Below are 41847 nucleotides of genomic sequence, written 5' to 3' on the forward strand. Positions count from 1 at the left end.
AGGGCGGATCTCGGGCAGCCGCAGCGGCGGTTCGCTGCCGTCGTCGACGACCACGACTTCCATCAGGCCCGACGGGTATGTCTGCGCCGCCAGCGCGGCGAGCGTCAGGTCGAGGCGCCGCTGCCCGCCGTGGGCGGGGATGACCACGCTGACCGGCAGGCCCGGCGTCCACTCGCCCAGCGGGGGCGGGACCAGCGTGGAGTAGTCGTTGTGGCGGATGACGGGCCGGTCGCCCGCCCGGGTCGTGCTGGGGGTTCTCGGGGTGTCAGTCACGAGGAGGAAGCCCTTGCCTCAAGCGTTCGTCGGTGACGTGCTGTGGTGGCGCGATCGACGCGGCGGTCAGGATGGGCGCTCCTTCGGGTCCGGTTCGCCGCCGGGAGCCGACCCTATACAAGGAGCCTGTGAACTTCATAGGAGGCCCTGACACCTCACGATGACCGTCACCTGGGGATCCTTCAATGCCCATGGAATCCGTCCGGTAACCACGATCTTCGGCGTCACCCGGCACGTCCCCGCACCCCGCGTGCGCCCGTTCCCGGGCGCGCGGCCTTTCTCCGAAGAGCCTTCGACGGCCTACTTCGCGGGCGTCACGGGCGCCGGCGCTTCCGTACGGGCCGGCAGGGCGGGCCTCGTCGCGTCCGCCGACCCCGTGATCACCATGGGACGTTTCGCGGCGACCGGCGCCACCGCCTCCCGGCCCGTGACCTTCCCACCCGTGACCTTCCCACCCGTGACCTTTCCGCCCGCGATCTTTCCGCCCGCGGGGTACCGTACGCGGCGGTAGGCCGTGATGAGCCGCCATGCCCGCGACCGGCGCAGCCGGGCGATCAGCTCGCGATACTCGGCGAGGCGGCCTTCGAGATGGCCCACCCGGTGCCTGAGGCGGGCCGCCTCGGCGCTCAGCTCGGCGTTGCGGCCGAGCAGATCCTCTCCGGCGCGCATGAGCGTGCCCTCGCGCGCGGCCATCTCGGCGCAGAGCGCCCGCAGTTCGCCGATCTCGCCGTGGAGGCGCCGCTCCCGCTGGAGGAACGCGGTCTCGGCCCGGCTCAGCGCGAAACCGGGTGTGCCGCGTCGCTCGTCCCGGCGTACCGCCACCCCGGCCAGGTGCTGCCGCAGCACGGTGAGCTCGCGGATCTCGAACAGGGGCTCCACCAGGTGACGGAGGCTGCCGTGGTAGAAGACCCGCCGCCGCTCGGCGTCGTCGTCCCGCCCGGGGCCCGCCGCGGCGAGCTCGGCGTCCTCGGGCCGCTCGGCGCTTCCTGCCCGGGCGAGCCGCAGGACCTCCTCGCTCACGCCGTACGGCACCGTGAACACGAGCGTCGCCCCCGGCCGGAGCGTCCGGTGGAGCTCACTGAGGACCTGGACGGGATCCCCGACGCGGTCGAGGATCTCCCCGGCGACCGCCGCGTCGAACGCGCCGTCCGGAACGCCGTCCAGGCCGTGCCCGTCGCCCACCGTGAAGTCCGTGCGCGACGCCACGTCGGCCGGGAGCCGGTCGCGGCGGCGGCGCGCGTGCGCGATGGCGGGCGGCTCGACGTCGATCCCGCTCACCCGGTCGCCCCGCTCGGCGAGCAGCAGCGTGAGCTCACTGTCGTCGCAGCCCAGATCGAGCACGGTGACGGGGCGCCCCGGGCGGCTCGCGGGCAGGTGGTCGAGGATCCAGTGCACGCGGTCGAGGCGCCCGGCCTCCCGTACGTCCGTGCCGCGTGCCGCGTGGACGTTCGCGATGTCATGAGGGGCCGGGTTCACTTCGGTGCCGTGACAAGCGTGGAAGACCTGGTCGTCGGTCACGGCGACGTTTCCCCTCCGGGCGTCATGATGTCGCCCCCGCTTTCGGGGACTGTGGTCGCCCAAGTCTGGTGGAAAAGATGCTAAAGAGACAGTGAGGATTTCGGGGGTTCTTCAGGGGTGCGGTCTTGCCCGCATTCGGCGCCGGGGCGAGCGAGCCTGCCCGAGGATTGGTGTCAACGGTTTACAAAGGTGGTCCAGCCTGTGGACAGGCGACGCGGAGGGGGGTCCACCCCCCGTAGACTCGTTGCCTGATACCGCTGGTAGCGGACCCAATGGTTACGCGCCGTCGGGCCCGCTTCGCGCTGGGCCGGGCGCGGGAGGAGCATCCAATGTTCAGGGCGTGGCGTGGCCTTATCGAGGAATACCGTGACCGGCTCCCCGTGACCACGACGACGCCCGTGGTCACTTTGCTCGAAGGCGGCACACCGCTGGTCCCCGCCAGGCGCGTCTCCGCCCTCACCGGGTGTGAGGTCCATCTCAAGGTGGAGGGGCTCAACCCCACCGGCAGTTTCAAGGACCGCGGCATGACCGTGGCGATCAGCAAGGCCCTCGAAGAGGGCGCCAAGGCGGTCATCTGCGCCTCCACGGGCAACACCAGCGCCTCAGCCGCCGCCTACGCCGTACGGGCCGGGCTGACCTGCGCGGTCCTCGTGCCGCGAGGCAAGATCGCGATGGGCAAGCTGGCCCAGGCCCTCGTCCACGGCGCCAAGCTGCTCCAGGTCGACGGCTCCTTCGACGACTGCCTCGACATGACGAGGAAGCTCGCGGAGAACTACCCCATCGCCCTGGTCAACTCGGTCAACCCCCACCGGCTCCAGGGGCAGAAGACCGCGGCCTTCGAGATCGTCGACGCCCTCGGCGACGCGCCCGACGTGCACTGCATCCCCGTCGGCAACGCCGGCAACATCTCGGCCTACTGGATGGGCTACCGCGAGTACGCCGCCGACGGCGCGGCCACCAGGACCCCGCGCATGCTGGGCTTCCAGGCCAGCGGAGCGGCGCCCATCGTCAACGGCGCGCCCGTCACCCACCCGCACACCATCGCCACGGCTATCCGCATCGGCAACCCGGCCTCCTGGAAGCTCGCCGAGGCCGCACGCGACGAGTCCGGCGGAGCCATCCAGGCCGTCACCGACCGGCAGATCGCCGCGGCGTACAAGCTTCTCGCCCAAGAGGAGGGCGTGTTCGTCGAGCTGGCCTCGGCCGCGAGCGTGGCGGGCCTGCTCCAGGCCCACGAGCAGGGGCTGCTCCGCCAGGGCGAGCGCGTCGTCTGCACCGTCACGGGCAACGGCCTGAAGGACCCCGACTGGGCGATCTCCGGAGCCCCGACCCCGCTGACGATCCCCGTCGACGCCTTCGCGGCCGCCGCCGCCCTTGAGCTCGCCTGACGCGTTCGCGATCACCCGAGCCCGACGAGAACGACCATTCGCGATCACCCGAGCCCGACGAAAGACCGTTCGCGATCCCCGGCCCCGAGGCGACGACCCGTTCGCGATCGCCAGAGCCCGACGAGACAACGAGGAAACGCATGGCAACGAGCAACACCGTCGTCGTCCGCGTGCCCGCCACCAGCGCGAATCTCGGCCCGGGCTTCGACTCGCTGGGCCTCGCGCTCGCCCTGTACGACGAGGTCGAGGCCGGCCTCGTCGACCGGGTGCCCTCGGGCGGCAGTGCCGTCGAGGTCCAGGTCGAGGGCGAGGGGGCGGGGGAGCTCGACACCGGCGAGGGTCACCTGATCGTGAGGGCGATGCGCGCCACCTTCGACCGCGCCGGCGTGCCGCAGCCATTGGGCGTCCGGCTGCGGTGCCTCAACCGCATCCCGCACGCCCGTGGGCTCGGTTCCTCCTCCGCCGCCATCTGCGCGGGGATCATGGCCGCCCGGGCGCTCGCCGCGCCCGGGATGCCGGACGACGAGGTGTTCGCGCTGGCCACCGAGATCGAGGGCCACCCCGACAACGTCGCGCCATGCCTTTCCGGAGGTCTCACCATCGCGTGGACCGACCTGTCCGGAACTCCGCGTAAGCTGAAGTTGAGCCCGCATGGGGGCGTCCGACCTGTGGTGTGTGTGCCGAGAACCCGGCTCTCCACCGAGGAGGCGCGCGGGCTACTGCCGAAGGACGTGCCGCATGCCGACGCAGCGGCGAACGCCGGACGCGCCGCCCTGCTCATCGCGGCGCTCACCCAGCGGCCGGAGAGCGGGTTGTTGCTCGCCGCCACCGAAGACCGTTTGCATCAGACCTACCGCGCGCCTGCGATGCCGGGCACGGCTGATCTGGTAGAACGTCTCCGCGTGGCCGGGGTGCCCGCCGTTGTGTCGGGAGCCGGACCGACGGTTCTTGTGTTCGGAACGACGGATACCCATGATTTGATCGCGTCGGAAGTGGGTAGTGACTGGCACATCCAGCCATTGGACGTCGACCAGTCTGGCGCGAGCGTTCAGTTTCCCGAGACACGCTGATGCATCTTCGACCTTCAGGGAATAGCAGTGTGCGCTGGTGATGTTAGGCTGATAGCCGCACCAGATGCCCCCGTTGCGGGTGCGTGCTTGTCAGCCATACATCGCTGGATCGCGCCTTCCGTCGCAAGACGTAGGCCGCACAGCGGGCTTCCCGAATTGATCACCTCCGGTTGGTCCACATCCGGTTGGCGCGTCGAGAAGCGGCGTAATCGGGGACATGCGCGTTCGACGGACATCGACATCTGGTCGGCGGTAACCAGCCGGGGGGAGACCCCCGGGCCCCCAACGGCTCGCGAATCTCGACGGTGACGGCCATGTGCCGGTTCGACGCACCGGCTTCCCGACACCTTAGGAATTCGTACAGCCCGACCCGGTCTGTCCCGCCGGGTCGCACCACCGGGACGCCTGGCTGATCGTGGCCGGCGCCCGACCCCTGGGAAGGACCTTTTAGTTGAGCGACACCACCGAACTCCTCTCCGACGTCTCCGGCGCAGTGCCGCCGGTCGCCGGCGACACCCCCACCCGCGCCGCGGCCAAGCCGCGCCGTCGCTCCGGCACCGGCCTGTCCGCCATGGTGCTGCCCGAGTTGCAGGCTCTCGCGTCGAGTCTGGGCATCAGCGGGACCGGACGGATGCGTAAGAGCCAGCTCATCGCGGCCATCCAGGAGAAGCAGGGCGTAACTGCTGACGGTGCCTCTACCTCCGCCGAGCCCAAGGCCGCGCCGGCTCCCACGGTCACGGCCGCGCCTGCGGTCACCGCGGAGCCGGTAGCCGAGCGACCGGCCCGTACCCGCCGGGAACGTTCCCGCCCCGCACCGGTCGAGACCGTCGTCGAGACCCGCGAAGAGCGGGCCTCCGTCGTGGAGGCGCAGGCCGTCGAGCAGGCTCCCGTCGCCGCCGCGTCCGCCCCCGCTTCCGCGCCCGTCGAGGCCGGTCAGCCCGACACGCGTCCCGAGCGCGGCGAGTCCCGCCGTGAGCGCGGCGAGCGCGGCGAGCGCCGTGGCCGGGGCAACGACCGTCGCGACCGTGGCGACAACCGCCCCGACAACCGCAACGACAACAGCCGTCCCGAGCAGCGCGCCGCCGACGCGGGCGACGCTCCGGGCCGTCGTGAGCAGTCCCGTGACCAGGGTCGCGAGCAGACGCGCGACCAGGGCCGTGACCAGTCCCGTGACCAAGGTCGTGACCAGGGCCGTGAGCAGACGCGCGACCAGTCCCGTGGCCAGTCCCGTGATCAGTCCCGTGACCAGGGTCCCGACCCGCAGGGCGACGACGACCGCCGCGGCCGCCGTGGCCGGTTCAGGGAGCGCAACCGTCGTGGCCGCGACCGCTTCGACAGCAACGAGCCCGTGATCGGTGACGACGACGTCCTCATCCCGATCGCCGGCATCCTCGACATCCTCGACAACTACGCGTTCGTGCGCACCAGCGGATACCTGCCGGGCTCCAACGACGTGTACGTCTCGCTGGCGCAGATCCGCCGAAACGGCCTGCGTAAGGGCGACGTCATCACCGGTGCCGTCCGCCAGCCGCGTGACGGCGAGCGCCGCGAGAAGTTCAACGCCCTCGTGCGGCTCGACACCGTCAACGGCATGGACCCCGAGCAGGGGCGCAACCGGCCGGACTTCTCCAAGCTGACCCCGCTGTACCCGCAGGAGCGGCTGCGCCTGGAGACCGACCCCAGCATCCTGACGACCCGCATCATCGACCTGGTCGCTCCCATCGGCAAGGGCCAGCGTGGTCTCATCGTCTCCCCGCCGAAGGCCGGCAAGACGATGGTGCTCCAGGCGATCGCCAACGCGATCACCCGGAACAACCCCGAGTGCCACCTGATGGTCGTCCTCGTGGACGAGCGTCCGGAAGAGGTCACCGACATGCAGAGGTCGGTGAAGGGCGAGGTCATCCACTCGACCTTCGACCGTCCCGCCGAGGACCACACCACCGTCGCCGAGCTCGCCATCGAGCGCGCCAAGCGGCTGGTGGAGCTGGGCCACGACGTGGTCGTGCTCCTCGACTCCATCACCCGCCTCGGCCGCGCGTACAACCTCGCGGCCCCGGCGTCCGGGCGCATCCTGTCCGGTGGTGTCGACTCGACCGCGCTGTACCCGCCCAAGCGGTTCTTCGGCGCGGCCCGCAACATCGAGAACGGCGGCTCGCTGACGATCCTCGCCACGGCGCTGGTGGAGACCGGCTCCAAGATGGACGAGGTCATCTTCGAGGAGTTCAAGGGCACCGGCAACGCCGAGCTCAAGCTCAACCGCTCCCTGGCCGACAAGCGCATCTTCCCCGCGGTGGACGTCGACGCGTCCGGCACCCGTAAGGAAGAGATCCTGATGTCCAGGGACGAGCTGCAGATCGTCTGGAAGCTGCGTCGCGTGCTTCACGCCCTCGACATGCAGCAGGCGCTTGAGCTCCTGCTGGAGAAGATGCGGGAGACGCAGTCCAACGCGGAGTTCCTGCTCCAGGTCCAGAAGACCACGGTCAGCTCCGAGCGCGACTAGCACGACCAGCGCGACCAGTTAGAGCAGTACGACCGCCGTGACGGCGGATGAAGGCGGGGCGGAGGGCCGGATGGCCCGCCGCCCCTTCTTCGTGTCCGGCCCGGCGGCGCTCCCGTCCGTCGAGGTGGGGCTGTCCCCACACTAGGACTCACGCCTTCCCCATGGCATCGGGGCCGGGGACTTGGCAGGCTCGTACCGTCCGGTCGCGTGACGGCACCCGACCGGGTGCCCGACAGGAGGAGCCACAGGATGACTGCCGAGGCGGCGGTGACAGGGCGCCCCCCGTTGCGCGAACGGGTGCCGTTGGGGCCCCGCGGGCCTCTCGGCCTGCTCGTCGACCCCATGACCTGGCGGGCCGCGCCGTACCTGATGGTCAGCATCGCCTTCGGCGTCACCTGGTTCGTGATCCTCGCGACGGCCGTGCCCGCCGCGCTGACGCTGGTCCTGGTCTGGATCGGACTGCCGCTGCTGGTGCTGACGATGCTGCTGTGGCGCGGGGGAGCCATGCTGGAGCGGCGTCTCCTGCGGCTCGCTCTGGGCGTCACCATTCCCGATCCCTACCGGCCGAGGCCCGAGCGGGGGCTCGGCGCGCATCTGGGGTGGCTGTTCGGCGACCTGGCCACCTGGAAGGACCTCGGTTACCTGCTGCTCCTGTTCCCGCTCGGCCTGGTCGAGTTCTTCGTGTCGCTGACGCTGTGGGTGTGCTCCATCGGGTTCCTCGTCCAGCCGGTCCTCGTGGCCATGGGCCAGACGACCTCGATCACCGACCGGCTGGTGATCGACAGCGTGCCCGGGTCGCTGCCGTGGGCCTTCCTCGGGCTGCTCCTCCTGGTCGCCACGCTCTACATCGTCCGGGCCATGGCCTGGCTCCACGGCACGCTGGCCACCGCGCTCCTCGGTCCCGGCGACGAGGCGCGGGTCATGCACCTGCGGGCGAGCCGGGCCCGTGGCGTGGACGCCGCCGAGGCTGAGCGGCGCAGGATCGAGCGCGACCTGCACGACGGGGCCCAGCAGCGGCTGCTCTCGGTGGCCATGGACCTCGGAAGGGCCCAGGCGAAGCTCGACTCCCATCCCGAGGAGGCCCGGGAGCTGCTCGCCCAGGCCCATGCGGGGACCAAGGCCGCGATCACCGAGTTACGCGATCTCGCGCGCGGCATCTACCCGGCAATCCTCACCGACAGGGGCCTCGACGCGGCGCTCTCCGCGCTCGCCGCCCGGGCGCCGGTCCGCGTCGAGGTGTCGGTCGAGATCACCGAACGGCCGCCCGCGGCGGTCGAGAGCATCGCGTACTTCATCGTCGCCGAGTCGCTGACCAACATCGCCAGGCATTCGGTGGCCACGGAGGCGTCGGTCAAGGTGAGCCGCGAGCACGACCGCGTCGTGGTCGAGGTACGGGACAACGGCGTCGGCGGCGCGGAGGCACGACCGGGGGGCGGGCTCGCCGGGCTCGCCGACCGCGCGGCGACGATCGACGGCTCGCTGACCGTCGAAAGCCCGCCGGGCGGCCCCACGCTCGTCCGCGCCCGGCTACCGTACGAATGGTGACGGTCCTCATGTGGCGGGCGCCATGCGGGTGGTGATCGCGGAGGACTCCGTCCTGCTGCGCGAAGGCATGATCAGGCTGCTCGCCGACGGCGGTATCGACACGGTCGCCGCGACGGGCGACGGCCCCGGGCTGGTCGAGGCCGTGCGCGTCTACCAGCCCGATCTCGCGGTCGTCGACGTGCGCATGCCGCCGAGCCACACCGACGAGGGTCTCCGGGCGGCGCTCGCGGCCCGTGCGCTGGTGCCCGGCCTGCCCGTGCTGGTGCTCTCCCAGTACGTCGAGGAGCGGTACGCCACCGAGCTCATCGGGCGCGGCGCGGCGGCGGTGGGCTACCTGCTCAAGGAGCGGGTAGCCGACGTGGCCGAGTTCCTCGACGCGGTGCGCCGGGTCGCCTCGGGCGGTACGGTCATCGACCCCGAGGTCGTCATGCAACTGCTGAGCCGCCACCGGCACGACCGGCCGACCGACTCGCTGACCGCCAGGGAGTCGGAGGTGCTGGGGCTGATGGCGGAGGGCCGGTCCAACAACGCGATCGCCGGGCGGTTGCGCGTCACCGAGGGCGCGGTCGAGAAGCACATCTCCGGCATCTTCGGCAAGCTCGGTCTCGACCCCACGCCCGACGACCACCGCCGGGTGCTCGCGGTCCTGGCCTATCTCGGCCACGGCTGACAGGGCGATGCCGATCGTCACCGGGCGCGCGGAGCCCGCCGCGGCCGTGCGGCGCGGGCGGGCGCGCGTGGAACTCGTGGGAGAAGCCTGACCCGGGGATTGCGCAACGCTTACCGCCAGGTGTTGAATTTTTGGGAAATATTGGGGTGCGCTGGCTTAGGCTCGGCAGGCCGCCGGAGATCGCTCCGGTGGTGCCGTGTCAGGGTCCTGTCCCGCCCGGGAACGGGTCCCTCCCGCCCGGGAATGATCGATGGCCTGGTGTGGTTACAGGATCTGGCACACTGGTAGCCGAACCACGGCGGTTCCGGTTCCCGCCCGCCCGCGCGTCACCTGACCGCGAGAGACGAAGGCGACCCGGCGACCGCGCCAGAGAGGATTGAAATGAAGCCCGACATTCACCCGGAGTACGGCATCACGCAGGTGACGTGCAGCTGTGGCAGCAGCTTCACCACCCGCAGCACCGCCAAGAACGGCGTCATCCACGCCGACGTGTGCTCGGCCTGCCACCCGTTCTACACGGGCAAGCAGAAGATCCTGGACACCGGTGGCCGGGTCGCCCGCTTCGAGAAGCGTTTCGGCAAGAAGCCCGCGAGCAAGTAGCTCGGCGAGAAGCGCCGGCTCGGAATCGTCCCCCTTTCCGGGGGGCGTGCCCGGGTCGGCGTTCTTGGTGATGGCCCCGGTTCTTGCCTGTTCGTGATGGAAGAAGGACACACGGTGAACCTCGACGAGTTGCTCAACGAGTACGCGGAGCTTGAGCAGAAGCTCGCCGACCCCGCCGTGCACGCCGACCAGAACCAGGCACGGACCCTCGGCAAGCGCTACGCGCAGCTGACGCCCATCGTCTCCACCTACCGTGAGCTCGAAGGCGTGCGCGACGACCTTCAGGCCGCCAAGGAGCTCGCCGGCGAGGACCCGGCCTTCGCCGAGGAGGCCGTCGAGCTCGAAGGCCGCATCTCCCCGCTGGAGGAGCGGCTCACGCACCTGCTCGTCCCGCGCGACCCCAACGACGACAAAGACATCATCATGGAGATCAAGGCCGGCGAGGGCGGCGAGGAGTCCGCCCTGTTCGCCGGGGACCTGCTCCGCATGTATCTCCGGTACGCCGAGCGCGTCGGCTGGAAGACCGAGATCATCGACGCGCAGCACTCCGACCTCGGCGGCTACAAGGACGTCACGGTCGCGGTGAAGGGCAAGGGCGCCGACGGGGTCTGGTCGCGCCTGAAGTTCGAGGGCGGGGTCCACCGGGTCCAGCGTGTCCCGGTCACCGAGTCGCAGGGCCGCATCCACACCTCCGCCGCCGGTGTCCTCGTGTACCCCGAGGCGGAGGACGTCGAGGTGCAGATCGACCCCAACGACCTCCGCATCGACGTGTTCCGCAGCTCCGGTCCCGGCGGGCAGAGCGTCAACACCACCGACTCGGCCGTGCGCATCACCCACGTGCCGACCGGCGTGGTCGTCTCCTGCCAGAACGAGAAGAGCCAGTTGCAGAACAAGGAGTCCGCCCTGCGGATCCTGCGCGCGCGGCTGCTGTCCATCGCCCAGGAGGAGGCCGACGCCGCGGCCTCGGCCGAGCGGAAGTCGCAGGTGCGCACGGTCGACCGCTCCGAGCGCGTCCGCACCTACAACTTCCCGGAGAACCGCATCTCCGACCACCGCGTAGGGTTCAAGGCCTACAACCTCGACCACGTCCTCGACGGCGATCTCTCCGCGGTCATACAGGCACTGACGGACGCCGAGATGGCGGACAAGCTCGCCTCCCACTCGTAACGACACAATCGACGAAAACTCCCATGACCCTCCTGATGGACGAGATAGCGCTCGCCACCGCCCGGCTCGCCGAGGCGGGTGTGCCCTCACCGCGAACCGACGCTGAGGAGATCGCGGCGTTCGTCCATGGCGTGCGGCGTGGCCAGCTCCACACGGTGCCCGATTCGGAGTTCGACGCGCTGTTCTGGGAGGGCATCGCGCGGCGCGAGGCACGGGAGCCGTTGCAGCACATCACCGGGCGCGCCTACTTCCGTTATCTGTCGCTGGAGGTCGGTCCGGGCGTCTTCGTGCCCCGTCCCGAGACCGAGGTGGTTGCGGGCTGGGCGATCGACCGGCTACGCGAGATGGACGTCGCGTCCCCGGTCGTGGTCGACCTCGGCACCGGCTCGGGGGCCATCGCCCTGTCGATCGCCCAGGAGGTCGCGCTCGCCCAGGTACACGCGGTCGAAGTCGATCCGGTGGCGTACGGCTGGGCCAAGCAGAACATCGTGGAGCATGGTCAGGGCCGCGTGTCCCTCCACCCCGAGGATCTCGCCGACTGCCTTCCCGAGCTCGACGGCCAGGTGGACCTGGTCGTCTCCAACCCGCCATACATCCCTCCGGGGGCCGTGCCACGCGATCCCGAGGTGCGCGACTACGATCCGTCCCGCGCCCTGTACGGCTCGGGGGAGGACGGTCTTGACGAGGTACGCGCGGTCGAGCGTACGGCCCGGCGGTTACTGCGTCCCGGCGGCCTGGTGGCCGTCGAGCACGCCGACCAGCAGGGATCGGCCGTCTACCTCGTGTTCTCCGAGGAACGTGGCTGGCGGGACGCTCGCAACAACGCCGATCTCGCCAACCGCGATCGTTTCGTCACGGCACGATTCGGCCAGGAATAGGGGCCCGCGCACCGGTCACCCGGCGCCGGGGCCCCACCCACTTGGGAGGATGAGAAGTCGTGAGTCGACGCTATGACTCTTCGAACATAGAGGAGCGTGCCGCAGGGCTGGCCGACGCGGCGTCGGCCATCCGGGCCGGCGAGCTCGTGGTCATACCGACGGACACGGTCTACGGCATCGGGGCCGACGCCTTCACCCCGTCGGCGGTCGCCGACCTGCTGGAGGCCAAGGGGCGCGGCAGAGACATGCCCGTCCCCGTCCTGGTCGGCACCGTCCGCGCGGCGGCCGCCCTGGTCGAGGATCTCGGCACGTACGGGCAAGATCTGATCGACTCGTTCTGGCCGGGCCCGCTGACGCTGGTCTGCCGGGCGAGCCGCTCGCTCAACTGGGACCTCGGCGACTCCAAGGGCACGGTCGCGATCCGGATGCCGCTGCACGCGGTCGCGCTGGAGTTGCTCAAGGAGACCGGGCCCATGGCGGTGAGCAGCGCCAACCGGTCCGGCGCGCCGCCCGCGACGACCGCGGCGGACGCCGAGGAGCAGCTGGGGGAGTCGGTCACGGTCTACCTCGACGGCGGCGCGTGCGCCGACAACACGCCTTCCACGATCATCGACCTGACGACGCCCGTGCCCCGGGTGCTGCGCAAGGGCGCCATCTCGGTCGAGAAGCTGCGGAGCGTGATCGGGTACGTCGCGACGGACGCCGACCCGGAGCCGGAGCCGGAGAAGTCGGAGCCTGATAAGTCGGAAGTGTCCGACAAGGCCGACCTCACCGGGACTGATCTCACGGATAAGAGCGACCTCGCGAACAAGAGTGACCTCACCGACAAGGCGGACCTCGCCGACAAGGATGATCTTGCGGACAAGGGTGACCTGATCGGGAAGGTCGACCAGGCTGACAAGCCGGATCAGGCCGACGACAAGCCCGAGACGGTCGGCAAGGGCGACGGGCCGGTCGTGAGCGATCCCGCGGAGAAGATCGACCGAGCCGGCCCGGCCGACTCGGGGACGCCCGAAAAGTTCGGCCCGGCGGACGCCACGAAGAAAGACGGCTGACGCTGCGCGGGGACGCGTGTGGCGGCGCCTGGGCCACGGCTCGTGCGCCGCTCCCTTCCCTCGTGACTCATGCCGTATGGCTATCGTCGAGGCGTACAGGCGGTACGTCTCAGTACCGTGATGTGCGTCTGTGCTCTTGAGCGACGGGCTGGAGCGAGGGAGCATAGCTGCGAGCGGGCGAGAGCCCTCTCTGACGCGGACCAGGGGGAGCGGCGATCCACGAGCACCGGGAGACGCCCATGGGCAAGCTGGACGGAATGGACCCGAAGCTGGTCCGTGACCTGTTGGCAGAGGTCGGGCGTGCGGGCACGCAGATGCGCACCGTCGAGTCCCGCATCACCCAGCTGACGAGCGCGGCCGGTCTTTCGGTCCCGGCGACCCACAGGCCCGCCCAGGTGGCGGACGCGGGAGACACGCTGGTCAAGGATGTCGGAGCCCGGCTCGTCCTTCTGGAGAAGAAGGAAAAGCAGAACGATCCGGTGACCGGCCCCAAGGGCATGAAGCCGACCGCGCCTGACAAGCAGGACTCGAAGGCTAAGGACGACAAGTCCGAAAAGGGTGATAAGTCTGACAAGGCCAACAAGGATGGCACTCCCACCTCCGACACCCAGGACGGGTCGCACAAGCAAGACGCCCCGAAGTCCGACAAGGGCCAGGCACCCAAGGCCGACAAGCCGGACAAGGACCACACCCCGAAGTCCGACAAGGACGACGCCCCCAAGGCTGACAAGAGCGACCCAAGCAAGAACGACAGAGACAAGCACGACACCCCGAAGGCCGACAAGGATCACACTCCCAAGGCTGAAAAGGACCCGGCTCCCAAGGCCGACGGGCAGGACAAGACCCACAAGGTGGAGTCTCCGCAGGCCGAAAAGCCCGAGAAGCACGAGTCTCCCAAGGCCGACCAGTCCGATCCGTCCCCGAAGGCCGACAAGCCGGACAAGCACGAGGCGCCCAAGGGCGACACCTCGGACCCCAGTCCGAAGGCCGGCAAGCCGGACCACACGCCCAAGCCCGAGCATTCCGACAGGCAGGACGCCCCGCAGGCGGATAGGCCCGACAAGCAGGACGCTAACAAGATCGACGGCTCGGACCCCAGCCCGACGGCTGAAAAATCCGACCCCGCCCCCAAGGCCGATCCTGCTCCCCAGGCTGATCCGGCGCCTACGGGCGATTCGACGCCTCACGCTGATTCCGCACCCCCGGCTGATCCGGCGCCTACGGGAGATTCGGTTCCGCAGGCTGATCAGGCGCCTACGGGGGACTCCGCTCCTAACGGTGATTCCGCGCCCAAGGCTGATTCGGTTCCTACGGGGGATCAGTCGCACGTCGTGCCTTCGGGTGGGGCCGATGGGCAGCTGGATACGCCGAACGCTGACAATCCCAACGACATCGACACCACGCAGGAGCGCACGCGGGTGATCGACGTCGACGGTGTGAGGGTCGTCGAGGTCACCATGAAGCCGCCCAGCGCGGAGCATCTCCACTGGCTGACCCAGAACATGGACAAGATCCCCCCGCTGGAACAGCCGGTGGTCGTCCCTCCCGACGGGGCCGCGCCTGGTCATCCACACGCGGACGGGCCCGTGGGCTACATCCAGCCTGACGACCCGTCCGGCTCGGCCAAGCCGTCCGCCCCCCTCGCCCCGGATTCGGGTGGAGACGCGACAGAGCAGGGCCTCGCGGCGCCTCAGGCCGCCGTCCAGCCCGGTCAGCACGTCCAGTCAGGGGTTTACGCCCCCGGCGATGAGGCGGCCCGGAACGGCGCTTACAGCGGCGGCCGCGGGGACGTCGAGACGGGTTCCGTCGAGGTCGGCGGCGCCTTCCCGTCGCATGGTCCCGGTTCGCCGGCCGGGTGGCGGGAAGAGTCCGAGTCGCCGCCGGACGGGTGGGGTTCGAGCTCGTCGTCCGAGGCCGCGGGCGACGTGACATCGCCGTCCGGTTCGTAGAGGAGGGCCGCCCGAGATGTATGCCGACCCGCCGGCGCCGAAGCCGCTCCAGCCCGGGGAGACGCCGCCCGCGTCGTCCTCGTCCGACCCGTTCAGCCCGGACGGCCAGGCGAGCAACTGGAGGTTCAACCCCGAGTACCAGAAGCTCGTGGACCTCTGGCAGCAGACGCAGCCGTTGCTCGAAGGGCTCACCACCTCGCTGGACAAGGCGTACCAGATGGCCCGCAGCCGGGACGTCTGGGACGCGCCGGTCGCCGAGCGGTACGTCCAGGACATGACCGAGTGGCGCAACCGTCTCGGCATGTACCGCCAGGCCGTGCTGACCGCGATCAGCGACCAGGCGGCGGACACCCCCCGCTGGGTGCCGACCGCGTCCACCGCTCCCCACGCCTACAGCTGATCACCGCCCCGGGAGCCCTGGGAGCCCCCGGAAGTCCTCAGAAGCGCGGTGACCTGGCATGACGAGGCATACAGTGGGGAGATCGGTGGTCCTTACCGCACGCGTTTCCGCGCGGGGGAAAGGAGTGGTGAGCGAGCCATGCACGCTAAAGGACGCGGCCACGAGCGCGCTGATGACTTCTACGGGCCTGATTTCTCCGAGCTTCAGGGGGAAGATCCGGAGATCGCCCAGATTCTGCTCGACGAGCTCGGGCGGCAGCGCGGCGGCCTCCAGCTGATCGCCAGTGAGAACTTCGCCTCGCCCGCCGTGATCGCGGCGCTGGGCTCGACGCTCACCAACAAGTACGCCGAGGGGTACCCCGGTCGTCGTTACTACGGCGGCTGCGAGGTGGTCGACCGCGCAGAGCAGCTCGCCATCGACCGGGCGAAAGCGCTGTTCGGGGCCGATCATGCCAATGTCCAGCCCCATTCGGGCTCGTCGGCCAACCTGGCGGCCTACGCGGCGCTGCTCCAGCCGGGCGACACCATGCTCGCGATGGAGCTCTCCCACGGCGGCCACCTGACCCACGGCTCCAAGGTGAACTTCTCCGGGCGCTGGTTCGACGTCGTGGCGTACGGGGTGCGGCGCGACACCGAGACCATCGACTACGACGAGGTCCGCGAGCTCGCGGTCCTGCACCAGCCCAAGCTGATCATCTGCGGCGCCACGGCCTATCCGCGGCTCATCGACTTCACGGTGTTCCGCGGCATCGCCGACGAGGTGGGGGCCTGGCTGCTCGTGGACGCCGCGCACACGATCGGCCTGGTGGCGGGGGGCGCCGTCCCCTCGCCCGTGCCGCACGCCGACGTGGTGACGTTCACGACGCACAAGGCTCTGCGCGGGCCGAGGGGCGGCGGCATCCTGTGCACGGCGGAGCTGGCCGGAAAGATCGACCGGGCGGTGTTCCCGTTCGTCCAGGGCGGCCCGCTGATGCACGCCATAGCGGCCAAGGCGGTGGCCTTCGGCGAGGCGGGGCGGCCCGCGTTCCGCGCGTACGCCGAGCAGGTCGTCGCCAACGCCCGCGCGCTGACCGACGCGCTCGCGGGCGAGGGCATGCGCCCGGTCTCCGGCGGCACCGAGACCCATCTCGCGCTGATCGACCTGCGCGGCTTCGGGGTGACGGGTGCGGCGGCCGAGCGGAGCTGCGCCCGTGCGAAGATCACACTCAACCGCAACGCGATCCCGTACGATCCCGAGCCGCCCACGGTGACATCCGGCATCCGCGTCGGCACCCCGTGCGTGACGACGCAGGGCATGGGGGTGACGGAGATGAAGGAGATCGCCTCGATGGTCGCTCAGGCCGTGCGCGACGAGGGTGCGGTAGCGTCGGTGGCCGAGCGGGTGACGCAGCTCACCCGGGGTCATCCAGCGTATCCACGCGGTTAATGTGCTGTTCTGTGCAGTTTTCCGGTCACAACTGACCGGACAATCCGGGAAACTAGGTTCGTGCGCGAATACACTCTCATAGCGCTGGTAGCAGCGGCGGTCACGTATCTGCTGGTCCCGCTGGTCAGGGTTTTCGCGCTGCGCATCGGCGCCGCGCCGGAGATCCGCGAGAGAGACGTGCACACGGTCCGCACCCCGCGCCTCGGTGGCCTGGCGATGTACGCCGGCATGCTGGCAGGGCTGTTCGTCGCGAGCCGGCTCGACCACATCGGCCCGAAACTGGCCGATTCCCGGATGGGCGACGGCAAGACCGTCATCGCGCTGGCCCTCGCGGGCGGCGTGATCGTGCTGATCGGCTTCCTCGACGACTGGTGGGGGATGGACGCCTTCATCAAGCTCGGGGGGCAGATCGCCGCCGCCGGGCTGCTGGTCGCGTTCAAGCTCACCCTTTTGTGGGTTCCCCTGCCCAACGGCAACACGATCAGCCTCGACAGCACGCTGCAAACGATCATCACCATGCTGATCGTCGTCGTCGCCATCAACGCGGTGAACTTCGTGGACGGCCTCGACGGCCTCGCGGCCGGCATCGTCTGCATCGCCGCGCTGGCGACGTTCGCGTGGACCATCGCGCTCACCGACAGCATGGACCAGGGCCGCCTCAGCGTCACGGCGGCCATCACCGCCATCCTGATCGGGATGTGCCTCGGATTCCTGCCGCACAACTTCCATCCCGCCAAGATCTTCATGGGCGACACGGGCGCGATGCTGATCGGCCTGGTGCTCGCGACCTCGGTGGTCACGGTGACCGGCACGGTCGACTACACCGGCGCCGCGGGCGACATCAACCGGTTCCCCGTCGTCCTGCCGATCCTGCTTCCGCTTGCGGTGATGGTGCTCCCGCTGGCCGACCTCATCATGGCGGTGGTGCGGCGCACCTCGTACGGGAAGTCGCCCTTCGCGCCCGACCGTGGTCACCTGCACCACCGGCTGCTGCAGGTGGGCCACTCCCACCGGCGCACCGTCCTCATCATGTACGCGTGGACGTTCCTGTTCGCCGCGACCGTCGTGGGCCTGTCGGTCGGCGGCGTGCCGCTGATCGTCTTCCCCGTCGTCGTGCTGCTCGCGCTGGTCGTGCTGGTGATGATGGGCCTGCCGCTCTGGCGTTCAGGCCGGGGCGGCCGCGGCGGGGGCTCCCACGCCTCGGGTCGCCGGGGGCCCGCGCCCGATTCCGGCCCGGCCGCGGACGACCCCCCGGTGCCCGGCGCGGCGACCAGTTCCCGTGCCTCCGCGGCGGCGGGCTGATCCCGCCGTTCCCCTTGATCACCGGTTGGTCCACCAGGTCCCCCAAGCCGGGATGGCGGATCGTCGATTCATCGGTCTACCTGCACGAAAGCCCAGGTAAAGGCACCCATTCCTGAGCTTGTGATACCTTTCACTAGCAAGGGGCGGGCAGGGCTCGCCTCGCAAGGTAGCAATCGCTCGCTTGACAACTGTTTCTTGGAGCACCGATGCAGGCCAACGACGTTCGCGCGCTCAAAAGCGCGGCTGTACCCACCATTGCGGTCGGGCTGGTTGTCGTGGTCGTGTCCGCGCTGATGGCCGGAACCAAGGGTGCGCTGGGAGCGGCGATCGGGGTCGTCGTGGTCGCCGCGTTCTTCACCGCCGGCCTCGTGGCCGTCACCTGGGCGGGCCGGGTCTCGCCGCAGCTGATGATGCTGGCCGCCGTGCTGGGCTACCTGGTCAAGGTCATCCTGCTGATGGTGCTGCTGAGCTCCTTCGCCGACGCCACCGCCTTCACGCCGCGTGCCCTCGGATGGGGCGTCGTCATCTGCACGATCGTGTGGACGATCGGCGAGGTGCGGGCCTTCCTGAAACTCAAAATGCTGTACGTCGACCCCGACGCCAAGGTTCCCGGACAGGGCGGTCGATGATGAGCGTAAGATTCCCCGGGGCCGGTGTGGGGTCCGATATGACTAGTCCCCTGCCCGCCTGCTATCGTCGTGCCCGCGATGAGCGAGCAGCGCAAGCCCGAGGAAGACGGCCGCGACTTCGCCAATGCCGCCTGGTCCGTCCCGAGCACACTGATCGCCGGGATGCTGGTCTGGGGCGGTGTCGGCTGGTTGCTGGACCGTTGGACCGGCGTGGGCGCGTTTTTCCCGATAGGCGTCATCCTCGGGGTCGTGCTCGCCGTCTACCTGGTCTATGTGAAGTACGGCCGCTGAGCGCGCCGACCACATCCCGCAGTCTTCTGTTGATCCACCATCTTGGAGGGAACGCCGCGTGAGCGCGCTGACGGTCCTCGCCGACGGAGAGTTCGAAGCCCCGGGGCCTTCGATCTTCAACTTCCCCCCGCTCTGGCCAGGCGCCCCGGAATGGGCGTCGAAGCCCGCCTTGCTCGCCGTCGCCGGCGCGCTCATTGTCTGCGCGCTCGGGTGGGCCGCCTTCTCCAGGCCGAAGCTCGTGCCTCGCGGCATGCAGAACATGGGTGAGCTCGGTTACCTCTTCGTCCGCGACCAGGTGGCCCGCCCGTTCCTGGGCAAGGACGCCGAGCGCTGGATGCCGCTGCTGCTCTCTTTGTTCTTCCTGATCCTCCTCTACAACGTCTTCGGTGTCGTGCCGTTCGTCCAGATTCCGATCGCGTCGCACATCGCTTTCCCGTTCGTCTTCGCGATCACGATCTACGTGATCAAGATCTACCTGGGGATCAAGCACCAGGGGCTCGTCGGCTACTTCAAGAACATGATGTTCCCGCCGGGGCTGCCCAAGCCGATCTACCTGCTGCTGGCTCCGATCGAGTTCCTCTCGAACCTGATCATCGCGCCGTTCACTCACGCCGTCCGACTCTTCGCCAACATGTTCGCCGGTCACATGCTGCTGGCGTTCTTCAGCGCGGTCGGATTCTGGTTCCTCTTCGAGAGGTTGACCGTCACCGGCGCCGCGGTCGGCGTCCTCGGTGTGGTGATGACCATCGTCATGACCGGGTTCGAGATCTTCATCGAGTTCCTGCAGGCGTTCCTCTTCACGATGCTGGCCGCGATGTACATCGGCGGCTCGCTGCACCCCGAGCACTGAGTCTCTCCACTGACCTGGTACTGACCGGTGAATCTTCACCGGCCGACAAGTAAAGGAAAGCATCACAATGAGCCTTCTCGCTGAGGTCTCCGGCAACGTCACCGCCATCGGCTATGGTCTCGCCGCCATCGGCCCCGGCATCGGCGTCGGCATCATCTTCGGTCAGGGCGTGCAGGCGATCGCCCGCCAGCCCGAGGCCTACGGCCTGATCCGCCAGAACATGCTGCTGGGCTTCGTCCTCACCGAGGCGCTGGCCCTCATCGGTCTGGTCGCGCCGTTCATTTTCCAGGGCATCAAGTAACGCGAACAACCCCTGACGAAAGGCTGCAGCCATGACTCTGGGAGCCAAGCTCCTCGCCGCGGAAGCGGAGAATCCGCTCATCCCGCATGCTTACGAGCTCATCGTCGGCGGCTTCGCGTTCCTGGTCGTCTTCATCGTCGTCGGCAGGATCCTCACCCCGCGCATCCAGAAGACGCTGGAGGAGCGGACCGAGGCCATCGAAGGTGGCATCAAGAAGGCCGAGGACGCCCAGGCCGAAGCCCAGCGCACGCTGGAGGAGTACAAGGCCAAGCTGAACGAGGCACGTCACGAGGCCGCCCGCATGCGGGAAGAGGCTCGTGAGCAGGCCGCGCAGATCAAGGTCGAGCTCCGTGAAGAGGCCCAGGCCGAGGCCCGGCGCCTGGTCGAGGCGGCGCACGCGCAGATCGAGGCCGACCGCCAGCAGGCGTTCGCCCAGCTGCGCGGTGAACTGGGTCGCCTCGCGACCGAGCTCGCCGGCCGCATCGTCGGGGAGTCGCTCGAAGACGAGACCCGGCAGAGCCGTGTCGTGGACCGGTTCCTTGAGGAGCTCGAGTCCGCGGGCGGGGCGGCGGTGCGCTGATGAGGGGCCTGAGCCGCACCTCGTTCGGCGCCGTCGAAGAGCGTTTCAACGCGGTGGCCGCGACGGCGGACCTCGGCCGCCTGGCCGAGGACCTGCACGGCGTCGCCGTCCTGCTCGACCGTGAGCACGGGCTCCGGCGCAACCTCGCCGACCCCGCCCGTTCCGCGGAGCAGAAGGCCGAGGTCCTGCGGTCCCTGCTGGGCGGCAAGATCAGTGACGCCGCCCTGGAGACGGTCGTCGCGGCCGTCTCCGCCAAGTGGTCCAGGTCAGCCGACCTCTCGGACGCGCTGGAGCGGCTCAGCGTCATCGCCTCGGCCGCCGAGGCCGAGTCCCAGGGCAGGCTCGACGACGTGGAGGACGAGCTTTTCCGGTTCGGCCGCATCGTCGAGGCGAACCCCTCGCTGCGCCTGGCGCTGGTCGACCCGGCCGTTCCGGGCGAGGCCAAGCGGCAACTGCTCGCCGACCTGCTCGGCGACCGGGTCGCGCCGTCCTCGCTGCGACTGATCACCCAGCTCGCGCTGCACCCGCGAGGACGTAGCTTGGAACGAGGGCTGGACACCTACATCCAGCTCGTCGCGGAGCAGCGGCAACAGCTTGTCGCCGTGGTGCGGAGCGCGGTTCCGCTGAGCGACGGCCAGAGGGAGCGTCTCGCGACCTGGCTGCGCACCACGTACGGTCGTGACATCCACCTGAACACCGAGGTGGATCCGCGGGTGCTGGGTGGATTCTCGGTCAGGCTCGGCGACGAGTTGATCGACACCACGATCGCAGGACGTATTGAAGATGTCCGCCGCCGGTTGGCCGGCTAGCAGTGTCGAGGCGGCCGATGATTAGGGAGACTGAGAAGAGATGGCGGAGCTGACGATCCGGCCGGACGAGATCCGGGACGCGCTTGAGCGGTTCGTTCAGGCGTACGAGCCGGAAGGCGGGGCGCGGGAGGAGATCGGGACCGTCGTCGACGCCGGCGACGGCATCGCCCACATCTCCGGCCTTCCCTCGGCGATGGCGAACGAACTGCTCGAGTTCGAGGACGGTACGCGCGGTCTGGCGCTGAACCTGGACGTCCGGGAGATCGGCGTCGTCGTCCTCGGCGACTTCAGCGGTGTCGAGGAGGGCCAGTCGGTCCGCCGGACGGGCGAGGTCCTGTCCGTGCCGGTCGGGGACAACTTCCTCGGCCGCGTGGTCGACCCGCTGGGCAACCCCCTGGACGGCAAGGGCACCATCGAGGCCGAGGGGCGCCGTCCCCTCGAAGTCCAGGCGCCCTCGGTCGTCCAGCGTCAGCCGGTGAAGGAGCCGCTGCAGACCGGCCTCAAGGCGATCGACGCCATGACGCCGATCGGCCGCGGCCAGCGCCAGCTGATCATCGGTGACCGCGGTACGGGCAAGACCGCGATCGCCGTGGACACGATCCTCAACCAGCGCGAGAACTGGGCCACCGGCGACCCGTCGAAGCAGGTTCGCTGCGTCTACGTCGCGGTCGGCCAGAAGGGTTCCACGATCGCGCAGGTCAGGGCCCGCCTGGAGGAGGCGGGCGCGATGGAGTACACCACCATCGTCGCCGCCCCCGCCTCGGACCCGGCCGGTTACAAGTACCTCGCGCCCTACACCGGTTCGGCCATCGGCCAGCACTGGATGTACCAGGGCAAGCACGTTCTCATCGTCTTCGACGACCTGACCAAGCAGGCCGACGCCTACCGCGCCGTGTCCCTGCTGCTGCGCCGTCCGCCGGGCCGTGAGGCGTTCCCCGGCGACGTCTTCTACTTGCACTCGCGTCTGCTGGAGCGCTGCGCCAAGCTCTCCGACGACCTCGGCGCGGGATCGATGACCGGTCTTCCGATCATCGAGACGAAGGGCAACGACGTCTCGGCGTTCATCCCGACCAACGTCATCTCCATCACCGACGGTCAGTGCTTCCTGGAGACCGACCTGTTCAACGCGGGTGTCCGTCCGGCGATCAACGTCGGTGTCTCGGTCTCCCGAGTCGGCGGTTCTGCGCAGATCAAGGCGATGCGCAAGGTCGCCGGCACGCTGCGCCTGTCGCTGTCGCAGTACCGCGACCTGGAGGCCTTCGCGGCCTTCGCCTCCGACCTGGACGCGGCCTCCCGCGCCCAGCTGGAGCGCGGCGCCCGCCTGGTCGAGCTGCTCAAGCAGCCGCAGTACACCCCGTACCCTGTGGAGAAGGAAGTCGTCTCCGTCTGGGCCGGCACCAGCGGCGAGCTCGACGACGTACCGCTGGAGGACGTGGCCCGCTTCGAGGCCGAGTTCCTTGAGTACCTCTCGTCGCAGTACAAGGGCGTCCTCGACAGCATCCGCGAGACCAAGGACCTGAACGACGACACGGTCACGACCCTCAAGGACGCGATCACGGAGTTCAAGAAGACGTTCCAGACGTCGTCCGGCGAGCTGCTGGTCCAGGACGAGCCGGTCGAGGCGCTCACGGCGGACGAGGTCGGCCAGGAGAAGATCGTGAAGCACGTCCGCAAGACCGAGAAGAAGTAGCTCATGGGTGCCCAGCTAAGACTGCTGCGGCGGCGGATCAGGTCGGTCAAGTCCACGGCGAAGATCACCCGCGCCCAGGAGCTCATCGCCTCGTCCCGCATCATCAAGGCGCAGCAACGCATGGAGGCGGCCGTACCGTACGAGCGCGAGATCACTCGCGCGGTGTCGGCCGTCCTCAGCAACACGGCGGAGGTCGACCACCCGCTGACGGTCGCCAAGGAGCGTCCGGCCACGGCCGGCGTGCTGATCGTGACCAGCGACCGCGGTTTCGCCGGAGGCTTCAACGCCAACATCCTGCGCGAGGCCGAGGCGCTGGCCGGTCACCTGCGTGGCCGCAACGTGGAGATGAAGCCGTTCGTCGTCGGCCGCAAGGGCATCGGATGGCACCGCTTCCGCGGCAGGGAGATGAGCGGGGAGTGGTCGGGGTTCTCCGACAACCCGCTCTACGCCCACGCCAAGGAGATCGGCGACGCGCTGGTCAGCGCCTTCGCGGACGAGAACGGGATCGACGAGATCCACGTCGTGTACACCCAGTTCGTCTCGATGCTGACGCAGGAGGTGCAGGTCAAGCGGATCCTGCCGCTCGAGGTGGAGGAGACCACCGAGGAGCCGGCCGAGGGCCCGCTGCCGTACTACGAGTTCGAGCCGACCGCGGGTGAGGTGCTGAACCAGCTCCTTCCCCGCTACATCGAGTCGCGCATCTACAACGCGCTGCTCCAGTCGGCCGCCTCGGAGCACGCCTCCCGCCGCAGGGCGATGAAGTCGGCGACCGACAACGCCAACGAGCTCATCAGCACCTTCACCCAGCAGATGAACCAGGCTCGCCAGGCCGAGATCACCCAGGAAATCAGTGAGATCGTCGGTGGCGCCAACGCGCTCGCCGACGCCTCAGCGGGGAAAGAGTGAGAAACCACAATGACTGTTGAGACCGTCGCGACCGCCGTAGGTCGTGTGGCCCGCGTCACGGGTCCCGTCGTCGACGTGGAGTTCCCCGTCGAGGCGATGCCCGAGATCTACAACGCCCTGACCACCGAGGTCACCCTCGGCGAGGACACCAAGCTGCTGACCATGGAGGTCGCCCAGCACCTGGGTGACAACCTGGTCCGCGCCATCTCCATGCAGCCCACCGACGGCCTCGTGCGCGGCGCCGTCGTGAGCGACACCGGCGGCCCCATCTCGGTGCCCGTCGGCGACGTCGTCAAGGGCCACGTGTGGAACACCCTCGGCGAGGCGCTGGACACCCCCACCTCCTCGCTCCAGATCACGGAGCGCTGGGGCATCCACCGTCCCTCTCCGGCGTTCGACCAGCTGGAGTCGCGCACCGAGATGCTGCCCACCGGCATCAAGGTCATCGACCTGCTCACCCCGTACGTCAAGGGTGGCAAGATCGGCCTGTTCGGCGGCGCGGGTGTCGGCAAGACCGTTCTGATCCAGGAGATGATCCGCCGGGTCGCGCTGAAGTTCTCCGGTACGTCGGTTTTCGCCGGCGTCGGCGAGCGCACCCGTGAGGGCAACGACCTCTGGCTGGAGATGGAGGAGGCGGACGTCCTCAAGGACACCGCCCTGGTGTTCGGCCAGATGGACGAGCCCCCGGGCACCCGTCTGCGGGTCGCCCTCTCCGCGCTGACCATGGCGGAGTACTTCCGTGACGTCGAGAAGCAGGACGTGCTCCTGTTCATCGACAACATCTTCCGCTTCACCCAGGCCGGTTCCGAGGTGTCCACGCTGCTCGGCCGCATGCCGTCCGCGGTGGGTTACCAGCCGACCCTGGCCGACGAGATGGGCGTTCTCCAGGAGCGCATCACCTCGACCCGCGGTCACTCGATCACCTCCATGCAGGCGATCTACGTCCCCGCGGACGACATCACCGACCCGGCCCCGCACAACGCGTTCGCGCACCTCGACGCGCAGACCGTTCTGTCGCGGCCGATCTCGGAGAAGGGCATCTACCCCGCGGTGGACCCGCTCGACTCCAGCTCCCGGATCCTCGACCCGCAGATCGTCGGCGAGGAGCACTACCGGGTCGCCCAGGAGACCAAGCGGATCCTGCAGAAGTACCGCGAGCTGCAGGACATCATCGCGATCCTCGGCATCGACGAGCTGTCGGAAGAGGACAAGGTCGTCGTCCAGCGTGCTCGCCGCATCGAGCGCTTCCTCTCCCACCCGATGTACGCCGCCGAGGCGTTCACCGGCCAGCCGGGAGAGTTCGTGCCCGTCGAGGAGACCATCCGCTCCTTCAAGGGCCTGTGCGAGGGCGAGTACGACCACCTGCCCGAGCAGGCGTTCTTCATGGTCGGCGGCATCGACCAGGCCATCGCCAAGGCGAAGGAACTGGCCCGCTGACAACTGGGTGCCGGTACGGCCCGGCCGTACCGGCATTCGAGGAAGGTTTGTGATGGCAAAGCTCCGCATCGGCGTCGTGTCGCCGGAACGCGAGATCTGGTCCGGCGAGGCCGACATGGTGATTGCCAAGACCGTGGACGGCGAGATCGGTATTATGCCGAATCATGCGCCCGTGCTGGGTGTCCTCGTAGAGGGCGGTGTCCTCCGCGTGAAGCGCGCGGAGGGAGGCGACATCGTCGCCGCCGTCCACGGCGGGTTCATCTCGGTGGCCAACAACGACGTGTCGGTTCTGGCAGAGACGGCCGAGCTCGGGTCCGAGGTCGACGTGGCCGCGGCTCGTGACGCGCTGCAGCGTGCTCTCGCGTCCGTCGACGCCGACGGTGAGGACACCGACGCGCAGATCGAGGCCAAGCGCGCCAGGGCCAGGCTGCGTGCCGCCGGCGAAGAGGTCTGACCGACAGCGAACATGAAAGTGGGGGGCGACGATGGCGGCGCTGGACATTCTGATAAGCGTTGTGGTGATCGCCGTCCTCCTGTTCCTCCGCGGGCTCGTGCTCGCACGATCGCGGGGGAACGTCGTATGTAGCCTCCGCACGGGAGACCGCGCCTGGAGGAGTGGGGTGGCCCGCTATGCGGGCGGAGAGCTCCACTGGATCCCGTTTCTCGGACTGCGACTGAGGCCGCGCCACGCCATCGCGAGGCGCGGCCTCACCGTTTCCACCCGTCGTCCCCTCGTCGGCGAGGAGGGCCCCGCCGGCTACTGGACCGTCGACTGCGCGGGAGTCTCGCTCGCGATGAGCGAGGACGCCCTCACCGGCTTCCTGGCCTGGGTCGAGTCCGCCCCGCCCAGCGCCCACCTCGACGCGGCGTAGGGGCCCCAGGGGCCGCCTACCGGGTGCCGCCGGGCTTCCAGAGGAGCTCCTCGCCGTTCGCGGCCGTGCGGCAGATGATGAACATCAGGTCGCTCAGACGGTTGAGGTACTTCGCGGTGAGCGGGTTCACGTCGTCATGGACCTCCAGCGCCGACCACGTGGTGCGCTCGGCCCGCCGTACGATCGTGCGGGCCACGTGCAGGAGTGCCGGACCTGGCGCGCCGCCGGGGAGGATGAAGCTGCGCAGCGGCGTCAGCTCCGCGTTGAACCGGTCGCACTGCGTCTCCAGCCACTCGATGTAGGACGGCTCCACCCGCAGCGGGGGGAACTCCGGGTTCTCCGTCACGGGCGTACACAGGTCGGCTCCGACGTCGAACAGCTCGTTCTGCACCCGGGCCAGCACCTCCGCGATCTCGGTGGGGAGACCGCCCAGCGCCATGGCCACGCCGATGGCGGCGTTCGCCTCCTCGACGTCGGCGTACGCGGCCAGCCGGGGATCGGTCTTCCGCGTGCGGCTCATGTCGCCGAGCGTCGTGGTGCCGTCGTCCCCGGTGCGGGTGTAGATCTTGGAGAGCACCACCGGCTTGTCGTTGTCAGCTCGCGTCATGCCGCCCAGCGTAACGGCCGCCCTGAGACGGCCTCCGCCCGGTTTCGTCCCTGAAGAGGCATAGGTAGCGGAAGGGTGGGCAAGGGTCTGAGGCGGCCTGTCATGGTCGCCGGCCAAGAGGAGGCGGCATGCAACGCCGGAGCGGTCCGGGACACCAGGTCGTCAGCGTCGGGTCGCGTCTCGACGCGGGCACGGTCGCCAGGTTGCGTCCGCGCCTGCACGACGCGGTCGACTCGGGCGACGGTGACATGATCGTCGATCTCTCCGGCCTTGAGATGATCGACGCCACCGGGCTCGGCGTGCTCGTCGGCACGCACCGCCGCGCGCTACGCGCGGAACGCCGCCTCGTCCTGCGGGCGGTGCCCCCGCGTGTCATGCGGCTGCTGGCCGTCACCCGGTTGCACCGGGTGCTCGCGGTCGAGCTTCCGGCCGCCGCGGCCGTCGCCTGAACGGCGCCTGTATGGGGCCTGTACGGGGCCTGATCGGCGCTCAGGGGCCAGATGGGCGCGCCGGAGGGTCAGGCGCCGAAGGAGCGCCGGAAGATGTGGACGGCGGTCTCGACGAGGTGGTCCAGGGGCGGCGTGGTAGGGGCCAGGACCCACTCGATCAGAAGCTCCTGGATGGCGCCCACCATCCCGAGGGCGAGAAGGTGGGTCCTTTCCGGCAACCCGCCCGGCAGGTCTCCCAGGGTCTCTTCGATCATCTGGGTGAAGCCGGTCACCGCGCGCTGCCGGTGGACGGTGAGGATGTCACCGGCGCGCCGCACCTCAAGGTGCATGATCCGGGCGCGCCGGGGGTCGCGGGTGACGAAGGCGATGTACTCGCGGATGCCCGCCTGGATCCGGCTGTCGGCGTCGGGAGGAGCCTCCCCGATGGCCTTGGCGACCGCGAGGAGGGTCTCGCCGACGCAGCGTTCGTAGACCGCCCGCATCAGGTCCTCGCGCCCGGTGAAACATTCGTAGAAGGCGCGGTTCGAGATGCGTGCGGCCGCGCACAATCGTTCGATCGTGGTCGCGGTGAACCCCGCGCCGGCGAACAGTGTGTACGCGGCGGTCAGCAACCGCTCCCTGCGGTCGGCTAATCGCTGCTCCGCGGTCATTCCCCGGTAGTCGCGTCCCGTCGCCACTGCACACCTCGCGTCCTGCTGGCCCCGTAGGAACCCATCATTATGGACGCAAGATCGTTTTTGGGGAAGTATCGGGACAACTAGCTCTTACGCCGACCGTGGAGAAAGGTGACCATTTTCACGAGTCGGTCCAGGTCAGCGGGGTTTCGGGTGAAGGACGTCAGATTCATACCCGGTATGGCGAAACGCTGCCTGGAGATCGCCTTCGGCCGGGCGAACTCGCGCAACCCGTCCGCGCCGTGGATGCGCCCGAACCCCGACTCGCCCACACCGCCGAAGGGCAGCGAGGGCACGCCCGCGAAGGAGATGACGGAGTTGATCGCCGTCATGCCCGTGAGCATCGCGCGGGCGAGCTCCATGGCCCGGCGGGTGTCGCCCGAGAAGATGGTGCCGCCGAGGCCGTAGGCGACGGCGTTGGCCTTCTCCAGCGCCTCCTCGACCGTGGCCACCTTCCTGACGGTGATCGTCGGCCCGAAGGTCTCCTCGCGCACCGCGCTGGAGTCCTCGGGGACGTCCGTGAGCACCACAGGGTCGACGTACGGGGGCCGGACGGACTCCGCGCCCCCCACGACGGCCTTCGCGCCCTTGGCGAGGGCGTCGTCGACGTGGCGGCGGATGATGTCGGTCTGGGCGGGCATGGTGATCGGCCCGTAGTCCTGCCCGCCGCGCACGGCTCTCGCCCGCTCGGTGAGCTCGCGCAGGAAGTCGTCGTAGACGCGCTCGACCACGTAGACGCGCTCGACGCCCACGCAGGTCTGGCCGGCGTTGGACATCGCGCCCCACACGGCCGCGTCGGCCGCGGCGGCGAGGTCGGCGTCCACGTCAACGATCAGCGCGTCCTTGCCGCCGCACTCGGCCACCATCGGCGTGAGGTTGGCCGCGCAGGCGGCCATCACCCGCTTGGCCGTGGCGGTCGAGCCCGTGAAGGCGATCTTACGGACGCCCGGGTGCGCGGCGAGTGCGGCACCGGTCTCCCCGAGACCGGTGACCACCTGGAACACCTTGCGCTCCGGGACGCTCCGCGCGAACAGCTCGGCCAGCAGCGCGCCGACCCCGGGGGTGAGCTCGCTGGGCTTGAAGACCACGGCGTTCCCGGCCGCGAGCGCGTACGCGATCGAGCCCATCGGGGTGAACAGGGGGTAGTTCCACGGCCCGATCACGCCGACGACGCCCAGCGGGAGGTACTCCAGGGTGGCGGCGAGGTTGACCCCGATCAGGCCGGAGGAGACCCGGCGCGGGCCGAGGACCTTGCGCGCGTTGCGCGCCGCCCAGTCGAGGTGGGTGATGGCGAGCACCGTCTCCAGGGTGGCGTCGCCGATCGGCTTGCCCGTCTCCTCGTGGATCAGCGTGGCGACGCGCGTGAGGTTCTGGGTCAGGACGGCCTTGAAGTCCAGCAGCCGCCGCTTGCGCCGCTCGAACCCGAGGCCCGCCCACCACCTGGCCGCTTCGGCGGCGCTGTCCACGGCCGCCCGTACGGCCTCGGCGTCGTGGACGGGATGGGTGCCCACGACGGCTCCGGAGGCCGGGTTCAGGGAGTCGAAGGTGCGCTGCTCGGTAGCCGTTGACATGGCGTCTCCTTCTCGGGCCGTTCGCTCCCCGGATCCGGGCTCCCGGACCACGCTGTTCCCCGTTCAGGGGATCTGGAGCCACCCTAGCCCCATCGTTGCGGGGCAAACCATCTCTCGGCGAGCCCCGCGCGGTCCCACCGAGGGGCCGACCCCCCTGTCCAACGTTCGGTGGACAGGGACGCTACGCGGGGGTGCCAAGGGAGCAGTCGGGGGACTCCGGCGGGGCCACGGATTCGTCGAGGTCCGCCAGCAGGGCCGTCCACTCGGCGCCGATGACGTCGAGGTCGTACTTCGCGGCGGTGCCCACGGCGTTCGCGCCGAGCGTGCGGCGGAGCTCCTCGTCCTCGATCAGCCTGTTGATTCCGCCGGCCAGCGCGGCGGCCTTCTTCGAGCGGACGAGCAGGCCGTCGTACCCGTTGGTGATGATCTCCTTCGGGCCGTGCGGGCAGTCGAAGCTGACCACCGGCACACCCTTGCTCATCGCCTCCAGGATCGTCATGCCGAACCCCTCGTAGCGCGAGCTGACGGCGTAGATCGACGACTTGGCCAGCTCCACGCCGATCTCGGGCGTGCTGCCCATGAGGAAGACCTTGCCCGACAGCCCGGCGTCGTCGATGCGGGTCTGGAGCTTCTCCTCACGCTCGGGCGTGCCCCCTCCGTAGATGCGCAGCACCCAGTCGGGATGCGCCTCCGCCACGGTCTTCCAGGCGTTGACCAGCCGGTCGAACCCCTTGGCCCAGACGATGCGGCCGATGCCGACGACGACCTTCTCGTCCAGCGGTGAGACCTCGCCCCCGAGGTCGGGGATGGCGTTGGGGATGCGCAGCAGGCGTCCCGGTGGATGGGACCTCAGCATCTTGGCGTACTGCCTCAGATCAGCCTGGGTGAGCGTGGTGAACGCGTCGAGCCTGCCGTACCGCCTCTTGATCTGGGCCTGGAGGCCGGGCCCGTGGGATTCCAGGGTGACGTGCTCCTGGCCGATGGTGAGGACCTCGGGCGGCGCGAACAGGCTCATGACGAGGTTGAACCCGGGACGGGTCCCGATGACCACGCCACCTCGCAGGGACCGGAGGAATCGGACCAGCCTGAGATCGGTCAGCAGGCTCATGCTGAGATAGGCCTTCTCCTCCTGCGGGACCAGCCTGCTGGGGCGGCGGGAGAGGAACTCCGCGACCCGGCCGCGCGGCACGGTCCTGTCGTCCAGGAAGGACACCTTCACGCCGGGAGGCAGGTCGAAGAATGGATCCTTCGCCGTGCGGATGAGACTGACGATCTCCACCTCGCGCTCCCGTGACAGGTAGGCGGCGAGGTTCAGCACGGTGCGGATCGTGCCACCCATCCCGTAGGCGTGCAGCAGCAGGATCCGGATGGTCCCCGTACTCCGTACCGGTGCCCTGCGCGCCCTCCTCCTGTTCAGCGATTCGAGCAGCCCCAGGGCCGCGCGGGCGAAGGCCTGCCGTCCCCTTGCTAACACGCCAAAGGCTCCTTGCCTGGTGAAGTCATGGTTATGCCCCTCGTGTGTCATATGCCATGTATCGCCGGGAGCATGCCTAATCCGAGGTGAGAGTAGTGAGCCCCATCACCTCGGCAGGTAAGAATTCGGTTAGAGCGCCCCTTACCAACCCCCGCTTGCAATGATCTAGACGACATCGGCACCGGAAACGTTGCACCCGATTTCCACAAATTCGCCGAGTAGTCGGACAACTACCAGTCAGGCGGGGCGTCGGCGGGCAGGCTCGATCTCCGCGAGCGTGACGTGACGCGTGATCGCCCTGTCCGGCGGCTCACCCGGAATCTGGATGTCAGCGCAGGCGAGAGCCCGCGCCGTCCGCTCGGGGAGCCGTTCGACCAGGCGATCAGGGGCGTGCCGGCGCTGCTCGCCTCCCAGGATCGGTCGCCTGTTTGAAACGACTCGACCTGAAGGTTCGCATGCGTGCCATGCGGTACGAGAAGTCGCCGCCCGCGGATTATGGCATGACCATAAATCCGTCATCGCGGAGAAACGGTTTCCTGTGGGGCGAGGGGTTCCGCGGGCTCAGCGCCGCCGAAACCGCCGGAACCGGTCAGAAGAGCGTGTCGGTGCGCTCGATGCCGCGCAGGGCGTCGTAGTCGAGGGTCACGCATCCGATGCCGCGGTCGGTGGCGAGCACCCGGGCCTGCGGCCTGATCTCCTGGGCGGCGAAGACGCCCTTGACGGGCGCGAGCAGCGTGTCGCGGTTGAGGAGCTCCAGGTAGCGCGTGAGCTGCTCGACCCCGTCGATGTCGCCCCGCCGCTTGATCTCGATGGCGACGGTGCCGCCGAACTGGTCGCGGCAGAGGATGTCGACCGGGCCGATCGCCGTGGGGTACTCCCTGCGGATCAGGCTCCAGCCGTCGCCGAGGGTGTGGATGTGCTCGGCCAGCAGCTCCTGCAGGTGGGCCTCGACGCCGTCCTTCTGGAGCCCGGGGTCGACGCCCAGCTCGTGGGACGAGTCGTGGAGGATCTCCTCCATCGTCAGGATGAGCTTCTCGCCCGTCTTGCCATGCGTGACGGTCCAGGTGCCCTCTTCCTCACGGACCTTGCACGGCGGGTTCATCCAGTTGAGCGGCTTGAAGGCCCGGTCGTCCGCATGAATGGAGACCGAACCGTCCGCCTTGATGAGGATCAGCCGGGGCGCCATCGGGAGGTGCGCCGTCAGTCGTCCCACGTAATCCACGCTGCATCGCGCGATGACCAGCCGCATGACCGCCAACCCTACCGCCCGCCCCGGTGGGGCCGGGCGGTCTTCGACGGGCCGCGCGCGGGTGGTCGTCCGGGGGCGTTTTGGGATGACGGCGAGCCCTCTGGGAGACTGGCCGACAACGGACAGGGAGGGCAGGATGGCGCGCGCGTTTGAGACCGTCGGAGTCGTCGGGCTCGGCACCATGGGTGCCGGGATCGCCGAGGTGTTCGCCCGCGCGGGGGTGAGCGTGATCGGCGTGGAGGTCGACGCCGCGGCGCTGGAGCGCGGACGCGGGCACATCCGCAGGTCCACCGACAGGGCGGTGAGCCGGGGCAAGCTGACCGAGGACGAGCGCGACGCGATCGTCGGCCGGGTGACCTTCACCGGCTCTCTGGACGACCTGGCCGGCGCCGACCTGGTGATCGAGGCGATTCCCGAGGTCATGGACTTCAAGCGCGCCCTTTTCACCGACCTCGACCGCATCTGCGGGCCCGGCGCGGTGCTCGCGACGAACACCTCGTCGCTTTCGGTCACCGCGATCGCGGCCACGACCTCCCGACCCGGCCGTGTCATCGGCATGCACTTCTTCAACCCCGCCCCCGTGATGAAGCTCGTCGAGGTCGTCCACACGGTCGTCACCGAGGACGGCCTTGCGGACGACATCGCCGCGCTCGCCCGGCGCCTCGGCAAGACCCCGGTGACCGTGGGCGACAGGGCCGGGTTCGTGGTCAACCGGCTGCTGCTCGGCTACCTCAACCACGCCGCGACGCTGCTGGAGCGCCGCGTGGCGACTCAGGACGACATCGACACCGCGATGAAGCTGGGCGCCGGCCTTCCCATGGGCCCGTTCACGCTGCTCGACCTGATCGGCCTGGACACCTCCCACGAGGTCTGCGAGGTGCTCTTCCAGGAGAGCCGCGACCGCGTGCACGCCCCGGCCCCAATCCTGCGGGAACTGGTCACCGCCGGGCTGCTCGGGCGCAAGACAGGGCGGGGCTTCCACGACTACGAGCGGCCGGGCGCGCGGGCGGGCACCGCCTCCGAGTTCGCGTCCAAGATGGGCGTGACGTCGGTCTGCGTCATGGGCGAGGGCGCGGAGGAGCTGTCGGCCAGGCTGACCACCGCCGGGTTCAAGCCGGGGGAGGCGCAGGACGCCGACGTGGTGATCGCGCTGTCCCGCACCCCGGTGATCGAGCACGCCGTGCGGCTCGCCCACCCCGAGCGCCTGGTCGGGCTTCACCTTGTGGGCGGCGACGTGGCCGAGCTTGTGTCGACGGCGCTCACCTCGCCCGACGTGGCCCTGGCCGCCCACGACCTCGTCAGGGTGCTCGGGCTGACCCCGGTGCCGTGCGCGGACCGTGCCGGGTTCGTGGTCGACGCGCTGCTGTATCCCTATCTCAACGACGCCGTGCGCATGTACGACTCCGGCTACGCCTCCATCGACGACATCGACACCGCGATGAGGCTCGGCTGCGGCTATCCCGCTGGGCCGTTCGAGACGCTGGACGCCATCGGGCTCTCCACCGTGCGCGACGGCCTGCGCGCCCTCTACGCCGAGTACCGCGAGCCCTCCTTCGCGCCCGCTCCGCTGCTCGACCGCCTGGTGACCGCCGGGGTGACGAGTATCCGGGGCCGGTGACGGAAGAACACCTCCGACATCGACGTTTGTGACGTTATGAGTCCCCGCCGCGCCCGCCGTGCCGACCCTTCAGGCAAGGGCCGGCGCGGCGGCGATCCCGCTCGCCCGCTGGACGGCGTTCTTCGCGGGATGGAACGGGTAGAGGACTGGCCGGACGGCGAGTGGAAGGTCCGCAGGGTCTCGGGCGCGGGCGCGGACAAGGTCTACAGATGCCCTGGCTGCGACCACGAGATCCGGCCGGGCCTGCCGCACGTCGTCAGCTGGCCCAACTGGACCGGAGGCGAGGGCGAGCGGCGCCACTGGCACACCGCCTGCTGGAGCAAGCGCGTCGACCGGGGCCCCGGCCGCTCGCGCTACTGAACGGCCCACGCCATGCGGGGAACGGACGACGGACCGCTACTGAACGGCTCGTGGGCCGCCGACGAGAGACCGCTGCACGGCTCGTGGGCGGTGACGAGAGACCGCCATCGGCGCCCGCGAGCCGCCGACGAGAGACCGCCACCGGACGGACGGCTCACGCCCCCGAGCCGCCGACGAGAACCGCTACTTTGAGGAGCCCGCATTGGAGATCCGCTCGTCGACCGTCCTGCCCGCTGTACGGCAGGACATCGAGTTGCACACGGCCGACGGGCTGACGCTGGTGGGCGAGCTGGCGCTCCCCCCGGAGGGCCGCCCGGTCGCCACGCTCATCTGCCTGCACCCGCTCCCCACGGCCGAGGGCATGATGGACAGTCACGTGCTGCGCAAGGCCGCCTACCGGCTGCCCGCCCTCGCCGGCGTCGCGGTGCTGCGCTTCAACACCCGGGGCACGGCCTCGGAACGGGGCAAGTCCGAGGGGGCCTTCGACGACGGCGAGGGGGAGCGGTTCGACGTGGCGGCGGCGCTGGAGTACGCCGAGTTCCACGACCTGCCGAACCCCTGGCTGCTCGGCTGGTCGTTCGGCACCGAGCTGGCGCTGAAGTGGGGGCACGACCCGCTCGTCCAGGGCGCGATCCTGCTGTCGCCGCCCCTCAACCGGGCGGGGGACGCAGACCTGGACGCCTGGGCGGAGTTCGGGAGGCCGCTGGTCGCGCTGGTGCCGGAGTTCGACGACTACCTCAGGCCCGAGGAGGCGCGGCGGCGCTTCGCCAGGGTGCCCCAGGCGGAGGTGGTGGGCGTCGACAACGCCAAGCACCTGTGGGTCGGCGAGCCCTACGTGCGCATCGTGCTGAACGAGATCGTCAAAAGGGTCAACCCGTCCGCCTTTCCGTTGCCGACCGAGGCGTGACGCCGCGCCGCGCGGACCCATAGAATCTTGTTCGGTTCTAGCGAGGAGGCTGCCGTGCAAGCGTTTGATCTTTCCGGGCGGAACGCGCTCGTCACCGGTGCGTCACGAGGCATCGGGCGGGCGATCGCCCTGGCCTACGCCGCGGCCGGAGCCGACGTCGCGCTGGTCGCGCGGTCGCCGGAGAGTCTGGCCGAGGTGGTCAAGGAGGTCGAGGCCCTCGGGCGCCGGGCGTACGCCATCCCGTGCGACCTCGTCGACAGGGACGCGGCGGGCGCGGCCGTACGGCAGGCGATCGAAAGCCTCGGCCACCTCGACATCGTCGTGAACAACGCCGGCGGCTCCAACTTCATGGTTCCCTTCAAGGACCTGCGGCTGTCCGGGTGGGACAAGCTCATGAAGCTCAACCTCGACTCGGCGATGGCCGTCTGCCACGCCGTCGCGCCGCACCTGCTGGAGCGCGGGTCCGGTTCGGTGATCAACGTGGCGTCCGTCGCCGCGCTCGGCGCCCCCTTCATGGCCCCGTACGCCGCGGCCAAGGCCGGTCTGGTCGCCCTCACCAAGTCCCTCGCGCTTGAGTGGGCGCGCGACGGCGTCCGCGTCAACGCCCTGTGCCCCGGCTGGACCGCGACCGACCTGAACCGCAACCTCTGGGAGGACGAGAACGCGAGCCGGGCCACCATCTCGTCGGTGCCCATGGGCCGCTGGGGCACCCCCGAGGAGATGGCCCACCCGGCGGTCTTCCTGGCGAGCGCCGCTTCCGCCTACATGACCGGGCAGGTGCTGTTCATCGACGGAGGCGTCACGGCCACCTGATCGGCGAGCGGGCCCGCCCTCTGGAGCCGGGCCCGCCCTCTGGAGCTGGGCCTGTCCCTCAGAGCTGGGCCTGGCGGGGGAGGACGACCTCGCGGACGATGAGCGCGACCGCGGCGGCGACCGGGATGGCCAGCAGCGCGCCCACGGCGCCGAGGAGCGCGCCGCCGAACAGGGCTGCGATCACCGACACGGCCGGAGCCACGTCGACCGACCGGCTCATGACGCGCGGGTAGATCACGTAGTTCTCGACCTGCTGGTAGACCACGAAGAAGATGACACAGGCGATGCCGAGGGTTCCCGACTGGAGGAACCCGACGGCGGACACCAGCACCGCACCGACCGTCGCGCCCACCAGCGGGATCAGGTCGGTGACCGCCACGACCAGCGCCAGCGCCAGCGCGTACTTGGCTCCGGCGATCGTCAGGAACAGCCACGAGAGGCCACCCGCGATCACCGAGATCAGCACGTTGCCCGCCACGTACCCGCCGATGCCGGAGAGGATCTCGTCGCCGATGGCCCGCGTGCGGGGACGGCGGCTGGCGGGCACCAGCAGGAGCAGGTACTCCTTGATCACGGGAAGCGACCCGAGGAAGTACAGCGTCAGCACAAGCAGGGTGAACCCGGAGAAGAACGCGTCGAGCACGACCGCGCCCGCCCCCAGGATGCCTCCGGCCACGGTCGCGCCGAGGCCGCCGCTGGTGATGTAGGTCTGGATGTTGGCGAGGATCTGGTAGTCGGCGTCGAGCTGCTTGATCGTGGGGTTCGCCATCAGGGACTGGACGTAGCCCGGCACGGCCCTGACGAAGTCGCTGGACTCCTGGCTGACCGGCGGCACGATCGCCAGCCCGAACAGCACGAAGAGCGCGATCACCCCGAGGAACACGATCGAGATGGCCCAACGCCGGTTCATGCCGCGCCTCTGGAGGGCCTCCACGACGGGGTTGAGCCCGACCGCCAGGAACGCCGCCACCACGATCAGCACGATCACGCTGCGGGAGCTGATCAGGGCCTGGGCCAGCGCCCACGCCGTGAGCACGCCGAGCGCCGCCGTGAGCCCCCACAGGAACGGCCCCCGGGCCAGCGGCTTGCCCGGTACTCCGTACGGCAGCGCGGCGTCCTCACCGTGACCGGCTGATCCGTCCGGTTCCGGGGAGGGCCTGGCGGGAGAGCCGGGCGCCATCCTGGCCTGGGAGGCCGGTCTGGGAGCAGCCGGGGACTCGGGTCTCGGCCCGGCCTGGGGGGCCGCTCCCGGCGCGGTCTGAGTGTCCGATCTCGGCGCGGCCGTCCGGGTCGGGTAGGGCACGCCCGACGCGGCGGGCAGGATGTCGGTCGCCTGCGCCGCGTCCGCGGAGGCGGCGCGAGCGGCTCCCGGCCTCTCATGGGCATCGGGTACGGGTACCGCGTCCGCGGCGGGATCGGGCACGTGTGCTCCTCGGCATCAGGGGGTCGTGAAAGTGAGGTGATGACGGCGGGAGGGTCACCCTGTGGGGGCACCGGGCCCCTCTGCGTGCCGTACGGGGGTGGAAACAGTGCGGACAACACAGGAGAGCCTAGCGACCATGGTTGATCGCCAGGCTCTCCCGACAGCCGTCCCTAACGCCCCTGAAGTGGTGAGGTGCCTACTCCTGCCACCACTCGGACTCGTCCTCAGCCGACGCGGCGGCCCGCTGCGGGGCCGGTGCGGGGCTGGGCTTCTCGGCCGCGGCCGGCGTGGCCGCGAGGGCGGGCTTCGGCGGGGCGGCGGCGACCGCCGGGGCCTCGTCCATGCCCGGCAGGGCCGCGCCACCGAGCAGCTGGCGCAGCTGCGCGAGGTGGCTCGTGATGCTGTCGCGCTGGCGGGTCAGCTCGTCGACCTGGCGCTGGGCGGCGGTCCGGTTGCGCTCGGCCTCGGACTTGGCGTCCGACACGATCGACTCGGCGCTGGTCTTGGCCTCGGCGACCAGCTGGTCGGCGTTCTTGCGGGCGTTCGCGAGCAGCTGCTTGGCGTGGGTGTCCGCCTCGCGACGGCTCTGCTCGGCCTGCTGGGTGGCCTTGGTGGCCCGCTGCTCGGCGGTCGCGGCGCGCTGCTCCGCCTCGGCGACGAGCTTCTGCGTCGCGGCCTGGGCGGTGGCGTGGCGCTCGGACTCCTGGCGCTCGGCCTCCTCGCGGCGGGCGGCGAGCTGGATCTCGAACTCGGCCTCGTCCTGGGCGCGCTTGGCCTCGGACTCCTCCAGGACACGCTGGGCCTGGGCCCGCATCTCGTCGGCCTGGCGCTTGGCGGTGGTCAGCACCTCGTCGCGCTCGCGCTTGGTCGAGGCGCGGAGCTGGGCCACCTCACGCTCGGTGGTGGTGCGCAGCTTGGCGATCTCACGCTCGGCGTCCGCACGCTTCTCGGCGACCTCGTGGTCGGCCGTGGCCCGGAGCTTGGAGACCTCGCGCTCGGTGGTGGAGGTCAGCTCGTCGGCTTCGCGCTTGGCGGTCGAGCGGATCTCCTCGGCCTCCCGCTCGGCCATGGTGCGCATCTCGTCGGTCTCGCGGGTGGCGAGCGCACGCTTCTCGGCGGCCTCGTTCTCGGCGGCAGCCCGTACGTCCGCAGCGTCGACCTTCGCCGCGGCCTTTATCTCGTTGGCCTCGGACCTGGCGGCCTGCACCAGCTCGGTGGCCTGCTCCTCCGCCAGACGCAGCAACTGCTCAATGCGGGCACCCAGACCGGAGTAGGTCGGGCGCTCCTGCTCCTGCAGTTGGCGCTGCGAGTCGGAAAGCTCCCGCTGCAACGCGGAGAGCTGTTCACGGGTCTGACGCAGATCGGTGTCGAGCTGCTTCAAGTGGTCGTGAACCTGGTGCCGGTCGTAGCCACGGAGAACCACGTCGAATTCCCGCGTGGGGGCGTCTTCAAAGAAATTGTTCAGCTGGGCGTCGATGTCGGACTGCATGAGGCTCGATCCTGGGTTGTCGAGACGGCTACACGGGCCGGACGGGGGGCGGACATCCGAGGCGGGGACCCGCTTCCAACGGTCGCGCTCGCTCGGGCACTCGCTAGCAGGGGCGGGCTCTCGCTCACCCCTGGATCCTTGTGCTCGGCTCGCCCGTCCATGGCGGGATCCACGTCCGGATGGTAGGCCAGCGTACTCCGGTGTTGCCGAATTGGAGGTCCCGTCCGACTTTCTGCGCGACTTGTTACGAATAAGCCATTGTTGAGTTTCGTCAGCTAGGACTGGCGCGTGGGGGACTCCACCAGCTCTGTCAAGACTCCTCCCACGTCTTTCGGATGAAGAAACGCGATTGAGGTGCCCATTGCTCCGTGGCGAGGATGTTTGTCGACCAATCGCACCCCCGCGCCGCCGATCTGTTCGATCGCCTCGGTGACGTTCGTCACCCCGTAGGCGACATGGTGGAGGCCCTCACCCCGTCGGGCGAGGAACTTCCCCACCGGGCTGTCGGGGCTCAGCGGCTCCAGCAACTGGATGTAGGAGCCGCCTCCCTCGCCGTCCGCCACGTGCAGCATGGCTTCTTTCACCCCCTGCTCCTCGTTGACCTCCCGGCTGACCACGGTCACGCCGAAGGTCGCCTCGTAGAACGCGATCTTCTCCTCAAGATTCTCGCAGGCGATGCCCACATGGTCGATTCTCAGCAGCATTTGCGTGTCCTCCCTGCTCGTGCGGCGGCCGACGCCGGCCCGGAACCTCACCGGGGGACCTCTTTGAGGCCGTGTGCTCCGTCCTAGGTATGGTGGCAAAGTCGCCGAAGACCCCATCATGGAGGCCCTGGTGTCCAGTTCTCCCGCCGTCCCGTCCGGCCCGTCGCGCTCCGTCATCGTGGCCGGGGCCCGCACGCCCATCGGCAGGTTGCTCGGCTCGCTGTCGGACCTGTCCGCCGTCGAGCTGGGCGGGCTCGCGATCAAGGCGGCCCTGGAGCGGTCCGGTGTCGCGCCCGAGCTCGTCGAGTACGTCATCATGGGGCAGGTCGTCCAGGCGGGCGCCGGTCAGATCCCGTCGCGGCAGGCCGCGGTGAAGGCGGGCATCCCGATGAGCGTGCCGTCGCTCACCATCAACAAGGTCTGCCTGTCGGGGCTCGACGCCATCGCCCTGGCCGACCAGCTCATCCGCGCCGGCGAGTTCGACATCGTGGTCGCGGGCGGCATGGAGTCGATGACCAACGCGCCCCACCTGCTGCCCGGCCTGCGCAAGGGCGTGAAGTTCGGCGGGTCCGACATCCTCGACTCGATGGCCTTCGACGGGCTCACCGATGTGTTCGACCAGGTGTCGATGGGCGAGTCGACCGAGCGGCACAACACCCGTCTCGGCCTTGAGAGGCAGGAGCAGGACGCCTTCTCCGCCCGCTCGCACCAGCTCGCCGCCGCCGCGGTCAAGGACGGCAGGTTCGACGACGAGATCGTCCCGGTGACCATTCCGCAGCGCAAGGGCGACCCCATCGTCTTCGCCGCCGACGAGGGCATCCGCGGAGACACCACCGTGGAGACGCTGGGCAGGCTGCGGCCGGCCTTCGCCAAGGACGGCACGATCACGGCGGGGTCGTCGTCCCAGATCTCCGACGGGGCCTGCGCGGTCGTGGTGATGTCCAGGGCCAAGGCCGAGGAGCTGGGCCTCACGTGGCTCGCCGAGATCGGTGCCCACGGCAACGTGGCGGGCCCGGACAACTCGTTGCAGTCCCAGCCGGCCAACGCCATCCTCCACGCCCTCGGCAAGCAGGGCATGAGCGTGGACGACCTCGACCTGGTCGAGATCAACGAGGCGTTCGCGGCGGTCGTGCTCCAGTCGGCCAAGGAGCTCGGGGTGCCGGAGGACAAGGTCAACGTCAACGGCGGCGGCATCGCGCTCGGCCATCCCATCGGCGTCTCGGGCGCGAGGATCGTTCTGACGCTCGCCCACGAGCTCCGCCGCCGGGGCGGCGGCGTCGGCGCGGCGGGTCTGTGCGGCGGCGGCGGCCAGGGCGACGCCCTGATCATCACCGTCCCCGCGCCCTGATCATCACTGTCGCGTCGCCCTGATCGCCATCGTTGGGTCGTCCTGATCCGAGGTGGTAGGCCCCCTTTCGGCACCTTGTGGCGGAGGCGGGCGGAACTCCCTAGCATCGTTCATCGTGGCGGAACGGCCGGGTGACCGCGTGCGGCGGCGATTCACGGGCACGGCCACCCCCTTGATCGAAGGGAAGCCCCGCCCGCCCGTCGACGTCGTCGTGGAGTGGGGCGGCTCGCCGCTGTTCATGCTCTCCTCTCCTCGCCAGGCCGCGGGCGGCCTGCTGTGGGTCGTCGCCGGCGACGACGACGCGGAGCTGACGCCGGACGAGGCGGGCGTGACGGTGACGCTCGGGCCGTCGCACGCCCCCACGGCGCCTCCGATCTGGTGGGCGGCCGTCGCGAGCCCGATGGGCGCCGGGTTCGACCGGCCGATCGAGGCCCGCACGGGCATCGCCCGGCTGTCCGTACGGGGCGATGACCTCTCCGGCACCGTGCGGCTCTCCGGAGTGGGGCTCGACGGCGGGCATGCGGGCTACGAGGCGACGATCACCGGCCACCCGGCCGAGGACGCGGAGGTCCCGCCGGGACCCGCGACGGCCGAGGGCGCCGGGATTCCGCCGAGGCCCGCGACACCCGGGGGCGCCGGGATTCCGCCGAGGCCCGCGACACCAGGGGACGCCGGGATTCCGCAGGGACCCGTGGCGGCCGGGGAGGAGCCGCACGGCCCCTTCTCACCGATCGAACGGCTCAACGCCCTCTCGCGGCGGATCTCCCTGGACTTCGCCGCCGGTCAGCTCGGCGCGCTCATCGGCCACCTGCGGGACGCCGCGGACCTGCGCCGCGAGCTGAGCGTCGGCGACGCGGCGACCGGGGCGTGGGGCCGCTTCCTGGCCGACGTGCGCGACTCTCTCGCCTTCGACCGGCGGGTGCTCGCGTCCATCGCGGAACGCGGTCATCTCCACGCCCTGCCCTGGCATCTTTCTACGCGCTCGGCGCCCACGCCCATCCGCCCGCGTGTCTCCCACGGTTTCGTTCCGCTGCCAGTGCGCCTCGATAAGGGGTC

39 protein-coding genes and 2 pseudogenes are annotated in these 41847 nt (G+C 69.8%); 31 read left to right on the plus strand and 10 right to left on the minus strand.

Annotated features, from left to right (window positions below):
- Together AB0B89_RS11170 and AB0B89_RS11175 are read right to left on the minus strand one after the other, a co-directional pair.
- Nucleotides 1-273, minus strand: a 273-nt coding sequence (locus AB0B89_RS11170; RefSeq protein ID WP_358551055.1) for a glycosyltransferase, incomplete at its 3' end; no start/stop codon positions are given.
- Nucleotides 274-573: 300 nt separating this feature from the next.
- Nucleotides 574-1791 carry a methyltransferase domain-containing protein gene (locus AB0B89_RS11175; RefSeq protein ID WP_358551057.1) on the minus strand — a complete coding sequence of 406 codons (1218 nt, stop codon included), beginning with the start codon at nucleotides 1789-1791 and terminating at the stop codon, nucleotides 574-576.
- A 329-nt stretch (nucleotides 1792-2120) separates the two neighbouring features.
- Between AB0B89_RS11175 and thrC the strand changes: the two genes are divergently transcribed.
- The 24 genes and pseudogenes from thrC to AB0B89_RS11295 all read left to right on the plus strand — a co-directional run bounded on the left by thrC (nucleotide 2121) and on the right by AB0B89_RS11295 (nucleotide 26105).
- Nucleotides 2121-3179, plus strand: coding sequence for a threonine synthase (thrC, locus tag AB0B89_RS11180; RefSeq protein WP_358551059.1), 1059 nt, complete (start codon nucleotides 2121-2123; stop codon nucleotides 3177-3179).
- A gap of 140 nt (nucleotides 3180-3319) precedes the next feature.
- On the plus strand, nucleotides 3320-4249 hold the full coding sequence (gene thrB / locus AB0B89_RS11185; RefSeq protein ID WP_358551061.1) for a homoserine kinase: 930 nt from the start codon (nucleotides 3320-3322) through the stop codon (nucleotides 4247-4249).
- Nucleotides 4250-4700: 451 nt separating this feature from the next.
- Nucleotides 4701-6749, plus strand: a complete 2049-nt coding sequence (rho, locus tag AB0B89_RS11190) for a transcription termination factor Rho (RefSeq protein ID WP_358551063.1) — start codon at nucleotides 4701-4703, stop codon at nucleotides 6747-6749.
- Nucleotides 6750-6998: 249 nt separating this feature from the next.
- Nucleotides 6999-8294 carry a sensor domain-containing protein gene (locus AB0B89_RS11195; RefSeq protein WP_358551066.1) on the plus strand — a complete coding sequence of 432 codons (1296 nt, stop codon included), beginning with the start codon at nucleotides 6999-7001 and terminating at the stop codon, nucleotides 8292-8294.
- A gap of 22 nt (nucleotides 8295-8316) precedes the next feature.
- Complete coding sequence (locus AB0B89_RS11200) at nucleotides 8317-8964, plus strand: response regulator transcription factor (RefSeq protein ID WP_358551129.1); 648 nt, start codon at nucleotides 8317-8319, stop codon at nucleotides 8962-8964.
- A 381-nt stretch (nucleotides 8965-9345) separates the two neighbouring features.
- Nucleotides 9346-9564 (plus strand): 50S ribosomal protein L31, encoded by a 219-nt coding sequence (gene rpmE, locus AB0B89_RS11205; RefSeq protein ID WP_358551068.1) that lies wholly within the window; start codon nucleotides 9346-9348, stop codon nucleotides 9562-9564.
- A 96-nt stretch (nucleotides 9565-9660) separates the two neighbouring features.
- A complete protein-coding gene (prfA, locus tag AB0B89_RS11210; protein ID WP_358551070.1) occupies nucleotides 9661-10731 on the plus strand; it encodes a peptide chain release factor 1 in 1071 nt (356 codons plus the stop codon).
- A gap of 23 nt (nucleotides 10732-10754) precedes the next feature.
- Nucleotides 10755-11609 (plus strand): peptide chain release factor N(5)-glutamine methyltransferase, encoded by an 855-nt coding sequence (prmC, locus tag AB0B89_RS11215; protein WP_358551072.1) that lies wholly within the window; start codon nucleotides 10755-10757, stop codon nucleotides 11607-11609.
- A 59-nt stretch (nucleotides 11610-11668) separates the two neighbouring features.
- Nucleotides 11669-12319, plus strand: a pseudogene (locus AB0B89_RS11220) (L-threonylcarbamoyladenylate synthase); the annotation flags it as partial.
- 740 nt (nucleotides 12320-13059) lie between these two features.
- Nucleotides 13060-14613, plus strand: a complete 1554-nt coding sequence (locus tag AB0B89_RS11225; protein WP_358551074.1) for a hypothetical protein — start codon at nucleotides 13060-13062, stop codon at nucleotides 14611-14613.
- 16 nt (nucleotides 14614-14629) lie between these two features.
- Nucleotides 14630-15013: a hypothetical protein gene (locus AB0B89_RS11230; protein ID WP_358551076.1), complete on the plus strand. Its 384-nt coding sequence runs from the start codon at nucleotides 14630-14632 to the stop codon at nucleotides 15011-15013.
- 138 nt (nucleotides 15014-15151) lie between these two features.
- On the plus strand, nucleotides 15152-16438 hold the full coding sequence (gene glyA / locus AB0B89_RS11235; RefSeq protein ID WP_358551078.1) for a serine hydroxymethyltransferase: 1287 nt from the start codon (nucleotides 15152-15154) through the stop codon (nucleotides 16436-16438).
- A gap of 60 nt (nucleotides 16439-16498) precedes the next feature.
- Nucleotides 16499-17740, plus strand: a complete 1242-nt coding sequence (locus AB0B89_RS11240) for an MraY family glycosyltransferase (RefSeq protein ID WP_358551080.1) — start codon at nucleotides 16499-16501, stop codon at nucleotides 17738-17740.
- A gap of 206 nt (nucleotides 17741-17946) precedes the next feature.
- Nucleotides 17947-18369, plus strand: a complete 423-nt coding sequence (locus AB0B89_RS11245) for a hypothetical protein (RefSeq protein WP_358551082.1) — start codon at nucleotides 17947-17949, stop codon at nucleotides 18367-18369.
- 78 nt (nucleotides 18370-18447) lie between these two features.
- On the plus strand, nucleotides 18448-18660 hold the full coding sequence (locus AB0B89_RS11250) for an AtpZ/AtpI family protein (protein ID WP_358551084.1): 213 nt from the start codon (nucleotides 18448-18450) through the stop codon (nucleotides 18658-18660).
- 58 nt (nucleotides 18661-18718) lie between these two features.
- On the plus strand, nucleotides 18719-19510 hold the full coding sequence (gene atpB / locus AB0B89_RS11255; protein WP_358551086.1) for a F0F1 ATP synthase subunit A: 792 nt from the start codon (nucleotides 18719-18721) through the stop codon (nucleotides 19508-19510).
- 67 nt (nucleotides 19511-19577) lie between these two features.
- The gene (atpE, locus tag AB0B89_RS11260) at nucleotides 19578-19811 is read left to right on the plus strand and encodes an ATP synthase F0 subunit C (RefSeq protein WP_248964339.1); all 234 of its coding nucleotides are present in this window, start codon (nucleotides 19578-19580) and stop codon (nucleotides 19809-19811) included.
- Nucleotides 19812-19842: 31 nt separating this feature from the next.
- Nucleotides 19843-20391 carry a F0F1 ATP synthase subunit B gene (locus tag AB0B89_RS11265; protein ID WP_358551088.1) on the plus strand — a complete coding sequence of 183 codons (549 nt, stop codon included), beginning with the start codon at nucleotides 19843-19845 and terminating at the stop codon, nucleotides 20389-20391.
- Nucleotides 20391-21200 carry a F0F1 ATP synthase subunit delta gene (locus tag AB0B89_RS11270; protein WP_358551090.1) on the plus strand — a complete coding sequence of 270 codons (810 nt, stop codon included), beginning with the start codon at nucleotides 20391-20393 and terminating at the stop codon, nucleotides 21198-21200. The genes AB0B89_RS11265 and AB0B89_RS11270 overlap by 1 nt, the downstream gene beginning before the upstream one ends.
- A gap of 40 nt (nucleotides 21201-21240) precedes the next feature.
- The gene (atpA, locus tag AB0B89_RS11275; RefSeq protein ID WP_358551092.1) at nucleotides 21241-22890 is read left to right on the plus strand and encodes a F0F1 ATP synthase subunit alpha; all 1650 of its coding nucleotides are present in this window, start codon (nucleotides 21241-21243) and stop codon (nucleotides 22888-22890) included.
- Between the two features lie 3 nt (nucleotides 22891-22893).
- Nucleotides 22894-23796: a F0F1 ATP synthase subunit gamma gene (locus AB0B89_RS11280; RefSeq protein WP_358551094.1), complete on the plus strand. Its 903-nt coding sequence runs from the start codon at nucleotides 22894-22896 to the stop codon at nucleotides 23794-23796.
- A 9-nt stretch (nucleotides 23797-23805) separates the two neighbouring features.
- Nucleotides 23806-25233 carry a F0F1 ATP synthase subunit beta gene (atpD, locus tag AB0B89_RS11285; RefSeq protein WP_358551096.1) on the plus strand — a complete coding sequence of 476 codons (1428 nt, stop codon included), beginning with the start codon at nucleotides 23806-23808 and terminating at the stop codon, nucleotides 25231-25233.
- 52 nt (nucleotides 25234-25285) lie between these two features.
- Nucleotides 25286-25687, plus strand: coding sequence for a F0F1 ATP synthase subunit epsilon (locus AB0B89_RS11290; protein WP_358551098.1), 402 nt, complete (start codon nucleotides 25286-25288; stop codon nucleotides 25685-25687).
- A gap of 31 nt (nucleotides 25688-25718) precedes the next feature.
- On the plus strand, nucleotides 25719-26105 hold the full coding sequence (locus AB0B89_RS11295; protein WP_358551100.1) for a DUF2550 domain-containing protein: 387 nt from the start codon (nucleotides 25719-25721) through the stop codon (nucleotides 26103-26105).
- 16 nt (nucleotides 26106-26121) lie between these two features.
- On the opposite strand, the gene AB0B89_RS11300 is transcribed toward AB0B89_RS11295, so the two are convergent.
- On the minus strand, nucleotides 26122-26712 hold the full coding sequence (locus tag AB0B89_RS11300; protein WP_358551102.1) for a cob(I)yrinic acid a,c-diamide adenosyltransferase: 591 nt from the start codon (nucleotides 26710-26712) through the stop codon (nucleotides 26122-26124).
- A gap of 128 nt (nucleotides 26713-26840) precedes the next feature.
- On the opposite strand from AB0B89_RS11300, the gene AB0B89_RS11305 reads away from it, so the two are divergent.
- On the plus strand, nucleotides 26841-27161 hold the full coding sequence (locus AB0B89_RS11305; RefSeq protein WP_358551103.1) for an STAS domain-containing protein: 321 nt from the start codon (nucleotides 26841-26843) through the stop codon (nucleotides 27159-27161).
- Between the two features lie 68 nt (nucleotides 27162-27229).
- Here AB0B89_RS11305 and AB0B89_RS11310 read toward each other — a convergent pair whose 3' ends face one another.
- The 4 genes from AB0B89_RS11310 to nucS form a co-directional block, all read right to left on the minus strand.
- A complete protein-coding gene (locus AB0B89_RS11310) occupies nucleotides 27230-27838 on the minus strand; it encodes a TetR/AcrR family transcriptional regulator (protein ID WP_358551105.1) in 609 nt (202 codons plus the stop codon).
- 80 nt (nucleotides 27839-27918) lie between these two features.
- Nucleotides 27919-29406, minus strand: coding sequence for an aldehyde dehydrogenase family protein (locus AB0B89_RS11315; RefSeq protein ID WP_358551107.1), 1488 nt, complete (start codon nucleotides 29404-29406; stop codon nucleotides 27919-27921).
- A 181-nt stretch (nucleotides 29407-29587) separates the two neighbouring features.
- Nucleotides 29588-30880, minus strand: coding sequence for a glycosyltransferase family 4 protein (locus tag AB0B89_RS11320; protein ID WP_358551109.1), 1293 nt, complete (start codon nucleotides 30878-30880; stop codon nucleotides 29588-29590).
- Nucleotides 30881-31469: 589 nt separating this feature from the next.
- Entirely contained in the window at nucleotides 31470-32129 is a 660-nt protein-coding gene (nucS, locus tag AB0B89_RS11325; RefSeq protein ID WP_358551111.1) for an endonuclease NucS, read from the minus strand.
- 136 nt (nucleotides 32130-32265) lie between these two features.
- Here nucS and AB0B89_RS11330 point away from each other — a divergent pair, with 136 nt between their 5' ends.
- From AB0B89_RS11330 to AB0B89_RS11345, 4 genes are all read left to right on the plus strand, one after another.
- Nucleotides 32266-33747 (plus strand): 3-hydroxybutyryl-CoA dehydrogenase, encoded by a 1482-nt coding sequence (locus AB0B89_RS11330; RefSeq protein ID WP_358551113.1) that lies wholly within the window; start codon nucleotides 32266-32268, stop codon nucleotides 33745-33747.
- A gap of 129 nt (nucleotides 33748-33876) precedes the next feature.
- A complete protein-coding gene (locus tag AB0B89_RS11335) occupies nucleotides 33877-34107 on the plus strand; it encodes an ATP/GTP-binding protein (RefSeq protein WP_358551115.1) in 231 nt (76 codons plus the stop codon).
- Nucleotides 34108-34309: 202 nt separating this feature from the next.
- On the plus strand, nucleotides 34310-35014 hold the full coding sequence (locus tag AB0B89_RS11340; protein WP_358551117.1) for an alpha/beta hydrolase: 705 nt from the start codon (nucleotides 34310-34312) through the stop codon (nucleotides 35012-35014).
- 54 nt (nucleotides 35015-35068) lie between these two features.
- The gene (locus tag AB0B89_RS11345) at nucleotides 35069-35827 is read left to right on the plus strand and encodes an SDR family NAD(P)-dependent oxidoreductase (protein ID WP_358551119.1); all 759 of its coding nucleotides are present in this window, start codon (nucleotides 35069-35071) and stop codon (nucleotides 35825-35827) included.
- Nucleotides 35828-35885: 58 nt separating this feature from the next.
- Here AB0B89_RS11345 and AB0B89_RS11350 read toward each other — a convergent pair whose 3' ends face one another.
- From AB0B89_RS11350 to mce, 3 genes are all read right to left on the minus strand, one after another.
- The gene (locus AB0B89_RS11350; protein ID WP_358551121.1) at nucleotides 35886-37250 is read right to left on the minus strand and encodes an AI-2E family transporter; all 1365 of its coding nucleotides are present in this window, start codon (nucleotides 37248-37250) and stop codon (nucleotides 35886-35888) included.
- Between the two features lie 196 nt (nucleotides 37251-37446).
- Nucleotides 37447-38739 (minus strand): DivIVA domain-containing protein, encoded by a 1293-nt coding sequence (locus AB0B89_RS11355; RefSeq protein WP_358551123.1) that lies wholly within the window; start codon nucleotides 38737-38739, stop codon nucleotides 37447-37449.
- Between the two features lie 275 nt (nucleotides 38740-39014).
- Nucleotides 39015-39443, minus strand: coding sequence for a methylmalonyl-CoA epimerase (mce, locus tag AB0B89_RS11360; protein ID WP_358551125.1), 429 nt, complete (start codon nucleotides 39441-39443; stop codon nucleotides 39015-39017).
- 130 nt (nucleotides 39444-39573) lie between these two features.
- Here mce and AB0B89_RS11365 point away from each other — a divergent pair, with 130 nt between their 5' ends.
- A complete protein-coding gene (locus tag AB0B89_RS11365) occupies nucleotides 39574-40791 on the plus strand; it encodes an acetyl-CoA C-acetyltransferase (RefSeq protein WP_358551127.1) in 1218 nt (405 codons plus the stop codon).
- A gap of 115 nt (nucleotides 40792-40906) precedes the next feature.
- A pseudogene (locus AB0B89_RS11370) lies at nucleotides 40907-41847 on the plus strand (hypothetical protein); the annotation flags it as partial.

The organism is Sphaerisporangium sp. NPDC049002, from assembly GCF_040649355.1.
GTDB lineage: Bacteria > Actinomycetota > Actinomycetes > Streptosporangiales > Streptosporangiaceae > Sphaerisporangium.

Coding starts and splice junctions, on each gene's coding strand:
- thrC (WP_358551059.1), top strand. CDS start 2,121: ATGTTCAGGGCGTGGCGTGGCCTTATCGAGGAATACCGTGACCGGCTC.
- thrB (WP_358551061.1), top strand. CDS start 3,320: ATGGCAACGAGCAACACCGTCGTCGTCCGCGTGCCCGCCACCAGCGCG.
- AB0B89_RS11195 (WP_358551066.1), top strand. CDS start 6,999: ATGACTGCCGAGGCGGCGGTGACAGGGCGCCCCCCGTTGCGCGAACGG.
- AB0B89_RS11200 (WP_358551129.1), top strand. CDS start 8,317: ATGCGGGTGGTGATCGCGGAGGACTCCGTCCTGCTGCGCGAAGGCATG.
- rpmE (WP_358551068.1), top strand. CDS start 9,346: ATGAAGCCCGACATTCACCCGGAGTACGGCATCACGCAGGTGACGTGC.
- prfA (WP_358551070.1), top strand. CDS start 9,661: ATGGAAGAAGGACACACGGTGAACCTCGACGAGTTGCTCAACGAGTAC.
- prmC (WP_358551072.1), top strand. CDS start 10,755: ATGACCCTCCTGATGGACGAGATAGCGCTCGCCACCGCCCGGCTCGCC.
- AB0B89_RS11230 (WP_358551076.1), top strand. CDS start 14,630: ATGTATGCCGACCCGCCGGCGCCGAAGCCGCTCCAGCCCGGGGAGACG.
- glyA (WP_358551078.1), top strand. CDS start 15,152: ATGCACGCTAAAGGACGCGGCCACGAGCGCGCTGATGACTTCTACGGG.
- AB0B89_RS11245 (WP_358551082.1), top strand. CDS start 17,947: ATGCAGGCCAACGACGTTCGCGCGCTCAAAAGCGCGGCTGTACCCACC.
- AB0B89_RS11250 (WP_358551084.1), top strand. CDS start 18,448: ATGAGCGAGCAGCGCAAGCCCGAGGAAGACGGCCGCGACTTCGCCAAT.
- atpE (WP_248964339.1), top strand. CDS start 19,578: ATGAGCCTTCTCGCTGAGGTCTCCGGCAACGTCACCGCCATCGGCTAT.
- AB0B89_RS11265 (WP_358551088.1), top strand. CDS start 19,843: ATGACTCTGGGAGCCAAGCTCCTCGCCGCGGAAGCGGAGAATCCGCTC.
- AB0B89_RS11270 (WP_358551090.1), top strand. CDS start 20,391: ATGAGGGGCCTGAGCCGCACCTCGTTCGGCGCCGTCGAAGAGCGTTTC.
- atpA (WP_358551092.1), top strand. CDS start 21,241: ATGGCGGAGCTGACGATCCGGCCGGACGAGATCCGGGACGCGCTTGAG.
- AB0B89_RS11280 (WP_358551094.1), top strand. CDS start 22,894: ATGGGTGCCCAGCTAAGACTGCTGCGGCGGCGGATCAGGTCGGTCAAG.
- atpD (WP_358551096.1), top strand. CDS start 23,806: ATGACTGTTGAGACCGTCGCGACCGCCGTAGGTCGTGTGGCCCGCGTC.
- AB0B89_RS11290 (WP_358551098.1), top strand. CDS start 25,286: ATGGCAAAGCTCCGCATCGGCGTCGTGTCGCCGGAACGCGAGATCTGG.
- AB0B89_RS11295 (WP_358551100.1), top strand. CDS start 25,719: ATGGCGGCGCTGGACATTCTGATAAGCGTTGTGGTGATCGCCGTCCTC.
- AB0B89_RS11300 (WP_358551102.1), bottom strand. CDS start 26,712: ATGACGCGAGCTGACAACGACAAGCCGGTGGTGCTCTCCAAGATCTAC.
- AB0B89_RS11305 (WP_358551103.1), top strand. CDS start 26,841: ATGCAACGCCGGAGCGGTCCGGGACACCAGGTCGTCAGCGTCGGGTCG.
- AB0B89_RS11315 (WP_358551107.1), bottom strand. CDS start 29,406: ATGTCAACGGCTACCGAGCAGCGCACCTTCGACTCCCTGAACCCGGCC.
- nucS (WP_358551111.1), bottom strand. CDS start 32,129: ATGCGGCTGGTCATCGCGCGATGCAGCGTGGATTACGTGGGACGACTG.
- AB0B89_RS11330 (WP_358551113.1), top strand. CDS start 32,266: ATGGCGCGCGCGTTTGAGACCGTCGGAGTCGTCGGGCTCGGCACCATG.
- AB0B89_RS11335 (WP_358551115.1), top strand. CDS start 33,877: ATGGAACGGGTAGAGGACTGGCCGGACGGCGAGTGGAAGGTCCGCAGG.
- AB0B89_RS11355 (WP_358551123.1), bottom strand. CDS start 38,739: ATGCAGTCCGACATCGACGCCCAGCTGAACAATTTCTTTGAAGACGCC.
- mce (WP_358551125.1), bottom strand. CDS start 39,443: ATGCTGCTGAGAATCGACCATGTGGGCATCGCCTGCGAGAATCTTGAG.